This is a genomic window from Spirosoma utsteinense, from assembly GCF_014282275.1.
GTDB classification, from domain to species: domain Bacteria; phylum Bacteroidota; class Bacteroidia; order Cytophagales; family Spirosomataceae; genus Spirosoma; species Spirosoma utsteinense.
Genome location: NZ_VFIA01000037.1, coordinates 1 through 52,182 on the forward strand (window position 1 = coordinate 1; position 52,182 = coordinate 52,182).

37 protein-coding genes are annotated in these 52,182 nt (G+C 52.2%); 21 read left to right on the forward strand and 16 right to left on the reverse strand.

Going from position 1 to position 52,182, the window contains the following annotated elements; all coding sequences use genetic code 11:
* Positions 1-268 precede the first annotated feature (268 nt).
* Positions 269-3,712 (reverse strand): HEAT repeat domain-containing protein, encoded by a 3,444-nt coding sequence (locus FH603_RS22205; protein ID WP_186740132.1) that lies wholly within the window; start codon positions 3,710-3,712, stop codon positions 269-271.
* A gap of 428 nt (positions 3,713-4,140) precedes the next feature.
* Here FH603_RS22205 and FH603_RS22210 point away from each other — a divergent pair, with 428 nt between their 5' ends.
* The 3 genes from FH603_RS22210 to FH603_RS22220 all read left to right on the forward strand — a co-directional run bounded on the left by FH603_RS22210 (position 4,141) and on the right by FH603_RS22220 (position 8,350).
* Positions 4,141-5,838, forward strand: coding sequence for a M28 family metallopeptidase (locus tag FH603_RS22210; RefSeq protein ID WP_186740135.1), 1,698 nt, complete (start codon positions 4,141-4,143; stop codon positions 5,836-5,838).
* A gap of 3 nt (positions 5,839-5,841) precedes the next feature.
* Positions 5,842-7,140, forward strand: a complete 1,299-nt coding sequence (locus FH603_RS22215) for an APC family permease (protein ID WP_186740137.1) — start codon at positions 5,842-5,844, stop codon at positions 7,138-7,140.
* A gap of 82 nt (positions 7,141-7,222) precedes the next feature.
* Positions 7,223-8,350, forward strand: a complete 1,128-nt coding sequence (locus FH603_RS22220) for an LLM class flavin-dependent oxidoreductase (protein ID WP_186740139.1) — start codon at positions 7,223-7,225, stop codon at positions 8,348-8,350.
* A 102-nt stretch (positions 8,351-8,452) separates the two neighbouring features.
* Here the strand turns inward: FH603_RS22220 and FH603_RS22225 are convergent, their stop codons facing one another.
* Genes FH603_RS22225 through FH603_RS22240 form a run of 4 tightly spaced genes read right to left on the reverse strand, consistent with a single transcriptional unit; the run spans position 8,453 to position 13,479 of the window.
* Positions 8,453-10,078 (reverse strand): carboxylesterase/lipase family protein, encoded by a 1,626-nt coding sequence (locus FH603_RS22225; protein WP_186740141.1) that lies wholly within the window; start codon positions 10,076-10,078, stop codon positions 8,453-8,455.
* A 36-nt stretch (positions 10,079-10,114) separates the two neighbouring features.
* A complete protein-coding gene (locus FH603_RS22230; protein WP_186740143.1) occupies positions 10,115-11,680 on the reverse strand; it encodes a carboxylesterase/lipase family protein in 1,566 nt (521 codons plus the stop codon).
* An 8-nt stretch (positions 11,681-11,688) separates the two neighbouring features.
* Positions 11,689-12,588 (reverse strand): alpha/beta hydrolase, encoded by a 900-nt coding sequence (locus FH603_RS22235; protein ID WP_186740145.1) that lies wholly within the window; start codon positions 12,586-12,588, stop codon positions 11,689-11,691.
* Positions 12,589-13,479: an alpha/beta hydrolase gene (locus tag FH603_RS22240; RefSeq protein ID WP_186740147.1), complete on the reverse strand. Its 891-nt coding sequence runs from the start codon at positions 13,477-13,479 to the stop codon at positions 12,589-12,591. It lies immediately after the preceding gene.
* Between the two features lie 145 nt (positions 13,480-13,624).
* On the opposite strand from FH603_RS22240, the gene FH603_RS22245 reads away from it, so the two are divergent.
* From FH603_RS22245 to FH603_RS22290, 10 genes are all read left to right on the forward strand, one after another.
* Entirely contained in the window at positions 13,625-14,362 is a 738-nt protein-coding gene (locus FH603_RS22245; protein WP_186740150.1) for an NUDIX hydrolase, read from the forward strand.
* Positions 14,363-14,524: 162 nt separating this feature from the next.
* A complete protein-coding gene (locus tag FH603_RS22250) occupies positions 14,525-16,708 on the forward strand; it encodes an alpha-amylase family protein (RefSeq protein WP_186740152.1) in 2,184 nt (727 codons plus the stop codon).
* Between the two features lie 63 nt (positions 16,709-16,771).
* On the forward strand, positions 16,772-18,541 hold the full coding sequence (locus tag FH603_RS22255) for an L-lactate permease (protein WP_186740154.1): 1,770 nt from the start codon (positions 16,772-16,774) through the stop codon (positions 18,539-18,541).
* A 108-nt stretch (positions 18,542-18,649) separates the two neighbouring features.
* A complete protein-coding gene (locus FH603_RS22260) occupies positions 18,650-19,606 on the forward strand; it encodes a D-2-hydroxyacid dehydrogenase (RefSeq protein ID WP_186740156.1) in 957 nt (318 codons plus the stop codon).
* A 30-nt stretch (positions 19,607-19,636) separates the two neighbouring features.
* Positions 19,637-20,770 carry a glycerate kinase gene (locus FH603_RS22265; protein WP_186740158.1) on the forward strand — a complete coding sequence of 378 codons (1,134 nt, stop codon included), beginning with the start codon at positions 19,637-19,639 and terminating at the stop codon, positions 20,768-20,770.
* A 49-nt stretch (positions 20,771-20,819) separates the two neighbouring features.
* The gene (locus tag FH603_RS22270) at positions 20,820-21,752 is read left to right on the forward strand and encodes a sugar phosphate isomerase/epimerase family protein (protein WP_186740160.1); all 933 of its coding nucleotides are present in this window, start codon (positions 20,820-20,822) and stop codon (positions 21,750-21,752) included.
* A gap of 95 nt (positions 21,753-21,847) precedes the next feature.
* Positions 21,848-22,198, forward strand: coding sequence for a winged helix-turn-helix domain-containing protein (locus FH603_RS22275; protein ID WP_186740162.1), 351 nt, complete (start codon positions 21,848-21,850; stop codon positions 22,196-22,198).
* A 94-nt stretch (positions 22,199-22,292) separates the two neighbouring features.
* Positions 22,293-24,854 carry a TonB-dependent receptor plug domain-containing protein gene (locus FH603_RS22280; RefSeq protein ID WP_186740202.1) on the forward strand — a complete coding sequence of 854 codons (2,562 nt, stop codon included), beginning with the start codon at positions 22,293-22,295 and terminating at the stop codon, positions 24,852-24,854.
* Between the two features lie 117 nt (positions 24,855-24,971).
* Positions 24,972-25,286: a LysR family transcriptional regulator gene (locus FH603_RS22285; RefSeq protein ID WP_186740164.1), complete on the forward strand. Its 315-nt coding sequence runs from the start codon at positions 24,972-24,974 to the stop codon at positions 25,284-25,286.
* A 7-nt stretch (positions 25,287-25,293) separates the two neighbouring features.
* Positions 25,294-25,536 (forward strand): pyridoxal-phosphate dependent enzyme, encoded by a 243-nt coding sequence (locus FH603_RS22290; RefSeq protein ID WP_235985590.1) that lies wholly within the window; start codon positions 25,294-25,296, stop codon positions 25,534-25,536.
* A gap of 2,186 nt (positions 25,537-27,722) precedes the next feature.
* Here the strand turns inward: FH603_RS22290 and FH603_RS22295 are convergent.
* The 4 genes from FH603_RS22295 to FH603_RS22310 form a co-directional block, all read right to left on the reverse strand.
* Positions 27,723-29,210 carry a replication initiation protein gene (locus FH603_RS22295; RefSeq protein ID WP_186740168.1) on the reverse strand — a complete coding sequence of 496 codons (1,488 nt, stop codon included), beginning with the start codon at positions 29,208-29,210 and terminating at the stop codon, positions 27,723-27,725.
* Positions 29,211-29,966: 756 nt separating this feature from the next.
* Complete coding sequence (locus tag FH603_RS22300) at positions 29,967-30,944, reverse strand: ParB N-terminal domain-containing protein (RefSeq protein ID WP_186740170.1); 978 nt, start codon at positions 30,942-30,944, stop codon at positions 29,967-29,969.
* Entirely contained in the window at positions 30,941-31,933 is a 993-nt protein-coding gene (locus FH603_RS22305; protein WP_317171290.1) for a ParA family protein, read from the reverse strand. The genes FH603_RS22300 and FH603_RS22305 overlap by 4 nt, the downstream gene beginning before the upstream one ends.
* A gap of 126 nt (positions 31,934-32,059) precedes the next feature.
* Positions 32,060-32,416 carry a hypothetical protein gene (locus FH603_RS22310; protein ID WP_186740172.1) on the reverse strand — a complete coding sequence of 119 codons (357 nt, stop codon included), beginning with the start codon at positions 32,414-32,416 and terminating at the stop codon, positions 32,060-32,062.
* Between the two features lie 902 nt (positions 32,417-33,318).
* Between FH603_RS22310 and FH603_RS22315 the strand changes: the two genes are divergently transcribed.
* From FH603_RS22315 to FH603_RS22340, 6 genes are all read left to right on the forward strand, one after another.
* Positions 33,319-33,525 (forward strand): hypothetical protein, encoded by a 207-nt coding sequence (locus FH603_RS22315; RefSeq protein ID WP_186740174.1) that lies wholly within the window; start codon positions 33,319-33,321, stop codon positions 33,523-33,525.
* Positions 33,526-34,006: 481 nt separating this feature from the next.
* Positions 34,007-37,315, forward strand: a complete 3,309-nt coding sequence (locus FH603_RS22320) for a SusC/RagA family TonB-linked outer membrane protein (RefSeq protein WP_235985505.1) — start codon at positions 34,007-34,009, stop codon at positions 37,313-37,315.
* Positions 37,316-37,363: 48 nt separating this feature from the next.
* Complete coding sequence (locus FH603_RS22325; protein WP_186740176.1) at positions 37,364-39,022, forward strand: RagB/SusD family nutrient uptake outer membrane protein; 1,659 nt, start codon at positions 37,364-37,366, stop codon at positions 39,020-39,022.
* 279 nt (positions 39,023-39,301) lie between these two features.
* Complete coding sequence (locus FH603_RS22330) at positions 39,302-40,018, forward strand: gluconate 2-dehydrogenase subunit 3 family protein (RefSeq protein WP_186740178.1); 717 nt, start codon at positions 39,302-39,304, stop codon at positions 40,016-40,018.
* An 85-nt stretch (positions 40,019-40,103) separates the two neighbouring features.
* A complete protein-coding gene (locus tag FH603_RS22335) occupies positions 40,104-41,822 on the forward strand; it encodes a GMC oxidoreductase (protein WP_186740180.1) in 1,719 nt (572 codons plus the stop codon).
* A gap of 186 nt (positions 41,823-42,008) precedes the next feature.
* On the forward strand, positions 42,009-43,169 hold the full coding sequence (locus tag FH603_RS22340; protein ID WP_186740182.1) for a glycosyltransferase family 2 protein: 1,161 nt from the start codon (positions 42,009-42,011) through the stop codon (positions 43,167-43,169).
* A gap of 28 nt (positions 43,170-43,197) precedes the next feature.
* Here the strand turns inward: FH603_RS22340 and FH603_RS22345 are convergent, their stop codons facing one another.
* The 6 genes from FH603_RS22345 to FH603_RS22370 all read right to left on the reverse strand — a co-directional run bounded on the left by FH603_RS22345 (position 43,198) and on the right by FH603_RS22370 (position 48,160).
* Entirely contained in the window at positions 43,198-43,797 is a 600-nt protein-coding gene (locus tag FH603_RS22345) for a class I SAM-dependent methyltransferase (protein ID WP_186740184.1), read from the reverse strand.
* A gap of 51 nt (positions 43,798-43,848) precedes the next feature.
* A complete protein-coding gene (locus tag FH603_RS22350) occupies positions 43,849-44,598 on the reverse strand; it encodes a PIG-L deacetylase family protein (RefSeq protein ID WP_186740186.1) in 750 nt (249 codons plus the stop codon).
* Entirely contained in the window at positions 44,582-45,778 is a 1,197-nt protein-coding gene (locus FH603_RS22355; protein WP_186740188.1) for an acyl-CoA dehydrogenase family protein, read from the reverse strand. The genes FH603_RS22350 and FH603_RS22355 overlap by 17 nt, the downstream gene beginning before the upstream one ends.
* Positions 45,779-45,869: 91 nt before the next feature.
* Positions 45,870-46,112, reverse strand: coding sequence for a hypothetical protein (locus FH603_RS22360; protein ID WP_186740190.1), 243 nt, complete (start codon positions 46,110-46,112; stop codon positions 45,870-45,872).
* A 168-nt stretch (positions 46,113-46,280) separates the two neighbouring features.
* Entirely contained in the window at positions 46,281-47,054 is a 774-nt protein-coding gene (locus FH603_RS22365; protein WP_186740192.1) for a LytR/AlgR family response regulator transcription factor, read from the reverse strand.
* Positions 47,051-48,160 (reverse strand): sensor histidine kinase, encoded by a 1,110-nt coding sequence (locus FH603_RS22370; RefSeq protein ID WP_186740194.1) that lies wholly within the window; start codon positions 48,158-48,160, stop codon positions 47,051-47,053. Before FH603_RS22370 ends, FH603_RS22365 begins: the two co-directional genes overlap by 4 nt.
* Positions 48,161-48,614: 454 nt before the next feature.
* Here FH603_RS22370 and FH603_RS22375 point away from each other — a divergent pair, with 454 nt between their 5' ends.
* Entirely contained in the window at positions 48,615-50,273 is a 1,659-nt protein-coding gene (locus FH603_RS22375) for a carboxylesterase/lipase family protein (protein WP_186740196.1), read from the forward strand.
* A 244-nt stretch (positions 50,274-50,517) separates the two neighbouring features.
* On the opposite strand, the gene FH603_RS22380 is transcribed toward FH603_RS22375, so the two are convergent.
* The gene (locus FH603_RS22380; protein ID WP_186740198.1) at positions 50,518-51,648 is read right to left on the reverse strand and encodes an FAD-dependent oxidoreductase; all 1,131 of its coding nucleotides are present in this window, start codon (positions 51,646-51,648) and stop codon (positions 50,518-50,520) included.
* 93 nt (positions 51,649-51,741) lie between these two features.
* Here FH603_RS22380 and FH603_RS22385 point away from each other — a divergent pair, with 93 nt between their 5' ends.
* On the forward strand, positions 51,742-52,092 hold the full coding sequence (locus tag FH603_RS22385) for a hypothetical protein (protein ID WP_186740200.1): 351 nt from the start codon (positions 51,742-51,744) through the stop codon (positions 52,090-52,092).
* The last annotated feature ends 90 nt before the right edge of the window (positions 52,093-52,182 follow it).

The following is a 52,182-nucleotide window of genomic DNA, read 5'->3' on the forward strand; positions in this document are numbered from 1 at the left end:
GGTAGGCCCGTAAAGCGCCGTAGGTGCGACCTAATCCAGTTCAGTTAGGTCGCACCTACGGCGCTTTAGACAGGATAGGAGCGCTAACAGCTATTGACAGGTCGCCCTTACTGGGCTAGCTGACCAAGGCTGGAGATCGACCCAGACAATACGTTCCCTGACCCAATGCCACGCCCCCGCAGATGTGCCGGAACCAGGCCGCTTTTTGGGTAAGGTTTTCCCGAAGTATAACGATTCGTTAAAATTCGGGATGACTCATGTTTCTCGATTACTTTTTGCTCGACTCTCTCTCGTCTTTCAGCGTAGACAGGAAGCTGACTACATCCCGTATTTCCCGTTTCGTCAGCAGGTACTTCATATCAGGCATACTGGAAGGAGCATTGGTCCGTTTGCTGATCTGATCCTTTCGAATGACAGCATCCGGCTGGTCGCCCACTTTCATGATTACCTCCGTGGCTGTTTCATTCTGGACGATCCCGCTCACGATTTTGCCGTCTTTCAATTCCAGCGTAGCCGATCCGAAACCCGGGGCAAGCCGGGCACTTGGGTTAATGACAGCCTCCAGCAACTGCTCGTGCGATAATCGGCTGGCCACACCGTTCAGGCGGGGACCGGCGTTGCCGCCCAGGTCATCGTAGGAGTGGCACCGGATGCACTGCGCGGTCTGGTGACGAAAGAAAATCCGCCGGCCCTGCTCGGGTTCTCCCCCCGACAGACTTCCCTGGTAAGAAGCCAGCAGATCATCGGGCGACAGTTTACCGCTGATGGCTTTGTGGCGGGCTATCAATGGGGCCGAGTGTGTACTGGCAACCGCTTCTTCCAGTTCCAGACCAATCTCGGCGGGCAGCGTTCGAGCCGCCATTTTTGCCAGCAACTGATCGAAAACGGGCTGGGTATTCTTGATCGGCAGCGTCCCCAGGGTCAGCAGGGCGGCTTGTTTTTCTTCGGTGGTACGGGTGTTGATCACGTCCGACAGCAGGGAGACCATTTTGTCTTTAGCCATCGCCGTTTTACCAACCAGATCGAGCGCAGCAACCCGTACGTTCTTCTCACTGTCAGACAGCGCCTGTTCGATTGCCTTACCAATTTCCTTCGAGTTCAGCGCGGCCAGTGCCCGCAGGGCTTCTACCCGCACACTGACGTCCGTATCATTCTTCAACCGGCCGAAAAGCTCATCTTCGGCCTGTGTCAGTTTAAGTTTGCTCACCGCTTTCACTGCACTCATCCGCAATGGCCGTTCTGAGTGAGACAGCAGCTTGATGTACGTACCGGCCACGCTGCTTTTGAGCGCAACCGGGTCCCGAACGATCTCCCGCCGGTACCGACCATCGACCCGGTCCAGCACCGACGGTTTGGCCCAGGTACTGAGGGCATCCATGGCTTCGGCCCGCATGGCAACCGGACTACCTTCCTTGTTGGCATAGGCAATCAGCTGCTTCATTGCTTCGGGCGTTCCAACCCGCAGGTTGGCGTTGATGGCCCGGCGAATCAGCGGTTCATTCGTAAAGCGCGTCGTTACCAGTACGGTCCCCAGAGCAGGCAGCGCTGCGGGAATGGAATGATCATCATTGATAGCCCGGGCGGCTTCAGTTACCACAAACTCATCGCTGTCGGCCAGGAAAGCCGTTATCCCGGGGTCGCTCATGCGCCGTAGTGCGACGACCGCGGCAATTCGTACGCCTTTGGATGGGTGTTTGGCTAACGCCACGACCGGTTCGGCCTTACCGATTCGCGCCAGCGCCAGACTCCCCGCATGGCGAATAAAAGCGTCCTCGTCGTTGTTGGCGGCCAGCAACTCGATAATTGGCTGGATAGCGGGTTCGTAGGCAATACGGCCCAGTGCTTCAGCAGCAAAAAACTGGGCACGTGCGTTGCGGTCTTTCAGGAGGGGAACCAGCGCAGAGCCCGCTTCCTTGTAGCGAATGTCGCCCAGCCATTTAGCCGCCTGCGCCCGAATTTCGGGATCGGTATCCTTCAGCAACGGCATCAGGAGTTGTGCGTTCTTTTTATCCTTTCTGGCCAGCTGGCTGATCCCCCAGATGCTATGTACCCGCGCCAGCTGGTTGTCTGTCTGCCGCAGACTGGTCGAGAACACCGCGGCCCCTTTGGCACCCCGTTTCACCAGTTCGAACTGGGCCTTTTGCCGAACCCGCATATCCGGATTCTTCAGGTAGTCGCCCAGCTCATTCTCTGTATTGCTGGTAAATTTCTGCGCCAGCAATTTTTTTGTTAGCTGGCGTTCGGCCGAAACATTGCCCGCTTTATCATCCAGCTTCCAGATACGGCCATAATCTTTGGCGTCCCATCCGTTGATCCAGTCAGCAACATACATGGCTCCGTCGGGGCCAAAGTCGATGCCGGTGGCCAGCACGTTACCCAGTATTTTTTTCTGTTCACCCAGTTCGAACGACGCGCCTTTGGATTTAAGCTTGAACGCATGGATACCTGAGCGGGCCGGACTTCCAACGAATTCCGCAATGAAGAACATGTTCCGGTAGGCGGGACTCAGCGCCGTGCCCGGATTATAAAGCATACCCGACGGACCACTTACGAAATTGGCCAGGGTAGGCGTAAAGTAAGCCGCCTGCCCCTCAAAGCGGGGTTTGTACATCCCTTCGTCCATCCAGACTTTATACGGGTTGTTGTTCGGGTCGCGGTATTTACCGTACTGCCAGTTGCTGCGCCAGCCCGTATCCGAACCATTGACAATGTACACCAGCCGTTCTTTCTCGCCGGGGTGGTCGCCATCGTTGTCTTCGCTGATCAGGTTCGCATATTCATCGAACACAAATTCGTGCGTATTCCGGACGCCGTGTGCAAACACTTCAAAGTCACTGCCATCCGGGTTCGACCGAACGATGACACCGCTGTTGGCATAATCCAGCTTCTTCCCGTCGGGGGTTTTGCCATTGAACCCAATGTCGCCGATCTGCCAGTAGATTTTACCGTCAGGACCCATTTCGACCCCCGACATACCATGACCGCCAAAGCCGACATGCACACCATACCCATGTGACAGGGATGTTTTCTTGTCGGCGATACCGTCGCCGTTCTTATCCCGCATCCGCCACAGGTCGGGCGCAACCGCTACATACAGATCGTTGCCGTCTACCAGAACGCCCCCGGCTACGTCGGTCACCTCGTCGTGAAAATCGTTGACCACCTCTTGCGATACATCGGCGACGCCATCGCCGGAGGTATCTTCAAGCCGAAAGACCTGCTCTTTCTCAACGGTCATATCGCGCCAGTCGTGGGAGCCATCGCCGTTCATATCTTTCAGCCATTCGTTTTTCTTGCTGTTAGCGGGCGACAGAACACGGTGCAGGAAAGCCCGTTTGTCTTCGATCGTTTGCAGGTGGTTCGATTCGATTTCCCAATCCTGATGACTCCGAATGTCAAATTCGGAGTTCTTTTGCCGGTTGGTACGGGTATAATAAATCCGGCCCATATCATCGATATCGATCGCGATCGGATCGGCCACCAGCGAGTCGACACCCCACAGCTTCAGCGAAAGTCCTTCGGCCAGCTCGGGTGTTACCAGCGTCTCGATCGACTTCGCCAGCGCGGCCGCTTTTTCGGGGGCCATCCGTTTTATTCGTTTACCAATTGGATCATCCTGAAAGCCAACCAGCACCAGAATGGGTGTGATTACCAGCGCGGAATACCAGACTAATTTTCCAGGTTTTAGTAAGGTTGTACTAAATTTTTTCATGCGAAATACAGGTTTCAAAATCAATTATCGGGTCAATGGGTCAGGTCCGAAAACGCAGTAATTGACCTGCGCCCTTACCGGCGTTTACTACCAGTAATATAGGGGATAAAACGGCTTTTCTACTTACTGTGCAGCGCATTTGTTTACAGGCTGCACTGGTTACTTACCTGTGTCCCCGGCATTGAACAATCCTAAACGATTGTGACCCTGTACGGCAACAGCCGGCCGGGTGTATCCTGGACGGCCACGTCCGGGTGTAACTTGATTTTTCTTGCCCGGACGTGGCCGTCCAGGATACTCACGCCGGTTGATTAGATAAAATTCATCCTATACTCTAAACGCCTGAACAGTTTCTATGCCACAAACCGGCTAAATTGCCTGACGGGAAACCAACCGGTATGAAATCCTTTTTAAAAAAACAGCCTCCAATGTTTCTTCATCGACTTTTAGTGCCCCTTACCTCAGCTTTTTTTTCAGTCGTAATTAATCCACTTTTCGCTCAATCAAAGCCATCGGATATACCGACTATCTCCGCCGAAGCCCAGACCACGGCCCGCAGCGTCCGGCCCGAAGCCATCGAAGCTCACATGCGTTACCTGGCCGACGACAAACTCCAGGGACGTAAACCCGGCACTCCGGGTTTCGAGATGGCCGCTCAGTATGTTGAAAAGCAATTCAAAACGCTGGGATTCAAACCAGGCGTAACAACATCAGCGGGGCAGACCTACCGGCAGGCCGTTCCACTCCGTCGGGCACAGGTTCGCGAGGAAGGCAGTACGATGACGCTTATCCGGGATGGCGTCGACCTCGACCTTACCTACGGGAAAAACTACACCTTCACCCCTAATTTCGGCCAGCCCACCAGCGAGGTATCGGCTCCGGTCGTGTTTGTCGGTTTTGGCGTATCGGCTCCTGAACTGGGCTACGACGACTATGCCGGTATCGACGTTCGCGGAAAAATAGTAGCCTGTTTCAACGGTGCTCCGGCGGCCTTTCCATCGAACCAGCGAGCCTATTCCGGGTCGGCTAAAGCAGAGGTGGCCGCGTTACGCGGGGCGGTCGGTCTGATCACCTTCAGCCTGCCCACCGACGTCCGCGCCCGCATCGAATCGAATTCGCCACGCAACCGCCTGCCTATCTACCGATGGACGAATGCCAGCGGAAAGGCTCAACGGACGTTTCCGCAACTGAAAGTGGTTGCTTCGCTGGGTGACTCCACCGCCCGATCGTTGTTCGACGGGGCGACAAAATCCTTTGAAGAAGCCCGCAAAGCGGCCAATCAGAGCCAGCCTCAGGCGTTTCCGCTGCCGTTGTCGGTACGGGCCCGTACACAAACCGATCTGAATGACGGGCTCGTGGGGCAGAACCTCGTTGGCTTGCTGCACGGTTCCGACCCGAAGCTGAAGGATGAATATGTCGTTTACGTGTCGCACCTCGATCACCTGGGGATTACCCGCCCCGTCAAAGGCGACTCGATCAATAACGGCGCACATGACAACGCATCAGGGGTGGCTATCAACCTGGAAGCGGCCCGCCTGTTTGCGTCGTTGCCTAAACACCCGCGACGGTCCATCCTGTTCGTAGCCGTAACCGGCGAGGAAATGGGCTTGCTCGGCTCCGACTATTTTGCCAGTAACCCAACCGTTCCGAAAGAGAAAATTGTAGCCAACCTGTGTCTGGACATGCCGTTTTTCTTTCACCCGCTCCTCGACATCGTTCCCTACGGTTCCGAACATTCGAGTATGAAAGGGGCGGTTGAGGCAGCCGCTCAGTTTGTCGGGGTCAAGATCGTGAAGGACCCCATTCCGGAGCAATCCGTATTTATGCGCTCCGACCATTTCAGTTTCGTCCGTCAGGGCATTCCGGCCATCTACATCAAAAGCGGCTCTACCACCGGCGACGACCGCGACGGCACCCAGCTAAACCTCGACTGGCGCGCCACCGTTTACCATACCCCGAAAGACGACATGAACCAGCCTTTCGACTGGACAGCGGCCGCCCGGCATGTGCAGCTACAATTTCTGATTGGGTATCTCACGGCTCAGGACAATGCCCGTCCCATCTGGAATCCCGGCGACTTTTTTGGTACCAAGTTCAGCGCGGCATCGGCCAGCAAACAGAACTAGAGATTGGCACACACCACCAATTCATCCCCTACCCTGCTGCGTGGCATCGGGCGGTTCGACTTCATCGCGCTCATCATCAATATTACCATTGGCGCGGGAATCCTGGGCCTACCGGCCAAGCTGTATACGCTGGTCGGGACCTGGAGCCTGCTAGCTTATGGGATGAGCGCGCTCGTCGTGACACTGATCATCCTGTGTTTTGCCGAAGTGAGCAGCCGGTTCAGCGAAACGGGAGGCCCTTACCTCTACGCCCGCGTCGCTTTTGGACCATTGATTGGCTTTGAGGTCGGCTGGTTGTTCTGGCTCTCCCGCATTGCGGCCTTTGCGTCTATCTGCAATCTGTTCGTTAATTATGCCTCACTCCTCCGGCCCCAGCTGGCCGGTGGCTGGGAGCGCATCGGCCTGATGGTAGCACTGGTGGCCAGCCTGGCGTTACTGAATTACATTGGCGTGCAGCGGTCGGCACGGATCAATACCATCTTCACGGTCAGTAAGCTTCTGGTTATTGGCCTGTTTGCCGTAGCTGGCTTGTTTTTTATCGATACAGCAGCCTTCTCATTACCTCCCCTACCGGCCTATTCTCCGTTTTCACAAGCCGTTTTGCTGCTCATTTTCACCTTCTCGGGCTTCGACGTGGCCACCATCCCGTCGGGCGAAGTCCAGCAACCCCAGCGAACGGTACCGCTTTCGCTGCTGGTGGCCATTGGAACGGTAGCCCTGCTGTTCATTGCGGTACAAATCGTCTGTATCGGCACGCTTCCCGATCTGGCCCGGTCGGAACGGCCACTGGCCGATGCTGCCCGGCAGTTTATGGGACCTGCCGGGGCGGTGTTCATTACCGTTGTGGCGCTGCTGACAGCGCTGGGCACCCTTCACGCCCTGATGCTGACCGGGCCACGGCTCCTGTTTGCCATGGCCGAACAGAAACAACTTCCCGGCTGGCTGGCCAAGACGCATCCGCGTTTTCGGACACCGGCACTAGCTATTTTCATAACAGCCACCCTTCAACTGGTTCTGGCCATAACGGGCACCTTCCTATATGCCCTGACGCTGAGTACGCTGATCCGACTCGCCTATTTTGCGCTTACCAGCGCAGCCGTGCCGGTCCTCCGGGCTCGGTCTGACGTGCCGCCGGCCCGGTTCAAACTCATTGGAGGCCGGTTGATTTCAGGACTGGCGGTGTTGCTATGCATCTGGTTGCTGAGTAATAGCTCGGGCCGTGAAGCACGGGATGTGGCCATAGCCGGGGGTGTTGGATTCATTATTTTTGCGCTCATGAACCGTCGGCAACGGCCATCCTGATTGTGTCGGTATGAGAGAAAAAGGGGTGCCGATATCACTTTCCACGGGCTCCTTATCTCCTGAATCAGTTAAATTACTTATCATGCTTCATTCCCCTATTCAATCAGCATCCGTCCGAACGCCCCAGCGCATTTGCGAAGTGTCGTGGTTTTCTGACCTGTGCGGAGAGGATACCGAATTTCTGAGTGTTCGGGACCCGACCCTCAGTACCTTCGAGCACTGCCGTTCAATAGCCCTGACCGCCGACCGGCTGGGTTTTAATAATTTGCTCCTGCCAACATCGTATATGGTGGGTCAGGAGGTTATTCCGTTTGCCGGGGGTGTCGCCCCCGATTTGCAGCAGATCAGCCTCCTCACGGCTATCCGCTGTGGCGAACTCCATCCGCCTATGCTGGCCCGCACGCTGGCCTCCCTCGACCACATGCTCAAAGGCCGGCTGACCATCAACATTATCAACTCCGACCTGCCCGGCTACCGCGAAGAGGCCGACTTCCGCTACCAGCGCTGCGCCGAAACCATCCAGATCCTGAAACAGGCCTGGACAAGCGACCGCATCGAGCACGACGGACCTGTTTACGGTAAAATCAGTCTGGATACAGGACCCGTCAAACCTTTTCAGCAGAATGGGGGGCCACTGCTTTATTTCGGGGGGACATCGGATGGCGCGCGGGATGTATGCGCCCGCTACTGCGACGTGTTCCTGATGTGGCCCGAAACGGAAGAAATGCTGTTTGCCACGATACAGGACGTTTCCGAGCGGGCGGCCCGGTATGGGCGAACCATCGATTTTGGCCTTCGGATACACCTGGTTGTACGGGAGACAGAGGCCGAAGCCCGTGCCTGGTCGAACCGGCTGATGTCTAAATTTGATCCTGTGCGGGGAGCGGCCCTCAAAAATGCGTCGCAAAGTGCCTGGTCGCTGGGCGTTAAGCGGCAAAACGAACTACGACTGGAAGCCGATATGGATGGTTATGTAGAGCCGCTCCTCTGGACCGATATTGGCAAAGCCCGGTCGGGGGCGGGCGGTGCGCTCGTTGGCAGCGCCGACCAGATCGTTGAAAAGATCAACCGGTACATGGACATGGGTATTCGGGCATTTATTTTTTCGGGCTACCCCCTGATCGAAGAAGCGGAGTATTTCGCCCGGCTGGTTCTTCCCCGGCTACCAACGGCGTCGATGCCGGTTGTTCAGGGCCGCATACCGGCATAAACACCAGCGTCGGCGGGGCTCTGATCACAACGCCTGAACACCAAACCGGCCCGTTGTCTGGTAGAACAACGGGCCGGTTTGGTGTACGAAAAGCTGGGTTACCTACAACGGCTTTCCGCTGGCGATCTCCAGCAACTCCTTGTCGTGGTGCTTTTTTACCTGGTTCACCGTGTCGAAGATCATCGTCGATCCTGTTTCGGCGGTGTATACCGGCCAGGTAGGTAACCCTTTATGGTTTGGGTTGCCGGTCCGGGCAAACGCGATCCAGGCACGGCTCATTTTATCGGCCAGCGTGTGGGCCTCTTTGCCGCCCCCTGTCATTTCCTCACACCGGCTGATGTTGTCGAACACAAAGGGCAACTCCATACAGTGCATGGATTTATAAGCTCCATCCAGCACCGGCGACTGCCAGCTAAACAGGTAAGCATATACCGGAGCCGCACCCGCAACTGCCTTTTGACCAGCCTGCCGGATGGTACCCGTCCGGAACATGATATCGAAATCGATATAGTCCGACGGTTTCACGGTTTCCGGGTAGGCTTTCTTCACCGCGGCCAGATACGCTTCGGTTTTGTCGCCGTATTTCTTCTGCAAATTTGCTTTGGCAGCGTCCATCGACAGGTCGCGTGTGCCGGGCATGAATGGGGCAAACTCGTTTTTTGTCGACCCCACCAGTAGGGGAATATTTTTCGATAACGCCATGGCAGCAGGCTCCGTTAGCTGATAGGGCAGGAACGTACCATCGTGAATGGGCCCCCAGCCCAGGCCGAAAGTAGGACGGCCTTCGGCTTTCATGCTTTCCCCTACTTTACGCAGGGCTTTTTTACCTGCTTCGTTCAGCCGCTCGTACGAGATCTTTTGCAGCGAGTCGACCTGACTGGGTTGAAGATTCAGTTCGGCCAGCAGGGCCGCGCTTACTTTTTTCGCCAGATCACTTTCTGTAAAACTCGTCAGGTAGCTCCCACTCTGTACGATAGCCTTATGGAAGAGTCCTTTGGCCGATGGCGCGTTCATGAGGCTGGTAACTTTAGCACCCCCACCCGACTGACCAAAGATGGTTACGTTATTGGGATCGCCCCCGAACTGATCGATATTCTGTTTGACCCATTGCAGGGCCGACACGAGATCCATCAGACCCGCGTTGGGCGAATTTTTGTATTTATCGCCATAGGCCGACAAGTCCAGAAAACCGAGCACGTTGAGCCGATGATTGACCGTCACGACCACCACATCGCCCTTTTTGGTCAGGTTTTCACCATCGTAAGACGGTAATTCGACCGACGATCCACCCGTAAACCCGCCCCCATGCAACCATACCATGACGGGTCTTTTCTGAGCCGCCGTCAGCTGGGGCGTCCACACGTTGAGGCTCAGGCAATTTTCATTGGTGTAGCCCCAGTCGTGATGAAAGGGGAACTCGAACTCGTCATTCGTGGATGTCGTCACGTCCATTGGGCAAACGGGCCCGTAGGTCATCGAACTGCGTACACCCGTCCAGGAGTCCGGCTTGGTAGGCGCTTCGAACCGATTGGCTTTTGCGTAAGGAATCCCTTTGAAGGTGAAGGTTCCGTTGTGAATATATCCCCGAACCTGTCCCGACTCGGTGGGTACGGTGGCTATACTCTTGCCGGCCATAATTGGCGTTACGGCCGCTTTTTGGGTTTGCCCAAGGGCTAGTGCTGGTAAAAACAGCACACTCAACCCGAACAAAATGGTATTCGATTTCATAGAAATGCAGCGTTGGTTGGTTATTGAGGTAATTGGTTATTGTTTTTTGAGTTTGGCCGTGAGGAAATCCAGCGAGGCCGCATCGGGAAGGGGCTCGGCCTCAGCCTTGTCGCCCAGCATCATAATCTGTTTCTCCTTCGTTCCGTAGACTGGCCATTTTGGCAAACCAGCCCCATTGGGATCGCCCGTTTTGATGAAATTTGCCCAGTAGGCCGACATGATCCGGGCTAGTTCCTCGTCTGTCTGGTTCAGGGGCCGCAGCTTATGATCGATGAACCGCAAGTTGTCATACGCATAAGCGACTTCGCCGGTGTGGAAAGCACCGTATTGAGCATACTCACCCGTAGCGGGTAGTTTCCGGGTAAAGCGATAGACAAAGGCCTTTTTTCCCTGGCTGCTCTGCACGTTGGCCCAGGTATAATTCTGCGCCCCAAAGATCATATCCCGCGACAGATTCTGTTGGGACACAACGGCTTCAGCCTCGGTAGTAGCCGGGTAGTGCGACAGAAACGTCGATGCGTCGGCACCGTACTGTTGCTCCATCTGTTTCCGGTAATCGGCGGCATTTTTCAGGGGACCGGCCATGAGTCCTTCGTTTTGATTCCAGCCCGTCAGCAGGGTTATGTCATTCTGTTTCCGGGCCGCAAAAAGGCTGGCTATCGTTTCGGGCAGTACATAGCCATCGACAATGGGGCCACGCATGCCTTTCGCTTTTTGCAGGATGTCGTCGGCAGGCAATGCTCTCAATTCAGACAGGGATGCAGCTCCCAACGACTTCATGACGGTCAGGCCGCTGGCTTCGGCCTGCTGAAGGCTGGGCTGTGGGTTGAGAAAACTGGCTCCACTCTCGGCAATGGCTTTAGTAAACAGATTTCTCGCCAGTGGCGAAGCAACCAGGCAATTCACACTCATCGACCCGGCCGATTGTCCCGCAATAGTCACATTGGCGGGATCTCCACCAAAAGCCGCTATATTTTGTTTCACCCACTGCAGGCCTGCTACCTGATCCATCAATCCATAATTCCCCGATGCCCCTTTGCCCGACTCACTGGTCAGTTCGGGATGGGCGAAGAAGCCAAACGGCCCGACGCGGTAGTTGACGCTGACAAAAACGACACCCTTCTTCGCCAGTGCTTCGCCATCGTAGATAGGAACACCACTGCCTCCACTCGAAAATCCGCCCCCGTAAATCCATACCAGCACCGGCATCTTTGCCTTGCCCGATGATGGCTGATGCTTGCTCCACACGTTCAGGTACAGGCAGTCTTCGCTGATCGGTCCTTTGGGAATGAGAAACTCGTCGCTCCACATACTGAAGGCGGCCGGTTCAGCCTGCATCGGACTGGGCCCGAAGGCATCGCATTTCCGCACACCAGACCACGACCTGACCGCCTGGGGTGCCTTCCAGCGCAGGGCACCAACGGGCGGGGACGCAAAGGGTATACCGCGAAAAATCTGAATATCTCCGTCCTTGTTAAGGGTGCCCGATACCAGACCGCCACTGACTTTCAGGGGAGCCGGATCACGTAAAGCGGGTGTGAAGGAAAGAATCGCCGAAGCCAGGAACAGGGCGGTGCCCAGGAACAGTAGGGTTGTTTTCATGAGGGCAGTTAAGGAATAGCTACTCCGTTTGCTTTCAAAATCTTGCTAAAAAACAGCAACTGGTAGGGTAATGCGTTCTCCCAGTAGTCCCACGTATGCCCACCCGGCCGTTCGATGTAATCGTGGGGCGTTTTGTTGCCCAGTAGCCGACGGTGCAGATCACGGTTCGTCTCGATCAGGAAATCGTCTACGCCAATGTCGAAGATGAGAGGCAGGTTGTTCGCTTTCAATGTATCGGCTAGTGTTACCATCGTGTAGCCCGGATAGGGAGCCTCCCCTTCTTTAACAGGACCCAGCAACCGGCCAAAATTCTCCATCCGCAGTTTGGCGAAATCAGCCGCCACTTTCCAGGTCGAGGTGTTGATATTCATCACGCCACTCATACTACCGGCAGCGGCATAGCGGTCGGGGTGCCGACTCGAAATAAACATCGCGCCATGCCCTCCCATCGACAAACCCGCAATTACCCGCCCTTTCCGGTCGCGAACGGTACGGTAGGTGTTGTCGATTTTATCGATCAGTTCGTTGGCGATAAAGGTTTCGAACTGGCTGGTTTTAATCAGCGGACTATCGAAATAGTAGCTTGTTGGGTCCCCGTCGGGCGTAACGATGATTACGTTATACTGGTCGGCTAACCGCTGTAGCAGGGTTTTGTCAGGTGTTTTTGTGAGCCAGTCCCGAAAACTACCGGAGCCGCCGTGGAGCAGGTATAATACCGGATAGGATGGGGCAGCTTTCCGTTTTTTACTTTTATGGTAGCGCTCCGGCAGCACGACGGCCGCGCGCAGCGTCCGGTTCATAGCCGCACTGGGTACGTCCAGCGTGTCGACGCTGGCCGCATAGACCTGGAACGAAAACAGCCAGACCAGACTGATCAGGAGAAATTTGCCAGCGTGTTTGCTCATCATTTATTGGGAAACAGTACCGTTGGCTTTAAGCACATTGGAGAAGAACAGGATATGGTTCGGCAACGAATTCTGCCAGTAATCCCAGGTGTGGCCACCGGGCCGTTCGGTGTAGTCGTGATCGATTTTGGAGTAGACCAGCCGGCGGTGGAGTTCGCGGTTGGGTTCAATCAGGAAATCGTCGACACCACAGTCTATAATCAGTTTCAACCCACTGGCTTTAATGGTTTCGGTCATATTGACGACGGAGTTAGCGGCATACAAATCGGGCATTGCTCCCCGAGGCCCCAGAATCCGTGTAAAGCCGGGCTCTATTTGTGTGGCAAACTCCGGGGTTATGCGCCAGTTTGCCGTGTTCAGATCCAGAGCACCACTCATACTTCCTGCGGCACAAAACAGGGCGGGATTGCGCGCAGCCAGGTACAGCGCCCCGTGCCCGCCCATGCTGAGTCCGGTAATAATCCGACCTTTGCGGTCATGGATGGTCCGATACGTGTTGTCAATTTTTTGGATGACTTCCTTAACGATGTATGTTTCGAACAGGTTATCTTTCAAAATCGGACTATCCAGGTACGCGCTCAGTCGATCACCTTCGGGGGTTACAATGATCAGATTATACTGGTCGGCCAGCTTATGAAGCAGTTTCTTATCCGGCGTTTGGGTAAGCCAGTCGCTAAACTGCCCACCGCCCCCGTGGAGCAGGTAAAGCACCGGATAAGCTGTCTTTGCTTTTATCGAACTGGCCGACTGATACGAATCAGGGACAATGACAGCAGCCCGCATGCTCCGCTTCATAGCCGCGCTGGGTACATCGAGCGTATCGACTTTGGCGCAGAAGGCTGATAGTGGCAACGTTAACAGACCAGCGAAGGCAAGTAAACGAGAAAGAATCATTGACGAACAGGTAGTTTTGTGGTGATTGTGACGATACTAGATAGAAAGGCAAAAGAGAGATAGTAACAAGCTCGATTACCTTTACGTCAAAAGTACGTAAAGATTTGCCGCCACAGAAGGCTTACCGAATTTTTTGCAGAATTATATGATCGATTATAACAATCCGGCCGTTCGTTATTACCAGCAAGTCTCTGACGAGTGTATTCATTACCTATCCATCGATGGGGTAATCTTCGGCTTTCACCAGAATCAGCTGAATGTTTTGCTCCTGCGCTGGAAAGGAACCAACGAATGGAGTCTGCCGGGCGGGTTCATAAAAAAGAAAGAATCGGTAGATGAGGCCGCTCAGCGGGTTATGCAGGAACGGACAGGGCTGGACAAACTTTACCTTCAGCAGTTTCACGTTTTCGGTGAGGCTACCCGCTACGACCAGGAAGAGACCTGGCGGAAAACAACCATACCCCTTCAACACATCAAGTGGTCGGAACGGACAATATCGCTGGGGTACTATGCGCTGGTAGAGCATTCAAAAGTTGTTCCTTCCCCTGATTTCCTGACCGACGAGTGCCGGTGGTGGCCCCTGAATGAGATCCCCTCCCTCCTCTTCGATCACAACCACATCATCGACGTGGCTATTCAGTCGCTTCGGAAACAACTTACCGATCAGCCAATCAGCCATCTGTTACCCGAAACATTTACGATACCCGAACTTCAGCGGCTGCACGAAACCATTTTAGGCTATCCCCTCGACGCCCGTAATTTCTACAAAAAGGTTATGGCTTCGGGCACCCTCGAACGACTTTCTGAACGGCGGGCGGGTACTCCCCACAAAGCGCCCTATCTATATCGCTTTGCCGGAACCGGACATGACGCTGTCGGTTAAGCATACCCGGAGTCGATCCGGACCCGTTCCGGGCAATGCAGGGATTGCTGGTAGGCGCATTTTGCTGGTTGATATACAGTCTATAATCACCTGAAACCCGGGAAACGGGCAAACTAATCCCAAAGCGGTATTAAACAGGTTTCCTGTGCTTTTGTGGCACGTATGGAAAGACGAGCGTTCATTAAGACCACAGGATTGATTGGCAGCACCATCACACTTACCGGTTCGTCGGCGTTGGTAGCGGCTACCGGACCCGTATATCCTCCGGCAACTAGTGAACCGTTCTGGCTGGACGGTCCCATGCGGTGGGCACAGCTGGCTTTCGTTGAACGGGACCCCGGCCACTACGACCCGGACTTCTGGCTTGCTTATTTCAAACGCATTCATGCCGATGGCGCGCTGCTGAGCGCCGGGGGTGTCGTGGCATTTTACCCAACGACCATCCCACTCCACCACCGAAGCGATTTTCTGGGCGATGCCGACACGCTGGGTTACCTGGTGGAAGGCTGCAAGAAACAGGGCATGAAGATCATGCTTCGTACCGACCCCCATGCCGTTCGCCAGACTGTATACGACGCCCATCCCGACTGGATTGCGGTGACAGCCGATGGCCAGAAACGCCGTCACTGGGCCAATCCTGATTTATGGGTAACCTGCGCGCTTGGCCCTTACAATTTCGAGTTCATGACCCGGGTGAACCACGAGATCATGGAGCGTTATCAGCCGGAGGGTATTTTTTCAAACCGGTGGGCGGGTCACGACATCTGTTACTGCCAGCACTGCCAGCAGCAGTTCAAAACGGCGTCCGGGCAGGCACTCCCCCGCCAGATCGACAAGCTGGACCCTACCTATCGACAGTGGGCCGACTGGCGTATGAAGCGGCTGCGCGAATTGTGGGCCCTTTGGGACTCGGAGATCAGAAAGCAGCGCCCAGCCTCCCGGTTCATCCCCAACGGTTTTCCTGACAAGGTGCTGACGGGGAAGGAAGCCGATCTTTTCTTTGCCGACCAGCAGGCCCGGCGGGGGCTTACGGCCCCCTGGTCCAACGGGAAAGGGGCGAAGGAACTGCGCGCAACCCTGGGGCTGAAACCGCTGATCGGCATATTCAGTGTCGGCATCGAGGAAGAATTCCGCTGGAAAGACTCGGTACAGAACGATGCTGAAATCCGGATCTGGGTGGCCGAAGGCACCGCCAATGGCATGCGTCCCTGTTTCGTCAAGTTTGGGGGCGACATCTACGACAAACGCTGGATGGAAGCCGTAGCCAAACTCTATGAAGGGTATCACAGGAACGAGGCCTACCTGCGAAACACCGCCCCCATGGCCCGCGTCGGTGTCATGTACTCGGAACAGACCGATCGAAATTATGGCGGGAAACCCTGGCAGCAAAAAAGTGCCGATCACCTGGATGGGATGTACCATGCGCTCGTGGAAAGTCGGATTCCGTTCGATATGGTGAACGACCGCCTGCTGACACCCGACCGTCTGGCGCAGTTCAAATTGCTGATCCTGCCGAATATTGCGGCCCTCTCCGATGTTCAGTGCCAGCAGATACAGGCCTTCGTTGCCAATGGCGGAAGCATCGTGGCTACCTTCGAAACATCGCTCTACGATCAGGACGGCAAACCCCGCCCCGATTTTGGACTGTCCAGCCTATTCGGTGTCTCGGTTGATCAGCCGGTTGAAGGTCCCCTGCGGAACAGTTATTTGCAGCTTCGTCCCGATGCTAAAAACAAGCTGACAACCGGGATCTTGGAGGGGCTGGATGATACACCCCGCATCATCAACACCATTTACAGGGCCCGGGTAAAACCTACGACCACTTTTCCCAGCCCGATTACCCTTATCCCTACCTATCCGGATCTGCCCATGGAAGACGTCTACCCCCGCGTTATGACGACGGATACGCGCGAGCTTTACCTGCGCCAGGTAGGTAAAGGCCGGGTAGCCTACATTCCCGGCGACCTGGACCGCTCGTTCTGGCAACTGCTGAACACCGACCATGGACAACTGCTTGGCAACGTTTTCCGTTGGGCGCTCGACGAAAAACCCATCGTTGATGTAGCCGGTCCGGGTGTTATCGACGTGACCGTGTGGCGACAGGCTAAATCGATGACGGTCCACCTTGTCAACCTGACGAATCCAATGATGATGAAAGGACCGTTCCGGGAGTTGATCCCAGTGGCCGCTCAGGTTGGCATTCGGGTTCCTGCAGGCGCAAAAGCCACCGCAGTCAAGCTGCTGATGAGCGGGCAAACCCTTCCGGTCGATCTCAAAGACGGTGTCGTAACGGTGAGCGTCCCCCGCATTCTCGATCACGAAATTATAGCGCTCGATCTAGCCTGATCACCCATTTCTCTCAGCAACAAGCTACCCACCTGCTTCAAAAATTTTAACTGAAACGAATCCATGGTCTGGAAACAAATTATCGATCCCTTCAACGCTATAGCCCTATCGCTATTGGTTGCGGCCATACCGGTGCTGTTTATATTCTGGGCGCTGATTATCCGGAAGATGAAAGGGTATCAGGCCAGCCTGATTGCGGCTGGCCTGGCTATGCTCATTGCTATAGTCGTTTATGGAATGCCGGTCAAACTAGCCCTTCTTTCGGCGGCACACGGCGCGCTATATGGGTTGTTTCCCATTTGCTGGCTGGTTATCATGGCCGTTTTTCTATTCAATGTCACCGTAAAAAGTGGTCAGTTCGAGATCATCAAACACGCCATGGGTTCCATCACGGCCGACCGGCGGCTACAGGCTTTACTGATCGCATTTTCCTTCGGGTCTTTTCTGGAGGGCACCGCGGGCTTTGGCGCGCCGGTAGCCATCACAGCCGCCATGCTGGTCGGTCTGGGATTCAGCCCCCTCTATGCATCGGGGATTTGCCTGATTGCCAATACGGCACCGGTAGCGTTTGGCTCTATCGGCATACCCATAACGGTAGCCTCGCAGGTGTCAGGCATTGCCGAGTTACCCATTTCACAGATGGTGGGCCGGACCCTGCCGATCTTATCGGTGATGCTCCCGTTCTATCTGGTTACCATCATTGCCGGGTTCAGGAAAGCGCGGGAGGTAGGACCGGCGGTGCTGGTTTCGGGGGTGTCCTTTGCGTTGTTACAGTACCTGTCGTCGAATTTTCTGGGACCCGCCCTGCCAGATGTCATAGCGGGTCTGGGATCAATTATCTGCCTGATCGTGTTTCTGCGCTTCTGGAAACCCAAAACCATCTGGCGGTTTGATAACGAACCCGCTCCAACCATTAATACCAGCATTCACTACACCAGCGGGCAGCTAATTCGGGCCTGGTCGCCGTTCATCGTGCTTACCATCGTTATCATTGCCTGGGGATTGCAGCCGATCAAGGAAGTGCTCAACTCGGTCGGGATGGTTCAGTTCGAGTTTCCGGGTCTGCACCAGGCCATACAGGGTGTCGATGGCTCGTTGCTGCCCAAGATCTTTAAGGTCAACTACCTCTCGGCCGCCGGTACTGCCATACTGCTGGCTGCGCTGATCGCCATTCCGCTGGTAGGTCTGTCCTATCGTGAGGGGGTCGCTGTCTTCAGATCGACGCTGAACCAGCTCAAATTTCCGATCCTTACCATTGCGGCCGTGTTGGGATTCGCCTACATCGTCAACGACTCGGGCATTACCCTCACACTGGCGGCTGTACTAGCCAATACCGGCTTCCTGTTTCCTTTTTTTGCGCCCGTACTGGGCTGGCTGGGTGTTTTTATCACCGGCTCCGACACCTCGGCTAATGCGTTGTTCAGCAAGCTTCAGTACGCCACGGCCCAGTCTATTGGTGTCGACCCGGTGGTGACCGTTGCCGCCAACGTTTCGGGTGGGGTGGTTGGTAAAATGATTTCGCCCCAATCCATTGCGGTAGCAGCCGCGGCCGGCAATCTGGTAGGCCAGGAATCACAACTGTTCCGGTTTACGGTCAAACATAGCTTCTTCATGCTGGTCTTTATCTGCTTTCTAACCCTGGCCCAGGCCTATGTTATCAAGTGGATAATCCCCGTCTACGAAACCCTCGACGCCACGACTGCCGTAGCGGTTCCGGATCTTGCCAAAGGGTATACCTATTTGCTGGTGTTGACCATCGGGCTGGTTGTGCTTTCCGTAGCGATCCGAACGATGAACAGAAAATCCAGCCAAACCCCCGATCTTGTCAAGTAACTGGTTTCAAAACCTATCCGGCCCTGATGCCTTTATAATCAAACACGCTGTTGACGCGCTGAAACGGGCGCGCGTCAACAGGCCATCCCCTAACGATAACCAGTAGCGATGAAGATTGTAGTACTAGACGGATACACCCTGAATCCGGGCGACCTATCCTGGGAAGGCCTGAAAAAGCTTGGCGACGTAACGGTGTTTGACCGCACCTCGCCGGACGAAATTCGGGAGCGGACCATGGATGCCGACATTATTTTTACCAACAAAACGCCCCTGAGAGCCGACGTTCTCAACGACCTGCCCAGGCTGAAATTCATTGGTGTGCTGGCCACCGGCTATAACATTGTCGACACAGCGGTCGCTCAGAAAAACGGCATCACGGTTAGTAACGTGCCGGGCTATGGAACCCCCTCGGTCGTGCAGCTGACCTTTGCGCTGCTACTCGAATTAACGCTGCATGTTCAACGCCATAGCGATACGGTCATGGAAGGAAAATGGGCGCGTTCTGCCGATTTTTGTTACTGGGACTTCCCCCTTATCGAACTGGCCGGCAAAACCATGGGCATCGTGGGCTTCGGTAGCATCGGCGAAAAAGTTGCCGATGTGGCCACCGCTTTTGGCATGAACCTGATCGGGTCCAAACGCAACCAGACCGATCAGTCGCACCGATCCAATTTTAGATGGGCCGACATACCCGAACTCCTTGCGCAATCGGATGTGGTAAGTATTCATACCCCCCTGACCCCCGAAACGCAGGGACTGATCAACAAAGACAGTTTGGCCCGCATGAAAGCCAGCGCTTTTTTGCTGAACACGTCGAGAGGACCCCTGATTGTCGATCAGGATCTGGCCGACGCGTTGAATTCGGGTGTTATCGCCGGAGCCGGTATCGACGTCTTATCATCCGAACCTCCGGCAGCCGACAACCCCCTTTTCTCGGCTAAAAATTGCCTGATCACCCCGCACATTGCCTGGGCAACCAAAGAAGCCCGAAGCCGACTGATGGACATATCGGTAGAGAATCTGGCTCAGTTTCTGAACGGCACCCCCATCCATGTAGTCCATTGATTTATCCCGGCAACTGAACGACAGTAACGTATGAAACCAACCCGTATCCTGATCGCGCCGAATGCGTTCAAACACAGCCTTGACGCGACAGATGCCGCCCTTGCCATTCAGGAAGGGCTCCTCCGAAGCCGGCTCGACTGTACGTGTGTATGCTTTCCGGTGGGGGACGGTGGGGATGGGACAGGGGCGTTGATGATCGAAAAACACCGGGGAGCGCTTCATTTCGTGGACGTAGCCGATCCATTCGGCCGTAGCTGTTCTGCCTCGTTCGGGCTGGTCGACGAGGGTACAACAGCGATCATCGAAATGGCCGGCGCATCCGGTATTCGGTTGATAAAACCGGAGGAGCTGGACCCCCTGCGTGCTACGTCTTACGGCACGGGTCAACTGATGAAACAGGCGTTGGACGAAGGAGTAAATAAGCTGGTGCTGGCCATCGGCGGATCGGCTACGGTCGACGGCGGGACCGGTATTTTACGAGCGCTCGGCGTTCGGTTTCTGGACGTTTTGGGTCAGGAACTCAGTTCGCCCGTAAGCCTGACCGAACTGGCCCGCATCGATGTATCGAACCTCGACCAGCGGCTATCCACCTGTGCCGTTACCATCCTCTGCGACGTTGACAATACCCTGTTGGGCGACCAGGGATCAGCGGCTGTTTTTGGCCCGCAAAAAGGAGCTACCCCCGAGTGTGTGAGGAAACTGGAGACCAGCCTGGCCACCTTCGCAAACATAGCGTTACAGCAAACCGGGATCGACATGCGGCCCCTCCGCCATGGTGGCGCTGCGGGCGGTGTTGCGGCAGGTCTGCACACCTTTCTGAATGCCCGGCTCGTCAACGGCATCGATTTTTTCCTGGACTTTACGGACTTCGACCGGGCCCTGATGGATGCTGATCTGGTCATAACCGGCGAAGGCAGCCTCGATGAGCAGACACTACACGGTAAGGGTCCCTATGGCGTTGCCTGCCGCGCGAAAGCGAAGAACCTGTCCGTCGTTGGGCTCGCCGGGAAAATTCCACTGGAGCCTTCTGAGTCGTTAAATGCTTTCTTCGACACCCTGCTGGCTATCGGAAACGGACCAGCTGACCTTGTAACGGCACTGGAACAAACGAAGCAAAATCTGATACGAACCGCCTGTCAACTAGGTAATTTACGGGCCTCTTAAACTTACTGCGGTATGGGCTCTCTCCTACCCGTATGCCTAACGTACTGCCATGAACCGCCGGACCTTTACCAAAAAAACACTACAGACCGCTTCGCTCGTTGGGTTGATGCCGTCGTTACCCGTTTTTAGTGCCAAAAACGCATTTGTCCGGTTGGGCGGGCCGCTGTTCGATACCTACCAACATCCTGACGAATGGATTGCTGCGTTACAAAAACAGGGCTATCGGGCTGCCTACTGCCCCTTGAAAACGGACGCGTCCAGCGACCAGATCAGGGCTTATGCCGGGGCGGCAAAGAAAGCCGATATTGTCATTGCCGAAGTGGGTGCCTGGAGTAATCCAATAAGCCCGGACCCGGCCATGGCCCAGACAGCGATCAAGAAATGTATCGACTCGCTGGCGCTGGCAGAAGCGATCGGGGCTAACTGCTGCGTGAACATCAGCGGGTCCAAAAATCCGGCTCAGTGGGCAGGGCCCCACAAGAACAATCTTACTACGGATACCTTTGACCAGATCGTAGAGGTAACCCGGCGCATCATCAACGAAGTGAAACCGACCCGTACGTTTTTCACCCTGGAGCTAATGCCCTGGAGCTACCCGGACTCGGTCGAGGCTTATCTCCGGTTGCTTAAAGCCATCAACCTAAAACAGTTTGCCGTACACCTGGACCCCATGAATATCGTGGTCAGTCCGCAGGTATTTTACGCCAATGGAGCACTAATAAAAGAGTGTTTTAAGAAGCTTGGCCCTCATATCCGGAGCTGCCACGGCAAAGACATTATTCTTAAAGAGGATGTTTACACGCCCCAGTTGGTAGAATGCAGACCGGGTCTGGGCCAGCTGGATTATTCTGTTTTCCTGACCGAACTCAGTAAGCTCAACAACATTCCCCTCATGATGGAACACCTGAACACGGGGGAAGAATACCAGAAAGCGGCTGCCTACCTGCGCTCCGTTGGCAGCAGGGAAAAGATTACGCTGTAGTTTGTGACGTTCACAGGCCGTCTGGCAGGCGAGCCTCCCCTGCCGTATCCGGGATAGTCGTACATTCGCGCCAGCATCAACCTGCCTCCTTTTGCATGAAAAACCTCCGTATCAATGGCCGAATCTGGCTCGAAGCTGGTACCACCGATAATGCCGAGCGGTTTATGGGTATCGGTCGTCTGGAACTGCTGGGTCATATACAACGGACCGGCTCCATCAACCAGGCGGCTAAAGCGATGCACATGTCCTACAAGCGGGCCTGGGAACTGGTTCACTCCATGAATACCCTGGCCAGCCAGCCTATGGTAGTAACGCAAACAGGGGGCGAGAAAGGGGGCGGTGCTATTGTGACGGCCGAGGGCGAAAAATACATCGCCTATTACCAGTCGCTCCAGGAACGCTTCCAGCAGTTTTTGTCATCCGAACTAACCGCTCTCCCCCGCTAACTACGGCCTGTTGGTAATTATTTCTGCTTTTCACCCAGCGTTATTTCCGCAGGAAAACAACGACCGTTATATTTCGTCGGAAATAGCGGTTATGATGCGAAATTTTACCTTCTTTTTTTTATTGATCACTGGGTCAGTGCAGGCTCAGATCCGGACTGACAGCCTTATCAGCCCGGCTGATTCCCTTCGAAAAATCCAGTTGGCCGAAATTGTCATTACCGCATCCCGGATTCCGGAAAGCATCCTGAAGTCACCTGTCAGTATCGAGCTATTGAACGCGCAGCAGATTCGGATGTCGGCGCAACCTTCCTATTTCGACGCCATCGAAAACCTCAAGGGGGTTCAGTTACTGACGTCGAGTTTAGGGTTTAAAGTATATAACACCCGCGGGTTTGCCAACCCAACCAACGTTCGGTTTGTCCAGCTTGTCGATGGCATGGATAACCAGGCCCCACACATTGGCGCGCCGATCGGCAATGCGCTGGCCCCGTCGGACTTAGACATACTGCGGGTTGAGATCGTGCCGGGTGCGGCTTCGGCGCTTTATGGACTCAATGCCCTGAATGGCCTTGCCCAACTCATTACCAAAGATCCCTTCACCTCACCGGGTTTGAGTGTGAGTCAGAAAACCGGCGTCAATCATATAAATGAGTCGCTTGTTTCCGAAAAACTTTACAGCGAAACCAGCCTTCGCTATGCCCGAACGATTGGCTCACGGCTGGCCTTCAAGGTCAATGTGACTTACCAGCGTGGCTATGACTGGATAGCCCGTGATGTGTCAGACCTGAACCCATTGGCAAACACCGCCCTGGGCCTGGTAGGGTCCGACAACCCCGGTCGCGATCAAGTTAATACGTATGGGGATGAATCGGCCAACCGACGGACACTGACCATTGGGGGCAAACGCTATGTGGTTTCCCGTACTGGCTACCCTGAAAACCAGACTGCGGATCTTCGGTTGAATAATGTGCGGGGCGACCTGGGGCTATCCTGGCATATCCGGCCAAACCTGACGCTTTCCTACCGGTATAAAGGCGCTATATTGGACAATGTCTACCAGCGCACCAACCGGTTCAGGCTCGAAAATTACCGGCTCGATCAACACGGCTTCACACTGGAATCTCCTTCGGTCCATATTCGCGCGTACCGCACCTCGGAGAACACCGGCGACTCGTACAATATCCGTTCGATGGCGGAAAATATTGACCGTTCGTTTAAATCCGACAATCAGTGGTTCAGCGATTTTACCCGGCAGTTTACCACGTCGAGTCAGGCCGGGTTGCCGTTGAACAGCGCCCTGAAGGAGGCCCGTTCTACCGCCGATCAGGGACGGCCCCAACCCGGAACGGTGGCCTTCGACGCACAGGTAGCCAGACTGCGCGACATCAATAACTGGGATAGTGGAGCCGCGTTGCGCGTTCGCTCCTGGATGTATCATGCCGAAGGGCAACTAGAGCCCACACGGATTCTTTGGAACGATTTTCGACATAAAACGGGCATCGATCTACTGGCGGGATTCGACTACCGGCAGTACGTCATCTTTCCGGATGGCAACTATTTCATCAACCCCGATGGAACAGAAACGAACCTGATTTATGGCAAAGGAGGGGGGTTTATTCAGGCATCCCGCTCGTTCTTCCGCGATCGATTGAAGCTGGCCGGGTCGCTGCGGGTCGACAAGAACCGTTATTTCAACGCCCGGCTCAATCCGCGCCTGTCGGCGGTCTACTCCCCTACCGATCAGCATAACTTCAGACTATCGTACCAGACCGGATATCGTTTCCCGTCCCTGTTCGAAGCCTTTTCCAACGTAAACTCTGGGGGCGTAAAACGAGTGGGTGGCTTACGGATCATGTCGCAGGGCATATTTGAGCAGTCTTATTTTCGCACCTCTATCGATGCGTTTCAGGCGGCCATCAACAGCGATGTCAACACCAATAAGTTAACGTCAGACCAGGCTATCCAGAAAAACAAAGGGCTTTTGCGACCAAACACCTACAGCTATATCAAACCTGAACAGGTAAACAGTATCGAGTTGGGCTATAAGTGGTTATTTTTTACCAGAAAACTCTATGTAGATGTCGATTTTTACTACAACGTCTATCGCAATTTCATTGCCCAGGTTGAAGCCAACATACCCAAACGGGGTAATTCAGACTCCCTGGCGTATTACCTTTCCGATCGCAATCAACAGGACCGGTACCGGCTCTGGACTAACTCGAAGACGCGTGTTTTTAATTATGGGTCGAGTCTGGGGTTGCGGTATTCAGCGGGTCGCAACTGGGTGCTGACGGGTAATGCATCACTGGCCCGTCTTGACCGGACAGATCAGGGCGATGGTCTGGAGGAGGCTTTTAACACCCCGAAATGGATAACCAACATCGGTATAGCCAACCCAACACTCTGGCACAACCTGGGCGGTTCGGTTCATTACAAATACCAGAGCGCATTTCTCTGGCAGTCATCGCTGGCCACGGGTGTCGTTCCCGCCATCCATTCCTTCGACGCGCAACTTACCTACCTACTACCCAGCCCAGCCCTGACCATTAAATTGGGAGGAACGAACCTACTTAACCGAGCCTATACCACGTTTGCTGCCGGGCCAGCGGTAGGAAGCTTTTTCTACGCAAGCGTCATGCTGTCGATTCCTGAGTGACGAGGTCGGACCAAAAACCAAGTAGTATACCAGGCAATCGACTCAACGCTTTTTGATGGACAGCGGGGTTCACTTGATGACGGTTGTTTCGTTTCTTTGCGGTAAGCCTGTCCATGTATGTTGTCTATCGCTCATCAGATTTTTCTGGAAGTCGCCCGCTTGCTCAGTTTTACCAAAGCAAGCCGTCAGTTATTCCTTAGCCAATCTGCTATCAGCAAACACATAAAAAGTTTAGAATCTTTTTACAAAACCGGCCTGTTCGAGCGCCATGGCAACGCCATCAGCCTGACCAAGGCCGGCACCATCCTTTATACCAAAGTCCTGGAAGCAACCGACCTCACAAACGACTTACATGGACAACTTCAACAGATCAGCGAAAATTTCAAGCCAGCAACGCGGTTTGCCATTGGTGCCAGCACGACCTATTGGTGAAACCTTAATGCTACAGGTCCTTCAGGAATCGGGTGGTACTGTTCTTGCCGTTTCGGAAGAAGAAATGCTGGGTGGAGTTCGCGAAATTGGTCGTGCCGAAGGCATTTTTGTAGCCCCCGAAGGCGGGGCCATCTGGGCTGCTACCAAACGATTGCTGGCTCAGGGCTGGATTGCACCCGATGAGTACGTATTGCTGTTAAATACTGGAAACGGGCAAAAGTACCTTGATCACATAAAGGGGAAAGGGTAACTTTCTGCACTTAAACTGATACTTTAATTAATATAAGTTAATCACTTATAAATTAAGCATTTAAATAAATTTTTTGCTAACTACTCAGGCTTTACTTATTGTCTATAACATTAATTTATTAAGTAGAATCCTGTCATTTTAATCACGTGACCGTCCTGTTGCTACCTAACCAACCGTTAACGTTTTCAAGCGATTGTTTAGTAAGCTATCATCAGCTGTAGACCTTGTTTTTCACCCTATGTCTGGTTAGATAATATACCATCAACTGGTCTGTCTGTGTGAAGGCTGTGATGCCTCATTAGAAGGTCCAGCCGCGTTCGAGCCTTCTACGCCCGGTTCCACCCGTTGTCAAACTCAGGCGTCGTCTACCCTATTATTCTCATGACTCATCCAATGCTTAAATTTCCTGCTACATTGACAAACCGGCTTCTACTTGCATCCAGTACTGTCAATCGATTCGATACGGGTGTTCATAACAAAGCAAGCATAGGCACACCTGAGACAGTCCATTTTTCTTGAGTGGTCAATAAGGTGATCAACGTCTGTTGCTCAGGTTACAGTCTGACAGGATAAGCTTATTCTGGTTTTATGTATTTTTATGTGGAAGGGTATACCAATATCTCTTCTGAACTGATAACTCTCCAAAAGAATTTACCGATACCTGTGACTAGCTGCTAGAGTAAGTACGCAACTTGCGTAAAGTATGAACGGCTGCTTTCTCCAGTCGATGAGGAAGGGTGTTTTCTTTACTGACCAGGCCAGGATAGTTGATGCTCTTATCAGTTTCCTGATTTAGCATACCTTCATTGTAAAAGCACAAGCTGAATTACATGTGTCAATGTTATTGATAGACTGTAGCTGTGCAATAGGGATCTTAGGGTCCGATCCCCTACCCTACTGGGCAAGGAAACGTTGGTCAGCCTTCCTGTTGCGCTACTTGTTTCACACCTCGATCAGGTGGCCAAATTCATAAGGGACATTTTGTCCTTTATGAATTTGGCCACCTGATCGAGGAACAGGTCCGAGCTAGTCATACCATAAAGGACAAAATGTCCTTTATGGTATGACTAGCTCGGATGAAGAAAAACGTTTATCGCTTTTCCTATTACTTTAGTCCGGTGAGCATAAAGGACAAAATGTCCTTTATGCTCACCGGACTAAAGTAACCACACTATTGCTGTACCTGTAATCTTTTATTAGTTGGTAAACACAGTCAACAGGGTGACAGACTTTTCCACTCTAAACTAGAATCTACCAGAACGACAGTCCCGGTTTAGTTCATCCATATCTGTTCATAAATCAGCGTTGGCATGTCAGCATGATCGTAACCGGGTGGTCGCGTACACATGTATAACATGTAGCGCCTAATTTACTTTTGCCATAGACCAACGCCCTTTTCGCCCGGTACCAATTCACTTACATCCGCTAACTAACCTGAGGTCTATTTACCCAATTTTGACTCCATCACATTCTTATAACGTTTGACAGTGCTACACTACCAGCGTTCTATTTAGTAAATTTTGGCACTGCAAATAGATCCGGCTTTGGTAATCCATGCATAATCAATTCATTGTTTTACTGACACAGGCAGCCTGTACAAGTACCAGGCACTATATGACTTGGTACCAATCATAGGCCTCCTGAAGGGTTGCCGTTTTACTGTCGGATTACATCGTTATACAGTATTCAATTCCGTTAGTTAAATCTACAGAGAAGTATAATCGTTGGCTGATTACGAATTACAGCCGTACCAAACGACTATCATTTAGCCTTTTATTCCAACTTAAAGACACTTTATGTATTGTATTTTGGACAATTACATTTTAAGCCCAAAATATGGTACCAATAGACTTACACCAGTTTCAATAAAACTATCCGTACAAATTATATAGGAGCAAGTGATATCCTTCTACTAATCGACGTTATCTGATGATGGGAGTCCGTGCGGGAAACTTGGTCCCACCTGTTGAATACAGACAGGTAATGGACCAGTCATTACAGCATCAAGAGAAGAGTTAAGATAGATTCGATTGGTTAAGCTTTCTCTGTAAAGTGTCGTAGGGCTCTTAAAAGCGCTGAATAGAAGTCTATCGCTACCTTCCATAAACAGTTGGGGGCATAAAGGACAAAATGTCCTTTATGCCCCCAACTGTTTATGGAAGGTAGTAAGTCTGTAACCGGAAAGCTCATTTTCTAAAGAAAGGTATGCCCTTCTCATCGAACTCGATCTGAACATTGTATTCCCGCTCGGCAATTTTCTGAAACGTCAACCGACGGTCATAGGGCGTGTGGTTAGTTACCCAGTATTTCCCTATCTCTCCCTTGGCTAACTCCGTTGGCTCCCCCTCATCGGTAAAGAATACAACGTTAGCTGCGTTACCCAAATCCAGTTGGTCGAGTATGATTTGGCGCTCGTCCTCCGTAGTCTTCTCATAAGCCTGCATAAAGTAAGCTCTTTCTCTCCGTTCAAAGTCACCCAGGATTAATTTCATTCGTTCCTGTTCAGCCTGTTCCTGCTGCTTCTCCGTCAGCCTGTTCCGTTCCGTCTGCCGCTTCACTTCTTTGTGCTCCCGGAAGCCTTTATATTTGGAAAATATATCAGCGGTAAAAAAAGCAACACTCTTTGCCTTGGCTTTGGTATCGATAAGCGCCGTAAAGGCATCCAGTACGGACTCTTTATCATACTTTGTCACATAACCGTCGATCAATAACTTACTGGTCAGCGGATCGGGCCGCTCATCGATCCAGATGAGTTTAAATAGGTCATACAGTTCGGCAAACTCAGCAGCCGATAATTCCGGACTGGCAACCAGAACGGTTGGTTGGGGTTCATACTCGGTTGTTAATTCGGGTACCTGATCCGGCGGTCCTTCCGGTAAGGGCAATTGCTTGGTTTTATCTTTAGGTTTAATCAGAAATATCAACCCTGTAACCCTGGGTTTTATACCCTGTAAGTTGGTCCCCAGTTTCTGATACGATACCCGAATATCAGTCTTCTCGTTGATCTCTTCCAAAGCAGGCATGAGCACGTACTTTTCGAAAGCCGCGAACCGCTGGTATCCGCTAGTATTGCAGCCCAGGCGCTCCTTGAATCGTACGAGTTCGGTTTCGTACCGTCCATAATTTAGCCAGGCTTTCAGGAAGGGGTAAAGCTTTATTGCCTGCGCATTCTGGAGTTTGTGAACGTTATGTTTCAGAAAACTGAAATTTCCTTTTTCTTTTACATCCAGAATGATCTTAACCAGTTTTTCGTGCACCTGAACCTGAATGGTGCTGCTTTTGTGATCATGGGTTGAGAAAGCAACAATTGGGCTACGGTGTTCACCCTTATCATCTTTCCATTTAAGGATAGTTGTCTGTAAGGTCTCGACCGATGTGATCAGGTGCTTGTAATTCTTCGTTTTCTCAGCGCCAATATCACGCAGGAAATCCTTAATTACGATCTCGATTGTGATGTTCTGGTTATTAGCCACACCGATCAGATGCTCAGGTTTAAGCCGCGATACGATCTCATAAAACACCTTAGGCGTGTATATCTCGGTGATGGTTTTTTGCTCTGACTTCGAAATAGCCCGGACGAATTTTGGACTCGCCAACGGGTTATTCATAATAATATAATCAGGATTGTGCTGGAGGGCCTCAATGTCGTTCTTGGTGTCGGGCGTATCACTCATAATCGTTAGGATTCTATGGCACGAGTAAGCAATATACAGTCTGTATGTAAGTTTTAAACACTTTCTTACATTTATTTATCTTACTACGCCCGCAAAACACTAATTACCTATCAACTAACCTGATTAAACCTGATAAGGTGGTACCAAATGACTTACACTTAAATAGTTTGTCCATAAAAGGGACATTATTTATCCAAAATATAGAACTTTAATGTTTATCAGACGGACATTAGCGTCTAAGGCACCTAATAGCCCGTTGGTCGGGAAATAAAACATTGCCTTTTTATCAGTACCAAACGACTTACATAACGAATCAGTCCAGATTTATCCCCGTACCAACTGACTTACACTTGGTACCAATAGACTTACATTTGGTACCAATAGACTTACATTCCCGTACCAAAGGACTTACATACTCGTACCAAGGGACTTACATTCCCGTACCAAGGGACTTACATACTCGTACCAAGGGACTTACATTCCCGTACCAAGGGACTTACATAATAAGCTTGTAAATTATTGTAAATCAGGTAGTTACGCTACGCCTAAAAATATATATAAAAAACACTCTAAAAAGCTTTTTTAAAAAACAATTAAAAAACACACACTAAAAAAAGGCGAACAAGTTCGCCCGAATAAAGTGTGTGTGTTTTTTTTTATTTTAAAAATAGAAAGGGCTTTCCTTTAACCACTCACTCCCTTTTTCCTTTACCCCCCGTTGCGCCCGCCCCCTAATGGTTTTTTCCTTCGTTCTCCTTAATGGTTTTCAGATACCGTGTTTTTTAACTTTGTAGCGCAGGCTATGATGTCATCACATAGGGTTAACAAATTGGTAGGAGGTGAATCAAGCAAATCAACCAAAGACCGAAGCTTCTTTTGAAGGGCATCTGGCTTACCAACTCGTCCCGCTTTAACAGGCAAACCAGCAGGGAGGGGAGATAAAATAGTGTCGGGCGAACTGATGCTGCCTGTGGGGGCATCACTCTTTGCCAGTTGCTGAATGACTGCCTTTTTTATGCCGGATTTTCCGGCCAGAACTTCGGCTTTAAGAGCAGGAGTTAGTTTTTCGAGACCAGCGGCAAACTCAGCGTCGCGTTTTATGGTCTTTTCGTTAACGCTGAACTGTTTTGCCAGTACTTCCGCAGTGGATATACCTTTTTTAGATTTAGAGCCGTTAGAAGCGATTTCTGAGCTTTCTGACGAATCGAGATCATAAAGGACATTTTGTCCTTTATGATCCGTATCGGGGTCAAGATCCAGCGATGTTGCTTGTCTATCGTACTTACCGCGCTGCCCTTTTTCGCCCAGATATCGAAGCCCTCGCAGATAAGAAGTTTGTTCAGGAGTAAGGTTACGACGACCCAGCTGGTTATCGAGCATGAAGTTACGGACTGCTTCAAGGGAATCGAAATCAACCAGATTGACCCGAAAATCCACACCGTTTCGCTGGCAAATACCGTATCGGTTGTGTCCGTCAACGAGAACATACAAGGGGGTTGTCGAGTCGGAGTTGGAAACTACTCCTTCTGTCGTTGGCCAAACCAACAGGGCCTCACGACAGCCGTCTTTACGGATATTACTTTCCAGCTGCTTCAGTTCATCGGGGAGGAGGGGCGGAATAAACGCCTGAAGTTCGGGCAGGATTCGGATTTTATGCCGGATGTCTTCATGGCCCAGCAGACTTTGGTCCTTGATGATTTTTTTGGTGCTGAGCGATTCCATGTACTTTTTCATGCGTCGGCCGTAGTAAGTTGGGCAGCGGGTTGAGCAAATTCCTGTGCCAGTTTGAAGTAATCCTGCGCGCCATGAGAATCTTTGGCGTAGGTGAAAATATCCCGTTGAGCAACCTGCGATTCTTTCAGGGTTACATTCTGACGGATCTCCGTCTTGAATATCCGGAAATTATCCAGATTGGCATGAACATAATCGATCATATCCCGGTGGATCTTTAGCCGACGGTCCACCATTGTCAGTACAATTCCTTCGATAGTCAGTTCAAAATTTATACGGTCCCGCACCTGTGTTATCCGGTCGAGCAGGCTGTTGATTCCTTTGAGGGCCGATGCTTCGGGCTGAAGCGTTACTAAACAGGAATGAGACGCGACCAGCGCCGAGTTGGTAAAAATATTCAGTGCCGGGGGGCAGTCAATGAGGATATAATCATATTGAGACCGCAGTGGTGCCAGGGCATTGCGCAACTGGTTAACGCCCCCAACTACCTGTACCAGTTCCAGATCGGCGTAGGCAAGTTCAAGGTCGCTGGGCGCAAGATCATATCGGTCGCCGATGTTGATAATGGGTAATGGCTCGTTCTTGAGCAAGGCATGAACAACCTGTTTGTCTGGCTCATCGACGCCGAGTGCCTGCGACAGGTTACCCTGAGAGTCCATGTCGATCAGCAGAACCCGATAATTCATGCGGGCCAGGGCCCGTCCCAGGTTAAGCGTCGTGGTGGTTTTGCCAACCCCGCCTTTGTGATTGACGACAGAAATGATGCGTGCTTTCAACGCATCCTGATAGCCATAACGGAGGAGGATAGGGTAGAGGGCTGTGAGGTGTTTCGCGTTCAGTACCCGGTCGCCTGCTACCGCCTTAAGAAGCGTACTGGCTGGTAATCCAGCTTCTTTCTCAAGTACAGAAGCCGATAATGCCGGGTTTCGACGAAGGAACTGAACAACCTGTTCATGCGTAGCCATGCCATTCAATGGGAGTAGTTTCGGCATAAATATAAGACATTGAGGGGCCTAATGTCCTAAAATTCGGACAAAACTTATCCGGTTTGTGATTTTTTGGTACACAAATAGTATTAAAGACAGTATATCTCTATAAAGTCTGTAATACAGCACTATTTAATTGATAGGAGGGAAGTCGGAGTCGACATCCATAGAGGCTGTTTCGGTGAGGGCCTGCGTAGTAACAGGCTGATCGGACTGTTGTTTTGCCAGGCCACGCACATACGTCATGTAACACAATGACATTACTTTTTCGGGGGGTAGGCTAAAGTAAGTCGCAAAATTGTGCATGTTTTCCAGAGAAATGCCATTCAGGTACTGCTGCTTCAATTTGTACCAGTTCGATCGACCAACGCCAAATGCTTCAATTACCCGATTTTGTTTGATGCCCATCACGTCGATAAACTCAAATATGTCGCGGTAAAGCGGAGCCGTCGCTGGTATATCTAACTTCTTTTCGATGCGGGTAGCCATAGCGAACGGGAAAAAATAAACGGTTATAGATCGCAAATATGTCTCTAATTTATGATCTAAACGTGGTTTCTCCCGTTTTGTGCGGGTCTGTCGTTCGTATGAACGTAAAATGCTTATCCCGGGAGTTGGTTTAAAAATCGGCATTTTCGGTATTTCTGAGCCATATCCCAGGCCCATGAATTAGGTCTGTTGGAATGATGATTGGGCTGAGGTCATGCCTTTCGACTGGCACTAATCGACGGTATCGGGCAACGGGCAGGAACCTTCGGCAGTTGGTTTGAGCCAGATAGGGTAGGTGATTGATTGATTCCTACAGGCAGATATAACACTCAAAGGTGCTTTCCGGATTGTGCCGGTCTATCTAACTCCCGAATAGCGCCACCAGGTTTTATACCGGGGCCAGTTATGGCGAACACGAATGACGAACATTCTTCACTGGTATTGACAGCCAGCCTTGTCGGCACAAACAGAGTACGGGTCGACCATCCGACGGCTAACATCCCACCGGCATACCTACATGGCCCTTAAACTAAAAATATAGTTTGCTTTTCTGGTAATCTATTTACGCCCAAAATCCTGATTTTTGGGGAACAAGATGACTGTGTCAGACCCGAATCGAACGGTTGGGGATAGCATTGCTATTGCCTGGTAGGGTAGGGGCCTGCGTAAGGATATGCCACGTTTTGACGCAAGGTGTATATAAAAAAACAATTGGTTCAGCATCAGGGTAGTGATACCAACGCCAATTTTACGGGAGATAGAATTAGCCGAAGCCAGGGCTTTCTGGATGCGGGTCGACAAAGCTTCCGTACGTGTATAATGAAAATTAACTGAAGCGTACCTATTGAACGGTTGGCCTATTATCTGTGAGCGTACACGAGGCTGAAAACGCACTAGACCCGATGCCTTCCGACCGTGACACATCAGGTAAGCCAGCAAAAAATCAAATGGTTGAAAAGATCATCCGCCAGAAAATCACCGAATTGAAGCCCGACATCGACTGGGCTCTGGTTAATTTTCGGAAAGACGCGAAAGGGCGTATCCTGGGTCTTGAATCAAGCGATCCGGAATTACACGCCTGGTTGCAACTCATTCAAATAGGGGGTTAGCTGACCCGTTCTCACAAATACCCGGATTCTCTCCGGGTCATGCGGCTAATCCACAACTTCAGGCAGGCTGTTGTTGATCGACAGCTTATGCACCTTCAATTCATACCCCAAACCGCTTCGCGTCCTGAATTGGCTTAGCCCTATCCGACTTTCCCGATAGGAACCTCAGTTAGCAGACAGATGCCTGATTTTGAAAGTTATTCTAATTAAATTTTGTTTTTCTAATAAATATCAAAATTTAATTTTGAGAATGTGCGTGATCTATTACTTTTGGCAATATGATCTCACTTGCTGGAATTAATAGACTAATATGGCTGTGCTCCGTTTCCTGCGCAACCTAAACTAACCCGTTTTCCAGATCGATTGGTGGATGAAGTCCATTCACTCCTGCATACACCCATTTATATCTCAGTGATCGAGCAGTCCCCCAAACGGGATACAAACCTTGTTGTGCCTAATTTTTTGATCAAATCAACCTGACATGAAAAGACGCGTTTACTCCCCCTGTTCCTGGCATCGAATAAAGGGTATTGGTTTAATGCAGCTGTTGCTGATGAGCCAGTTTGCCGAATTTACTATGGCCGAAACGAAGCCCTCGGCGGTAATTATGCCATCCGGAGGTTTCGCTCCTGTAGTCATTATCCCGATCCGGGGGAAAGTGGTGGATGCTACCGGTGGTGCCATTCCCGGAGCTACCGTAGTGTTGAAAGGGAGTTCGTCCCTCGGAACAACGACCGATGCAGATGGTGCGTTTATACTGAACGTTCCCGATGGTAGTACTACGCTGGTTGTATCGTCTATCGGCTTTATGGCCCAGGAAATTGCAATTGGCAATCAAAGCCAGCTCCTCGTTACGCTGCAATCGGACGTAAAAGCGTTAAGTGAGGTCGTTGTAACGGGCTATTCGTCTCAATCCCGGCGCGATATCACCGGTTCCGTTGCTACGGTCGATGCCAAGGAATTAACCAAAGTAACGGCTCCGAACGTTGCCCAGCAGTTGCAGGGTAGGGTGGCCGGGGTTACCGTCACCTCCAACAATTCGCCGGGGGGCGAAGCCACCGTTCGTATTCGGGGTTTCGGTACGATCAACAACAACGATCCGCTTTATATCATTGATGGCGTACCGACCAAAGGCGGACTCAATAGTATCAACCCCAACAACATCGAGTCCATGCAGGTGTTGAAAGATGCATCGTCAGCGTCCATATACGGGTCCAGGGCGGCTAACGGGGTCATCATCATCACGACCAAAAAAGGCAGGATCGGCACCCCTCAATTTACCTTCAATTCGAGGGCCGGGGTACAAATCGGGAAAGTGGACCTGGGCCTGATCAAAGATCCACAGGATTTTGGCAACCTGCTCTGGACCCAGCGCCGAAACGCCGGCGTCTTGACCAATGGTAATCCGTCGCACCAGCAGTATGGTAATGGACCTACAGCCGTAGTACCAGATTATATTCTGGCCGGGGCCAGCTATGGTCTGGCGGAAGGGGACCCCCGGGTAAACCCTGCCCTGTACAACTATAACCGGACGGGTTTCTATCAGATCGTAAAGGCGAACAGGGAAGGGACCGACTGGGAAAAGGAAATTCTGCATCCGGCGTCCATTCAGGAGTATAATATTGGCGCTAACGGGGGAACCGAAAGCGGCCGTTATGCCATTTCGCTGAATTATTTCAAACAGGACGGAGTGATGATCCATACCGGTTTCGATCGGTACTCATTGCGCTCCAATACCGAGTTCTTGTTTAAAAAACGAATTCGTCTGGGTGAAAATCTGGAAGTGAGCTACACCGATAATAAAGGGTATTACAACAATAATGGAACGGCGAGTACGGCAAATAACCAGGATGGAAATCCAATTGGCAATGGGTACCGCATTCCGTCCATTATTCCGGTCTATGATATCATGGGCAACTTTGCGGCTACCCGGGCCGCTGGTCTGGGACCGGCCACAAATCCGGTAGCTCAGCTATGGCGGTCGAGAAACAACAAAACCAGTACGTTCCGGACATTTGGCAACGCTTATCTGGAGGTCGATGTACTGAAAAATCTCGTGGCTAAATCGAGTATCGGTATTGATTATACCAATGCCAATCGGGTAGGCTATACCCTGCTGGATCTGGAAGAGGCTGAGATCGAAGCGGCCAACTCGCTGGTGAATGCCAACGCCTATGATATCAACTGGACCTGGTCCAATACCCTGAACTACAGTGCCGCCTTCGGCAGTAACCACAAACTGAACGTACTGGCCGGAACAGAAGCGATCAAAGGAAGCGGCCGGGATTTCTCGGCTACCCGGACGACCTTCTTCTCCGAAGACCCCCTGTACATGTTCCTTAATTCCGGAACCGCCGGTATCAATAACACTGGTGGTGGCTATGAATGGGCACTTTTCTCCGTATTCGGGAAGGTCAATTACTCCCTTAACGACCGCTATCTGCTGGAGGCTACCATACGGCGCGATGGTTCATCCCGATTCGGGCAGAACAACCGGTATGGAACCTTCCCCGCATTCAGCGCCGGATGGCGTATCTCGGAAGAAGGGTTTATGGCCGGACTACCCTGGATCAACGACTTGAAAATAAGAGCTGGCTGGGGACAGACGGGCAACCAGGAAATTGGCAACTACAATGGGTTCAGCACTTATCGTTCCAGCCTTAGCCAGTCGTCTTATGCCATCGACGGGTCGAATAATTCCGTGCAGTCGGGCTTCGATACCGAAGCATTCGGCAACCCGGATGCCAAGTGGGAAACAACGACGCAGACGAACCTGGGTCTGGATGCTACGTTCATGAAAGGAAAGCTTGGTCTGACGCTGGACCTCTTCAACCGAACCACTTCCGACATGTTGTATCAGGTAAGTCTGCCAGCCACGCAGGGCGTAGCAACCATTCCGTTTGTGAACATTGGTGAGATGAACAACAAAGGAATTGACTTGAACCTTACCTATAACAACAAAGCCCTGAATGGCAACCTGACCTACGGGGTAGGCGTCAATTTCTCTACCTATAAGAACAAGGTAGTTCGACTCAACAGCAGCTCGACAGCCGTGCTGCTGGGTCCCGCTATTCGGAGTTACACCTGGACCCGGTCGGTGGCGGGGATGCCGTTATTTTCTTTTTACGGACTTAAAATCGACGGAATTTATCAGAATCAGAGCGAACTGGATGCCGGGCCTGCCTACCCGGGCTATGCCGCCGTTGGTAAATATAAATACCATGACACGGATGGTGACGGGACTATCACCGACAACGACCGGATGTTTCTGGGCAATCCGCACCCGGACTTTACCTATGGGGTGAACCTGAATCTGGGCTACAAGAATTTCGATCTGTCGGCCTTTTTTCAGGGCGTACAAGGCAACCAATTGCTGAATATGGTCAAACGCTGGGTCGACTTCAACAACCAGGCGGGTAACCGGAGCCTGCGGATGTTGAACGACTCCTGGACACCGGAGAACCCGGATGCTGTCCTTCCCATTCTGGATGCCAACGACAGCCGCAGCCAGCAGCCCTCCAGCTACTTTATCGAAGATGGCTCTTACCTGCGCCTGAAAAATCTGACCATCGGCTATACCCTGCCCGCTTCAGTAGCGTCGAAAATCAAATTCGAAAGCGCGCGGGTCTTCGTTCAGGCGCAAAACCTGTTCACGATCACTAAATACAGTGGTATCGATCCGGAGGTAACGTCGGTGGGGTCTTCACCGGGCAGTACGGTTTTAGGTGTCGATCAGGGCAACTATCCGAACGCTAAAATGTACCAGATCGGCATCAATTTCGGCTTTTAACCAATGGTTTGTCAAAAACATACGCCGTAGTAACCGGCCTATTACCAAATGAAAAAGAAACTCGTATTAATCCTGTCGGTTTGTGTGACGCTAATGAGCTCATGCAGCGATGAATTTCTGGAGACGACTCCGCTGGGCGTGGCCAACGACCAGCTGCTGGCTAGCAAATCGGGGGTCAACGGGGCGCTGATTGCCGCTTATAGTTTACTGGACGGGGTGGGCTCAGGACCAACGAACATCTCATCGGTCAGTAACTGGATATTTGGGTCTGTAGCGTCGGACGATGCCTATAAAGGGAGTGATGTGGGCGATCAGTCGCAGATCACCACGCTCGAACGGTACTCGTTCCAGGCCGATCTGGGCCTCTATAATGACAAATGGGTGGCGTTATACGATGGGGTCTCCCGATCGAATGATGTGCTTAAACTGATTCCCAAAGTCACCGATATGACCGATGCAGAAAAAGCCCAGGCCATTGGTGAAGCCCGTTTCCTGCGGGCCTGGTATCACTTCGAAGCCAAGAAACTATGGAACATGGTTCCTTACGTCGACGAAACGGTTACCGATTATATCAACCTGCCGAACGATAAGGATATCTGGCCCCTGATCGAAGCCGATCTCCAGTTCGCCATCGATAACCTGTCTGTGACCAAAGCCAACCTGGGGCGGGCCAGCAAATGGACCGCAAAGGCGTATCTGGCCAAAGCCCACATGTATCAGCAGGATTACACGGCCGCAAAGCCGCTGCTGGATGATGTGATCAATAACGGCCCCTTCGCGCTGGTAGCCAATTTTCACGACAATTTCAGGATAGCCACCGAAAACAACCGCGAATCGGTTTTTGAAGTCCAGATGTCGATTGCCGATGGGGGTACCGGCCAGAACGGCAGCTGGGGCGACAACTGGAACTTTCCCTATGGGTCTGCGCCCGGCGGTTGCTGCGGTTTCTTTCAACCCTCGCAAACCCTGGTCAATGCCTTCAAAACCGATGCCAATGGCTTGCCCTTGCTGGATACCTTCAATGAGGTCGATGTAAAAAACGACGAAGGGCTGGCCTCTACCGATCCATTCACGCCGTATGAAGGCACGCTGGACCCTCGCCTGGACTGGACGGTAGGCCGTAGGGGGTTACCGTTTCTGGATTGGGGAACGCATCCCGGCAAGAACTGGATACGGGATCAAAGCTTCGGCGGACCGTATACCTTCAAGAAGTTCTTTGCCAACAGCAGCGAGAATGCCGGCGCTGAATCGCCCCGCGCCAACGCCAACAATTACCGGGCGCTGCGCTATGCCGACGTATTGCTCATGCGGGCTGAAGTAGCGGTAGAAGAAAATGATATGCCCACAGCGCTGAAACTCGTGAACCAGGTCAGAACCCGCGCTACCAACGAAGTAGTAACAGATGCCAGCGGCAAACCAGCCGCTAACTACCTGGTCAAACCTTATACTTCTTTCTCCAGCCAGGCTTACGCCCGAAAAGCTGTTCGCTTCGAGCGCCGGCTGGAACTGGCCATGGAAGGGCATCGCTTCTTCGACCTGGTCCGCTGGGGTGAGGCTAGCGAGGTACTGAACGCCTATCTGGCCAAGGAAAGCCGCAAGCGAACCTACCTCACGGGCTCTACTTTCGCGAAGGGAAAAAACGAGTATTTCCCCATTCCTCAGGCACAGATCGACATCATGGGGGCGAGTGTATTGAAACAAAATTAAGCACTCTGCCCACCCGTCCCGAACCGGGGTACGGGTGGGCAGAGTGCTTAATTCGTTAAAACGAACGGGCAGTGGTATGGTGCAAGCCAGATCGCTGCCCGTTCGTTTTTACAAAAGCTCCGGCTTGAATCGGGGGGTGAAATCAGGTTGCGCCGACAGAGTCTGACAGTAAATTAGCGGGTAATTTGCCTTACCCTATAACGAGCTTTTGTGGTTGTTCTTCAGGAGCTTTTCAACCGAACTCAACAACAAACGGGTGCCCGTTTTTTCTGACAAACCATGAATCGTAGAGAAGCAATTCTTCAGGTAGCCCTCACGATGGGCAGCGCCCTGTCGGCACCAACGATGGCTTCCATCCTTGAGGGGTATCAGCCCCATCGGGTGGGCGGCCATAAACCGTCGCCGTTTGTGTTAGGGGCCGATGAGCAGGCGCTGCTGGCCGAAATTGCCGAGGTGATCATGCCGGCTACCGATACGCCGGGAGCCAAAGAAGCCGGGGTGGCGGCAACGATCCAGTTGATCATGAAGGATTGTTACAAACCGGCTCAGCAGGCTCACTTTCAGAAAGGCTTGCTGGCGGTCGATACCGAAAGCAAAAAAACGTACAGCAAACCATTTGTCGATTTGTCGATCGAACAGAAAACCGCGATTCTGACGCAGTTTGAGCAGGATGCCAAAGCGGAAGCAAAGCAGCATCCCAAACGACAGGAGAAACCACAGGCAACCAATACGGAAACAAGTTTAAGTGCATTTGCCCCGGCGGGTTCCGAGCAAACCCAGGCTAAAGAGGTGGATGCAGAAACAGGCGTGGTCGTAAAGGATGCCAGGAAAAACGCTCCCCTCACGCCGTTTTTTACGCTCGTGAAAGAGCTGACCATTCTCGGCTATTTTAGTTCGGAAGCAGGCTGCACAAAGGCGCTGGCCTATGTGCCCATACCGGGCCGCTACGAAGGCGTTGTGAAGCTCAAGGACGGCCAAAAAGCGTGGGCAACCTGAACCGCCTGTCGACTTCCGGCTAATGATTCGCGACGATCGACCGCCCGGCGGCCGGCTGTTGCTTTACCTTTTTTGACAACTACCAATGAATCTCAATCTCGACGCTAAAAAGGCAATGACCTACGATGCAATCGTAGTAGGCTCCGGCATATCGGGTGGCTGGGCGGCCAAAGAACTGACGCAGAAAGGCCTGAAAGTGCTGATGCTGGAACGGGGTCCCGATCTGAAGCACGTAACTGACTACACAACGGCCATGAAAGACCCCTGGGAGTTTCCGCACCGGGGAAAAGTCGAACTATGGGCCGCCGAAGAGTACTGGGCCAACGCCCGCTCGGGCGGTAAACCCGGCGAAGATCAGCGGCATATGTTCACCAAAGATGTCGACGTGCCGTATATCGAAAAACGCCCCTACGACTGGATTCGGGCTTATCACCTGGGAGGCCGGTCGCTGGTGTGGGGACGGCAGAGCTACCGGCTCAATGAGCGGGATTTCACGGCAAACCTCGAAGACGGTCACGGGGCCGACTGGCCTATCCGGTACAAAGACCTGGCCCCCTGGTATTCCTATGTCGAGAAGTTTGCGGGTATATCGGGTAACCGCGATGGGCTGGCGGTTTTGCCGGATGGGGAGTTTGTACCGCCCATGCAGATGAATAGTATCGAACGACTGGCCAAAGCCGGTATCGAAAAGAACTTTAAAGGGCGTCATCTGGTCATTGGCCGACCCGCAATTATTTCCGAAGCGCAGAAGATTCATACCGATCTGGGCCGGGCTTCGTGCCAGTTCCGGAACCTATGCGTGCGGGGTTGTCCGTTTGGGGCCTATTTCAGTACGCAGTCGGCTACGTTGCCCGCGGCCGTTAAAACAGGCAACCTGACCGTCATCACCGATAAGATTGCTTACGAGGTTATTTTCGATGACCAGAAAAATAAAGCCGTCGGCGTACGGGTGATCGACCAGAACACGAAACAGCATCAGGAATACTTTGCCAAAATCATCTTCCTGAATGCCTCGACGATGAATACGGCCTGGATCATGATGCAGTCCACATCCAAACGTTTCCCGAATGGTTTGGGCAATGATTCTGATCAGCTGGGCCGCAACCTGATGGATCACCATTTAGGCGCTGGTGCATCGGGGGAGTTTGAGGGATTGCAGGATATGTATTATTACGGCCGGCGGGGTAACGGCATTTATATACCACGCTTCGCGAACTGGGGTGATGACAAGCGCAAGGATTTCGTGCGCGGGTTCGGGTACCAGGGCCGGGGTGGTCGTCAGGACTGGGTAGCCGGCGCTTCGAAGGATGGATTTGGACCTGCTTTTAAAGATAACCTGACAAAGCCCGGCCGCTGGGAGTTTAACATTGGCGGATTTGGCGAAACCCTGCCCGACCCCAACAACCGGATGCGCCTTTCGGGGCAGAAAGATAAGTGGGGGCTGCCCATTATCGAGTTCGATGCGGGCTGGGGCGAAAATACGGTGGGTATGCGAAAAGCGATGATGAACGATGCCGCAGAAATGCTGGAAGCCGCCGGATTGAAAAATGTCAAAACCCGCAATGACAACACAAAAAATCCAGGTATCGGAATTCACGAAATGGGTGCTGCCCGAATGGGTCGTGACCCCAAAACGTCGGTGCTCAATGCCTGGAATCAGGTATGGGGAGCGTCGAATGTGTTTGTTACCGACGGAGCGGCTATGCCATCTTCCTCCTGTGTTAACCCATCGCTAACCTACATGGCGCTGACGGCCCGCGCAGCCAGCCACGCCGTGAGCGAGTTGAAGCGGATGAACCTGTAAGCGCGCAGCCCGGCCGGTTTACTTCCGGCCGGGCTGCGTGTTTCCCGTTTTTCTGACTTCCCGCTACCCGGCCATTAAATTGACCGTTTAATTCCCGTTCCCGTCGTCAACAATAAGGCGAACGTTATGTTGTGTAGTGACCTGCTTGATTATTTGTAACTTCTTTAAAGCAGGAAGCTATTTACTATGTCGCCTGCGCTTGCTTCTTTGTCTGCCGATCTGTTTAGACAACATACGCTCTTCGATACCCATCTGCCCGATAAACAGCTACTTATCTCTGTTATTGTTCCTGCCCGCAATGAGGCCGAACACCTGGGTGATACGCTCGATGCCTTGCGTAATCAACAAAAAAAGGATGGCACGCCTATCGTCTGGCGAACGTATGAAGTATTACTACTGCTCAACAACTGCACGGACCAGTCGGTGGTTGTAGCGCATCGGTATCAGCAAAAATACCCCTCCTTTCCCCTGCGGATTGCAACGATCCAGCTACCACCAGAAAAAGCTAACGTCGGCACCGCCCGCCGACTCCTGATGGACGAAGCCTGCCAACGCCTGACTCAGGTGGGCAGACACGACGGCATCATTGCATCGACGGACAGTGACACAATCGTTGACACGTACTGGATCGATCAGATCCTGACGGAGATCAATAATGGGTGTGATGTTGTTGGCGGGCGTATTCTCACCCGGCCAGATGATAGTCCGGTACGGGTTAACCACCTCCGCGACGTTACCTACCGCATGCTGAAGGCGCAGCTCGAAGCCCACCTCGACCCTTTATCGTTCGACCCATGGCCGCGTCATTTTCAGCATTTCGGTGCTAGTCTGGCCCTGACCTGTGCTGCTTACAAGCGGGTAGGGGGGCTGCCAAATGTACCCCATCTGGAAGACGAAGCGCTCTATAACGCGCTGGTTCGGACCGATGCCCGCATTCGTAAAAGCCCCTTTGTTCGGGTTACCACGTCGACCCGGATGCAGGGTCGGGTCGAGGTAGGTTTTTCGGAGCAGCTGCGTTACTGGCAGGCCATGAACCAGGCCAATAAAAGCCAGCTGGTCGAAGCACCGGCGGCTACTATTCGGCGGTTCCGTAACCAGAACCGACTCCGGACGATCTGGCAAAACCACATTACCAGTGCGGTTTCCGATCAACTTCAACTTATTGCATCAGAACTATTGATCGACTCCGACTGGCTCAGGCAACAGCTGGACCAGGCCCGGTATTTCGGCCAGCTCTGGGAAAAAGTAGAAATGCAGATGGCTGCCGGTGAATGGGCCACCCACTGGCAGCCTGTACCCATATCCCAGGCGATAAAAAAATTACGGTTATTTCTGTACGATAAATGAGCCGGATAGACCATAGCCGGTATTCCGGCTAGTCCTCCCTCTTTTGAAATAGATCCAGCCGATAGGTATCTGCCCGTTTGTTGGTGAGGTGGGCGAGAGGACCATTTGCCTGAGCCGATTCCAGAAAGAAGTCTTGAACCTGATCGCCGGTCAACGGATAGTCGGGTACGAAGGGGGTCCAGTGAACCAGCAGCAACTGCCCGCCGGGCCGTAAATGATCGATCAATAGCTGCCGGGCCCGACCCAGATCGGGCATAGACAAGTAATAGCCAATCTCCGACAATAGAATCAGATCAAACGACTGATCTGGAAATTCATCGGGAATCTTCATTTGCCGGATGGTCACTGAAGGATACGGAGCGAGTCGTTCCCGGGCAGCTTTCAGCGGCAATTCACTGGCGTCAACGGCCAGCAACCGGCCGCAGCGTTCAGTAAGTTTACGGGTCAGCACGCCAATGGAACAGCCAATTTCAAACGCTTCGCTGTACTGCGCCCGGGTGAGTGCGGCTACCGTTGCTTCATATTTCTGGCGCTCATAGTCGCTGGTCGCAAATGACCACGGGTCCTCGTTCGCCGAATAAACGGCATCGAAATAAGCTTGATCCAGAGTTGTTGGTTGTGAAGGCATATGGATAAAGTCAAGTGGTTAACTACCGAAATTTCTACGCCAGCGACGCTTTCAGGTAAGGCTTTCCAGAAATAGCTCACGTGGCCGATCGAAGTGAGTCAATAGTTCGGGTGATAAATAAAACGCGGTTGGGTCGTCGTCAATAAGCCGGGTCACCTGCGACCGGTGAGCGGCTATTGCCTGGTTACGCTGCTCCAGTACGGCGTCGATTGGAACAGTCCACAGCGTTACTTCAGCCGGATCGGGCATGTCGGCGGGGGTTCCCAACTCCCACAACCAGATAAGATACTCCAGTACCCTCGGTTGCCAGTGGCTGTATTGACGAGCCTCGTTCAGGATCTGCCACGAGGACCGATGATCGGGGTGCGGGTCGCGTCGCCAGGGGACAAAAACGGTCGATGGTTTCAGCCGGTCGATCAGGGACGCCAGAACCGTTGCGGCTTCCAGAAAACCGGGGGAGTCTTTACCCGGAACATCCCGGTCGCGGAAGCGCAGAAACGTACAAGCCCCGGCCTCGACGCCCAGGATCTGTAACGCATCCCGCGCTTCGGATTCACGGAGATCACGCAGCCGGTTGGCCGGATACGCTATCGAATTGGGATGCGACATGGTTCCATCACTCACAAATACAACATGGACGGCATAGCCCATCGCCCGTAACTGAGCGATGGTGCCGCCACAGCCGAGCGATTCGTCGTCCGGGTGTGGCGCAATGACCAGCGCCGACCCGATCGTGTGTATGTCTGTGAGCAGAACGGCGTTGTTTTCCAGCGAATACGCCTGATTAATGCCAGAGTTCATCGGCCGCCCGGGTGTTTGTCAGTACGAACTTTCCAATATCCACCAGCGTCGCATCGGGCGCGGGCTGACGGAGGTAAAGTGTCAGGTCCCGATGAATGCGCTCAAAGGGATGTGGCCGTAAGAGCCCTCTGGCACCAACACAGCGTTCGGCAAGCGGCATAATTCGCAGGCAGATTTCTTCAATAGCCGTGCGGGTCATGTTGGCGTAGGCAACGATCTTTTGCCAGTCGGCACCTTCAGCCAGCCAACGGTCAGTGTTGTCGCCAGCCAAACGGATCCACTGATTGCCTGACTCGATCAGATAAGCCATTTCGGCCAGCCGGGTCTGTTGAAAAACGTCATCGGTCCGGTTTGCCTGAACCAGAAACTGGCGGGTCGACTCGTAAAGAGCTTCGGCACCACCGAGTTGTACGGCTGCAAACCGGATGGCTCCTCCGCTGAAGACGGGTTGCTGGAAGTAGTTTCCCGGATGCCCCAGCAGGTCGTCATCCGTTAGTTCAACCCCGGTAAAGTCGAGTTTAAAACTGGCCGATGCGCGCATACCCAGTGGCCGCCAAAATTGATCATGTTGATCAATGGCCGAAACCCGTTCTGTGGGCACAACCGCCATCTGCCAGCCTTTACGATGGGTTTCCTGTTGATCGGTTGTTTGCAACTCGCCGGTAATCAGCGGTCGCTGCACCCAGCCTGCTCCGGAACAGAACGTCTTGGAACCCTGTAAACGGTATGTAATGTCGCCCGTCGATGAGACCTGTTCGACCAGACTGACCCCATCGCCGGCCTGCGTATTCCAGACGCTAAATAACCGATGGTGCTGAATTACGTCGTCGTACCAGGCTGTACGCTGGCTGGGTGTAGCATAGAGATGAATCAGGTAAAGGGCATTGATATGGCCTTCGTATACCCGTCCAACGGCCAGGTTTGCCGATCCAATCCGTTTAAGGAGGTGGAGCAGACGAGCCGTTTGCCCTTCCATAAAGTCGAGGTCGTGGCCGGGCAGTGTGATCGCCAGCAGGCCAGCCTCGGCCAGCCAGGTAAAGGCATCTTCGGGAAACGCCCCCTCGCTGTCCGTGTCGGAAGCGACGTCAGCAATTCGCTCGATTAGTGGGTCCAGCAAAGAAAGACAATCGTCAGAAAAAGGCGACAGAGTGGGGGAGGAGACGGAGTTGAAGAAGTTCATACCCCCTATTAATCTGTTGATCGAATGATTGTTTTACAAAATACCAATCCGTTCAATGATTTAGAGAAGAGGTTCGGCTGTTCGATGGCAGTTAAGGTACAATCTTTACTAAACCACACTGAATTAAATCATCGACGAAGTGGTCGGTTGTATCGGTGCGTACAATCAATTCCTTTCCCGACTCCCGCGTTTGGATATGATCCGCGAGCTGAATCATGAAGTGGGGTATGGACGTTGTTGCCGATAGACCGCTCAGACGCCAGAGCGTCTCAACGAACTGGCCAGAAGAAGTTGCCTGACAGTAGGTTTGACCACTGCCTGATGAGAATACCATTTCTCCGTTAGTTTACGCGTATATACTTACTAGTTTCAGTACCTGTTCAAGGTTGATGAAGCACTAACAGTAAGACTACAAAATCTATAGGCTGTCACTTGTTATTTTTATTTTAGTTCTTTATTGTTGATCAAATTGGCTGGCTAGGGGTATATTAACGAAGAGGGTTCACCGTCCCAGCCAATCTTTAAACTCCGTGACCCGGCTCAGACTTACGAACAATTCATGGCGGGCAACGGGAACCAGGTCCAGTTTTAGTTTACCTGCTGAAAAGGTATGAATCGTTTGTATGGCCGTTCTGGCTACGAGAAACTGCCGGTTGGCCCGAAAAAATTGAGCTGGGTTCACCATCCCGGATAGCTGATCGAGGCTATAGTCGAGGGGCAGCGACATACCTTCTTTGGTAGCCAGAAACGTTGCTTTCTCTTCCGAAAAGAAATAGGCAATATCGGCAACTTCCACACTCCTGATTTTGGTGCCGAGGCTTACCATGAAGCGCTCTTTAAAATTCGGTTCTTTAGGCTTCTGGATCAGTGCCAGTAGTGCGTTCAGGTCGGGCAGGCCGGGTTGCTGCCGAATGATCCTGAACTTGTCGAGTGCCGCTGCCAACTCGTCATAGTCAACCGGCTTGAGCAGGTAATCAATGCTGTTCACTTTGAAAGCTTTGATCATATACTCCTCATAGGCGGTCGTGAAAATAACGGGTAGGGTCAGGCGCGTCTGATCAAAAATAGAAAATGCAAGACCATCTTCGAGATGAATATCCATAAAGGCTAGGTCTGGCAGAGGCATTTGGCCGCTGCCCTGTTGACTAAACCAGGCAACGGCTTCGCTTACCGATGGCAACTGCGCCATAACCTGGATAGCCGGATCGTATTTCTTAAGCATCCGCTCTAACTGACGGGCGGTGCGGGCTTCGTCTTCAATGATCAGGACATTCATAGGGTAAGCGGAATTTTTACGATAAATAAACCATGTTGTTCGCCGTACCAGACCGGGCGTTCGGTCAGCAGGGCATAGCGGTTGGCAATATTAGTTAACCCCACGCCCGTTGACGGTTCAGGGATATCGCGGAGTTGTATCGGGTTTTCGACGATCAGAAACTCATCCTTCGTGTAAATACGTACCTGTAGCCGTTCCCGAATCGACATGCGATTATGCTTTACTGCGTTTTCAACGACCAGCTGGAGGGATAAGGGCGCAATCTGGTACTGTGTTTGTACCGACGGAGGAACATCGATGACGACCTCAAATTTGTTTTCGAAACGTATCTGAAGCAAAAATGTGTAGGCCTGAATGAAATCGAGTTCGGTGCTGAGCGGGACCATATCCTGGTCGCGTTGCTCTAACAGGTAGCGATAGGCTTTTGATAATTGCTTGATAAACTGTTCGGACAAGTCGACATCCTCATGAATCAGGGAGGTTAAAATACTCAGACTGTTAAAAAGAAAGTGGGGACTGAGTTGATTCTTCAGGGCTTCGAACTGACTCAGTACCGCTTCTTTTTGCAGGCGCTCCGCTCGTAGCCGCACATCTTTCAATTGCTGGAAAGCCCGGGCGTTGATCGTCAAATCAAAGGCTGACAACATGATGGCAACCGAAAAACCAGTATTGGCCCGTCCTACATAGGCCATCACCTCAGGGGGAAAAGGCATGGTGGCGTTTTCGTCCTGAAAAGCCGGCCACAGATAAAATATAAGCCGAAAGCTAAGCCCCACCATTTCCCCAAAGACTATATTGAACAGCAAGGCAAGTCCTAGTGATACCAGGATGGTTGTCAGAATCGCTTTCCAACTAAATTCGTGCAGAAAGTCTTCCCCGAACCAGTCAAACAGTCGACGTTGAATCCAGTCGGTGGCATTGATCCAGATGAAATACAGGACCAGGACCACAAGGGTATACCCCAGGATTAGAGGCAAAACTGGCATTGTCGAATTTGATGGGCGTTTGGTTCCCCACAGGTTTACGTAGAACAGCAGAGGTGAATAAAGCAGTAAGAGCCGAATGGCTAGTTGCCATTTTTTATAGGAAGTTAACTGCCCGGACATATGAATAGCGTTTGTACAGGCGTAAACGTACTACCCGTCCGGGTCGGTACCAAAAGAAAGGAGATAAACCGGGGGGTTAGCTGGCTGAACGAATGAGATTAGGGGATGAGTGGTTTACCTCCTTTCAGGATCGATTGTCCGCTGATTCGATCGGACAGCAAGAAGAATAGCTCTTTTTACAGCGGGCTATCCCATACCCGGTGCAGGTCAAGAACAACGTATTAGCCAACTGCACCAGTAGCCCGCCGGTAATCGTGGCGTTGTTTCGACGTAACTGATCGCCAAATGGGGGCTACCTTTTCCGCTTACACCCTCTAGTTGCTTAAACCAGTCGGAGAGTAGCTGATTATCAATGGTGAATCAGCGGGTTAGGCATAGTAAAATCCCGCTTTAACTCTCTTATATACAAACTCCCGGATGAGGTCTTCCTTTACTCTTCAACGAATATTCTACTATGAAACCGTCAAGACGAAATTTTTTACAGGCATTGGGCGTTGGCGTGACCAGCCTGGGTGTAGCCGAGCAATCCATTGCGGCAGGTGTAAAACCACCAAAAGTGGCAAAAGCAGCCGGCGATGAGCAGGTTTTATTTGTGGGCGATAACATCGCCATCGCTAAAACGGAACATGGCAAGGTCAGGGGGTTTATCCTACGGGGTGTTCACCAATTTTTAGGCGTTCCCTACGGGGCCGACACCTCGGGCAAAAACCGCTTTATGCCCCCGCAAAAGCCAACGGCCTGGACCGATATTCGTCCGGCCCTCTGGTGGGGCAATTCTGCTCCCCAGATTATGGAAAAGCGGTACGCCAATCCTTATGCCTCGTTCGTCGACCACTGGAACTACGACGATGTGTCGGAAGATTGCCTGAAACTGAACGTGTGGACTCCGGCACTGGATACCCAAAAACGGCCGGTAATCGTCTGGCTTCACGGGGGTGGTTTCGTGAATGGCAATGCGATTGAGCAGGACGGCTATCATGGCGAGAATATTTCCCGTATGGGGAATGTCGTTTTCTGCTCGATCAACCACCGGCTCGGCGCATTGGGCTATACCCACCTGAAGGCAGCTGGCGGGCATTCGGCTTCCGGCAACGTAGGCAACCTGGACATGGTGGCGGCTCTCGAATGGGTGAAAAACAACATTGCCAATTTTGGCGGAGACCCGAACAACGTAACCATCATTGGCCAGTCGGGGGGAGGAGCCAAAGTGACTACCCTGATGAATATGCCGTCGGCGAAGGGCTTGTTCCATAAGGCCGTAGCGTTGAGTGGCAGCTCACTGGCCGGCACCAATAAAGAATACGCCGAAAAGCTGGGCCTTAAAGTGATGGAAGAGGCCGGTCTGAAACCTGGAGAAATCGACAAACTTCAGCAGATTCCCTGGCGTGAATACATTGACATCGCCAATCGGGCCACCGAGAAAATGTCCGACGAAGCCAAAAAGATGGGCATCCAGCGTGGTGGTTACTCGCCCGTAGGTGATGGCGTAACCTTGAAAGACGGTGCTTTTTTCACCGATGCCAGCCACTTCTCGGCTGACATTCCACTGATGATCTGCTCGACCTTCCACGAGCAAAACCCCGACCGGACCGATGCTTCTCTGGAAAGTATTTCACTGGCCGACGTAAAAGAAAAGATCAAGTCCCGCTTTGGTGACAAGACCAGCGATATCGTGGATGCCTATGCCCGGAATTTTCCGAAGGCGCGTCCTATCGAAATCTGGGCGTTGATCGTGTCCAGCCGGAAGAATGTCGTGGCCACCGCCGACGCGAAGGTATCGCAACGAAAAGCGCCCGTTTATGTGGCCTGGTTTGGCTGGCAACCCCCGCTCTTCGACGGTCGGATGCGGGCGTTCCACTGCGACGATATCTGCTTCTGGTTTTCCAACACCGACCTGATGCTGACCCACACGGGCGGTGGCAAACGACCCCGCGCCCTGTCGGAGAAGATGGCGGGTTCCTTCCTCAATTTTGTGAAGACCGGCAACCCCAACGGGGGCGGCTTACCCAACTGGAAGCCCTACACGACCCAAAACGGCGAGACCATGATCCTGGATGACACCTCCGCGCTGGCCAATGACCCTGACCGCGAGGCTCGTAAGACGTTGGCGTAATAACTGGAATAGTCAGCTGGTAAATTAGCTTAGTCAATATAGTTGAAATGGCCCTACTTCTTAAGATGCAACTCGTACAAACAGCTATCTAAATGAGTAGGGCCATCGACTGAAAGGATATTGCTTCGTTTGCGTCCGTGTAGCGAAAATGCTTACGGTCTGTACCGAGCTACCTGTGCCGTTGCTGTACCGGTTACGAAGGATACTCAATACGTCGGTGTTCAGTTCAGAAAACCTGTCTAACTCAACGCATAAATTGCTGAAACGAAAAGTCTGGATGACGCATAAGTAGTTCATTCTTGCCGGATTCACGTTGGGCTTCTGCGGCATACACAACCATTTGTTGTTCGTAAGCTTGGATAGCTCCCTGTATAGTCGCGTAGTTTCCGTTGGTTAGGGTATCGGATAAAACCAGGGCGTCCATCAGGCCGGTATTCACACCCTGCCCGGCAAAGGGTGGCATCAAATGGGCGGCATCCCCAATAAGCGTTATTGGCAGCGGGCGATTCCGTTTCCACGGTTTTTCCATGGGTAGTTTTCTCGTTGGCAATCCCCAGAAAGAAGTGGTCGCGTCGAATAACTGCTGGTAACGTTCATCCCAACCAGAGAACCTGTCGGTAAGAAACGTACGAATGCTACCCGTGTCTTGAACGTCTACCCCATTTTTGCCAATCCATTCTGGTGGCGTTGCATAGATGATGTTGTAGGTCAATACGCCGTTGTTGTTGGGGTTGGCGACCAATATGTTGCCCTGGTACGAACTCATCAGTATGTCATTGTCGCACAGTTGGTAAAGTGCCGGGCAGTACCGTTTCGGTTCAACTACTTCACCCTGAAGAATAAATGTGCCCGTATCTTCGACTTTGCTATCCGTAACATAGCTTCTCGCGTTGGACATTCCGCCATTCGCTCCGATGACAAAATCGGCTGTCGCCTGCCTATTATTGTTAAAAGACAGTAGCCATTTCCCCTTGTGTTCCTCCAGTCCAGTAAGCTTTCTATCCCAGATAACAGTGTCTGTTGCTAAACTATCAAGCAGCATGTTTCGTAAATCATTTCTGTTAATTTCGGGATTGTCGTATCGGGTTTCGGGGGTTGGTTTTTTAGAGATTAACACAGTACCCTTTTCATCGGCGATGGTTCTTCCCATTGGTTTGGCCAGGGCAAAATAGCTGTCCAGCAATCCTGCTTTTTTCATGGCTTCCTGCCCTGAGTGTTTATGCAGGTCAAGCGTACCGCCCCAAATTCTGGCTTGTGCGTCTTTGTCTCTCTCGTAAACCCTTACAGCTACTCCCTGCTGCTGTAGCAATCTTGCCATTGTCAGACCAACTGGCCCCGCACCAATAATGGCTACTTCTTTATCGTACAGTTCCATGATTTTGTCTTGTTAATTAATGACACAAAATTGAGGAACCTTTTAAGGTTGAAATACCTACATTAGTCATAAAAATAGTCGTAAAAGACTTGTATGAAAGGAGACACACGGGAGTCAGTGCCCAACGTTCTATACAGGCTGGCTTATGTATTGGGTACAGTCGTGACGAATTGGACAGTGGAAATCCCCGAAGAATTTGGTACGGGGTATTGTTCCGGATTTGTTTTTAATGAGAATATCCGACTGCTGATCCTTAACTATGAACTCAAAGAAGACCTGGTTATTGACAACCCGGAGGTCAATGATTCGGCGAGCATGCTGCTCTTTAAGTTTCAAAACGTAATCCCTAAAACAGCTACCCCATCAACGGGAAGGGAAACACCGTCCGTTTTAATTGCGACCAGTAGCATAAATACCGATGTCGTTAGAGTATGTTTTGGATAGTCTAAAAATGAGAGTCCGTCTTATCTTGTAGTTACCAAGCTCCAAGATCATGAACGAATCGTTTCAAGCACTAACGGACTCTCAATGGCA

What these genes read in the sequence shown, in the direction of transcription:
- FH603_RS22285 (WP_186740164.1), top strand. Translation starts at nt 24,972, where the DNA reads ATGTTGTCTATCGCTCATCAGATTTTTCTGGAAGTCGCCCGCTTGCTC.
- FH603_RS22255 (WP_186740154.1), top strand. Translation starts at nt 16,772, where the DNA reads ATGGTCTGGAAACAAATTATCGATCCCTTCAACGCTATAGCCCTATCG.
- FH603_RS22320 (WP_235985505.1), top strand. Translation starts at nt 34,007, where the DNA reads ATGAAAAGACGCGTTTACTCCCCCTGTTCCTGGCATCGAATAAAGGGT.
- FH603_RS22345 (WP_186740184.1), bottom strand. Translation starts at nt 43,797, where the DNA reads ATGCCTTCACAACCAACAACTCTGGATCAAGCTTATTTCGATGCCGTT.
- FH603_RS22310 (WP_186740172.1), bottom strand. Translation starts at nt 32,416, where the DNA reads ATGGCTACCCGCATCGAAAAGAAGTTAGATATACCAGCGACGGCTCCG.
- FH603_RS22260 (WP_186740156.1), top strand. Translation starts at nt 18,650, where the DNA reads ATGAAGATTGTAGTACTAGACGGATACACCCTGAATCCGGGCGACCTA.
- FH603_RS22265 (WP_186740158.1), top strand. Translation starts at nt 19,637, where the DNA reads ATGAAACCAACCCGTATCCTGATCGCGCCGAATGCGTTCAAACACAGC.
- FH603_RS22360 (WP_186740190.1), bottom strand. Translation starts at nt 46,112, where the DNA reads ATGGTATTCTCATCAGGCAGTGGTCAAACCTACTGTCAGGCAACTTCT.
- FH603_RS22225 (WP_186740141.1), bottom strand. Translation starts at nt 10,078, where the DNA reads ATGAAATCGAATACCATTTTGTTCGGGTTGAGTGTGCTGTTTTTACCA.
- FH603_RS22380 (WP_186740198.1), bottom strand. Translation starts at nt 51,648, where the DNA reads ATGGAACTGTACGATAAAGAAGTAGCCATTATTGGTGCGGGGCCAGTT.
- FH603_RS22275 (WP_186740162.1), top strand. Translation starts at nt 21,848, where the DNA reads ATGAAAAACCTCCGTATCAATGGCCGAATCTGGCTCGAAGCTGGTACC.
- FH603_RS22270 (WP_186740160.1), top strand. Translation starts at nt 20,820, where the DNA reads ATGAACCGCCGGACCTTTACCAAAAAAACACTACAGACCGCTTCGCTC.
- FH603_RS22230 (WP_186740143.1), bottom strand. Translation starts at nt 11,680, where the DNA reads ATGAAAACAACCCTACTGTTCCTGGGCACCGCCCTGTTCCTGGCTTCG.
- FH603_RS22235 (WP_186740145.1), bottom strand. Translation starts at nt 12,588, where the DNA reads ATGATGAGCAAACACGCTGGCAAATTTCTCCTGATCAGTCTGGTCTGG.
- FH603_RS22245 (WP_186740150.1), top strand. Translation starts at nt 13,625, where the DNA reads ATGATCGATTATAACAATCCGGCCGTTCGTTATTACCAGCAAGTCTCT.
- FH603_RS22355 (WP_186740188.1), bottom strand. Translation starts at nt 45,778, where the DNA reads ATGAACTTCTTCAACTCCGTCTCCTCCCCCACTCTGTCGCCTTTTTCT.
- FH603_RS22375 (WP_186740196.1), top strand. Translation starts at nt 48,615, where the DNA reads ATGAAACCGTCAAGACGAAATTTTTTACAGGCATTGGGCGTTGGCGTG.
- FH603_RS22210 (WP_186740135.1), top strand. Translation starts at nt 4,141, where the DNA reads ATGTTTCTTCATCGACTTTTAGTGCCCCTTACCTCAGCTTTTTTTTCA.
- FH603_RS22240 (WP_186740147.1), bottom strand. Translation starts at nt 13,479, where the DNA reads ATGATTCTTTCTCGTTTACTTGCCTTCGCTGGTCTGTTAACGTTGCCA.
- FH603_RS22280 (WP_186740202.1), top strand. Translation starts at nt 22,293, where the DNA reads ATGCGAAATTTTACCTTCTTTTTTTTATTGATCACTGGGTCAGTGCAG.
- FH603_RS22205 (WP_186740132.1), bottom strand. Translation starts at nt 3,712, where the DNA reads ATGAAAAAATTTAGTACAACCTTACTAAAACCTGGAAAATTAGTCTGG.
- FH603_RS22295 (WP_186740168.1), bottom strand. Translation starts at nt 29,210, where the DNA reads ATGAGTGATACGCCCGACACCAAGAACGACATTGAGGCCCTCCAGCAC.
- FH603_RS22365 (WP_186740192.1), bottom strand. Translation starts at nt 47,054, where the DNA reads ATGAATGTCCTGATCATTGAAGACGAAGCCCGCACCGCCCGTCAGTTA.
- FH603_RS22335 (WP_186740180.1), top strand. Translation starts at nt 40,104, where the DNA reads ATGAATCTCAATCTCGACGCTAAAAAGGCAATGACCTACGATGCAATC.
- FH603_RS22220 (WP_186740139.1), top strand. Translation starts at nt 7,223, where the DNA reads ATGCTTCATTCCCCTATTCAATCAGCATCCGTCCGAACGCCCCAGCGC.
- FH603_RS22250 (WP_186740152.1), top strand. Translation starts at nt 14,525, where the DNA reads ATGGAAAGACGAGCGTTCATTAAGACCACAGGATTGATTGGCAGCACC.
- FH603_RS22315 (WP_186740174.1), top strand. Translation starts at nt 33,319, where the DNA reads ATGCCTTCCGACCGTGACACATCAGGTAAGCCAGCAAAAAATCAAATG.
- FH603_RS22330 (WP_186740178.1), top strand. Translation starts at nt 39,302, where the DNA reads ATGAATCGTAGAGAAGCAATTCTTCAGGTAGCCCTCACGATGGGCAGC.
- FH603_RS22340 (WP_186740182.1), top strand. Translation starts at nt 42,009, where the DNA reads ATGTCGCCTGCGCTTGCTTCTTTGTCTGCCGATCTGTTTAGACAACAT.
- FH603_RS22385 (WP_186740200.1), top strand. Translation starts at nt 51,742, where the DNA reads ATGAAAGGAGACACACGGGAGTCAGTGCCCAACGTTCTATACAGGCTG.
- FH603_RS22370 (WP_186740194.1), bottom strand. Translation starts at nt 48,160, where the DNA reads ATGTCCGGGCAGTTAACTTCCTATAAAAAATGGCAACTAGCCATTCGG.
- FH603_RS22300 (WP_186740170.1), bottom strand. Translation starts at nt 30,944, where the DNA reads ATGAAAAAGTACATGGAATCGCTCAGCACCAAAAAAATCATCAAGGAC.
- FH603_RS22305 (WP_317171290.1), bottom strand. Translation starts at nt 31,933, where the DNA reads ATGCCGAAACTACTCCCATTGAATGGCATGGCTACGCATGAACAGGTT.
- FH603_RS22350 (WP_186740186.1), bottom strand. Translation starts at nt 44,598, where the DNA reads ATGAACTCTGGCATTAATCAGGCGTATTCGCTGGAAAACAACGCCGTT.
- FH603_RS22325 (WP_186740176.1), top strand. Translation starts at nt 37,364, where the DNA reads ATGAAAAAGAAACTCGTATTAATCCTGTCGGTTTGTGTGACGCTAATG.
- FH603_RS22290 (WP_235985590.1), top strand. Translation starts at nt 25,294, where the DNA reads ATGCTACAGGTCCTTCAGGAATCGGGTGGTACTGTTCTTGCCGTTTCG.